At 42.8% G+C, this 57,671-nt stretch carries 50 protein-coding genes and 2 pseudogenes (1 of these 52 running past the window's edge); 39 read left to right on the forward strand and 13 right to left on the reverse strand.

Annotated features, from left to right (window positions below):
• From ACP7AE_RS00005 to ACP7AE_RS00025, 5 genes and pseudogenes are all read left to right on the forward strand, one after another.
• A pseudogene (locus ACP7AE_RS00005) lies at positions 1 to 136 on the forward strand (zinc ribbon domain-containing protein); the annotation flags it as partial.
• Positions 137 to 206: 70 nt separating this feature from the next.
• Entirely contained in the window at positions 207 to 1,337 is a 1,131-nt protein-coding gene (locus tag ACP7AE_RS00010; protein ID WP_426240925.1) for a deoxyribodipyrimidine photo-lyase, read from the forward strand.
• Entirely contained in the window at positions 1,307 to 1,618 is a 312-nt protein-coding gene (locus tag ACP7AE_RS00015; RefSeq protein ID WP_426240926.1) for an FAD-binding domain-containing protein, read from the forward strand. Before ACP7AE_RS00010 ends, ACP7AE_RS00015 begins: the two co-directional genes overlap by 31 nt.
• A gap of 199 nt (positions 1,619 to 1,817) precedes the next feature.
• On the forward strand, positions 1,818 to 3,059 hold the full coding sequence (locus ACP7AE_RS00020) for an NnrS family protein (RefSeq protein ID WP_198330716.1): 1,242 nt from the start codon (positions 1,818 to 1,820) through the stop codon (positions 3,057 to 3,059).
• Positions 3,060 to 3,343: 284 nt separating this feature from the next.
• Positions 3,344 to 3,853: an Rrf2 family transcriptional regulator gene (locus ACP7AE_RS00025; RefSeq protein ID WP_426240927.1), complete on the forward strand. Its 510-nt coding sequence runs from the start codon at positions 3,344 to 3,346 to the stop codon at positions 3,851 to 3,853.
• Between the two features lie 94 nt (positions 3,854 to 3,947).
• Here ACP7AE_RS00025 and ACP7AE_RS00030 read toward each other — a convergent pair whose 3' ends face one another.
• Positions 3,948 to 4,694 (reverse strand): hypothetical protein, encoded by a 747-nt coding sequence (locus ACP7AE_RS00030; protein WP_426240928.1) that lies wholly within the window; start codon positions 4,692 to 4,694, stop codon positions 3,948 to 3,950.
• Between the two features lie 301 nt (positions 4,695 to 4,995).
• Here ACP7AE_RS00030 and ACP7AE_RS00035 point away from each other — a divergent pair, with 301 nt between their 5' ends.
• Positions 4,996 to 5,787: an ankyrin repeat domain-containing protein gene (locus tag ACP7AE_RS00035; RefSeq protein WP_426240929.1), complete on the forward strand. Its 792-nt coding sequence runs from the start codon at positions 4,996 to 4,998 to the stop codon at positions 5,785 to 5,787.
• A 151-nt stretch (positions 5,788 to 5,938) separates the two neighbouring features.
• Here ACP7AE_RS00035 and ACP7AE_RS00040 read toward each other — a convergent pair whose 3' ends face one another.
• A complete protein-coding gene (locus ACP7AE_RS00040; protein ID WP_426240930.1) occupies positions 5,939 to 6,928 on the reverse strand; it encodes a dienelactone hydrolase family protein in 990 nt (329 codons plus the stop codon).
• 412 nt (positions 6,929 to 7,340) lie between these two features.
• Here ACP7AE_RS00040 and ACP7AE_RS00045 point away from each other — a divergent pair, with 412 nt between their 5' ends.
• The 8 genes from ACP7AE_RS00045 (at position 7,341) to mmsB (ending at position 19,036) form a co-directional block, all read left to right on the forward strand.
• Positions 7,341 to 8,540 carry an MFS transporter gene (locus ACP7AE_RS00045; protein ID WP_426240931.1) on the forward strand — a complete coding sequence of 400 codons (1,200 nt, stop codon included), beginning with the start codon at positions 7,341 to 7,343 and terminating at the stop codon, positions 8,538 to 8,540.
• Positions 8,541 to 8,808: 268 nt separating this feature from the next.
• Positions 8,809 to 10,479 (forward strand): fatty acid--CoA ligase, encoded by a 1,671-nt coding sequence (locus ACP7AE_RS00050; protein ID WP_426240932.1) that lies wholly within the window; start codon positions 8,809 to 8,811, stop codon positions 10,477 to 10,479.
• Positions 10,480 to 10,697: 218 nt separating this feature from the next.
• Positions 10,698 to 12,752, forward strand: coding sequence for a propionate--CoA ligase (locus ACP7AE_RS00055; RefSeq protein WP_426240933.1), 2,055 nt, complete (start codon positions 10,698 to 10,700; stop codon positions 12,750 to 12,752).
• 360 nt (positions 12,753 to 13,112) lie between these two features.
• Positions 13,113 to 14,597, forward strand: a complete 1,485-nt coding sequence (locus tag ACP7AE_RS00060) for a CoA-acylating methylmalonate-semialdehyde dehydrogenase (RefSeq protein ID WP_193008206.1) — start codon at positions 13,113 to 13,115, stop codon at positions 14,595 to 14,597.
• A gap of 63 nt (positions 14,598 to 14,660) precedes the next feature.
• Complete coding sequence (locus ACP7AE_RS00065; protein WP_193008204.1) at positions 14,661 to 15,821, forward strand: acyl-CoA dehydrogenase family protein; 1,161 nt, start codon at positions 14,661 to 14,663, stop codon at positions 15,819 to 15,821.
• Between the two features lie 81 nt (positions 15,822 to 15,902).
• The gene (locus tag ACP7AE_RS00070) at positions 15,903 to 16,685 is read left to right on the forward strand and encodes an enoyl-CoA hydratase (protein WP_426240934.1); all 783 of its coding nucleotides are present in this window, start codon (positions 15,903 to 15,905) and stop codon (positions 16,683 to 16,685) included.
• Positions 16,686 to 16,747: 62 nt separating this feature from the next.
• Positions 16,748 to 17,977 carry an enoyl-CoA hydratase/isomerase family protein gene (locus ACP7AE_RS00075; protein ID WP_426240935.1) on the forward strand — a complete coding sequence of 410 codons (1,230 nt, stop codon included), beginning with the start codon at positions 16,748 to 16,750 and terminating at the stop codon, positions 17,975 to 17,977.
• Positions 17,978 to 18,100: 123 nt separating this feature from the next.
• The gene (mmsB, locus tag ACP7AE_RS00080) at positions 18,101 to 19,036 is read left to right on the forward strand and encodes a 3-hydroxyisobutyrate dehydrogenase (protein WP_426240936.1); all 936 of its coding nucleotides are present in this window, start codon (positions 18,101 to 18,103) and stop codon (positions 19,034 to 19,036) included.
• Between the two features lie 80 nt (positions 19,037 to 19,116).
• Here mmsB and ACP7AE_RS00085 read toward each other — a convergent pair whose 3' ends face one another.
• Positions 19,117 to 19,875 carry an IclR family transcriptional regulator gene (locus ACP7AE_RS00085; RefSeq protein WP_045446365.1) on the reverse strand — a complete coding sequence of 253 codons (759 nt, stop codon included), beginning with the start codon at positions 19,873 to 19,875 and terminating at the stop codon, positions 19,117 to 19,119.
• Between the two features lie 627 nt (positions 19,876 to 20,502).
• On the opposite strand from ACP7AE_RS00085, the gene ACP7AE_RS00090 reads away from it, so the two are divergent.
• Entirely contained in the window at positions 20,503 to 21,393 is an 891-nt protein-coding gene (locus ACP7AE_RS00090; protein WP_426240937.1) for a hypothetical protein, read from the forward strand.
• Positions 21,394 to 21,512: 119 nt separating this feature from the next.
• Here ACP7AE_RS00090 and ACP7AE_RS00095 read toward each other — a convergent pair whose 3' ends face one another.
• From ACP7AE_RS00095 to ACP7AE_RS00105, 3 genes are all read right to left on the reverse strand, one after another.
• Positions 21,513 to 22,316, reverse strand: a complete 804-nt coding sequence (locus ACP7AE_RS00095) for a 4'-phosphopantetheinyl transferase family protein (protein WP_426240938.1) — start codon at positions 22,314 to 22,316, stop codon at positions 21,513 to 21,515.
• A 121-nt stretch (positions 22,317 to 22,437) separates the two neighbouring features.
• Positions 22,438 to 22,956, reverse strand: coding sequence for a peptidoglycan-associated lipoprotein Pal (gene pal / locus ACP7AE_RS00100; protein WP_055124946.1), 519 nt, complete (start codon positions 22,954 to 22,956; stop codon positions 22,438 to 22,440).
• A gap of 157 nt (positions 22,957 to 23,113) precedes the next feature.
• Positions 23,114 to 23,710, reverse strand: coding sequence for a DUF6231 family protein (locus ACP7AE_RS00105; RefSeq protein ID WP_426240939.1), 597 nt, complete (start codon positions 23,708 to 23,710; stop codon positions 23,114 to 23,116).
• Between the two features lie 395 nt (positions 23,711 to 24,105).
• On the opposite strand from ACP7AE_RS00105, the gene pepN reads away from it, so the two are divergent.
• Positions 24,106 to 26,706, forward strand: a complete 2,601-nt coding sequence (gene pepN / locus ACP7AE_RS00110) for an aminopeptidase N (protein WP_426241156.1) — start codon at positions 24,106 to 24,108, stop codon at positions 26,704 to 26,706.
• Between the two features lie 157 nt (positions 26,707 to 26,863).
• Here pepN and ACP7AE_RS00115 read toward each other — a convergent pair whose 3' ends face one another.
• Positions 26,864 to 27,946 (reverse strand): 3-deoxy-7-phosphoheptulonate synthase, encoded by a 1,083-nt coding sequence (locus ACP7AE_RS00115; RefSeq protein ID WP_055124944.1) that lies wholly within the window; start codon positions 27,944 to 27,946, stop codon positions 26,864 to 26,866.
• Between the two features lie 427 nt (positions 27,947 to 28,373).
• Here ACP7AE_RS00115 and lpxB point away from each other — a divergent pair, with 427 nt between their 5' ends.
• The 4 genes from lpxB (at position 28,374) to ACP7AE_RS00135 (ending at position 32,390) form a co-directional block, all read left to right on the forward strand.
• Positions 28,374 to 29,681 (forward strand): lipid-A-disaccharide synthase, encoded by a 1,308-nt coding sequence (gene lpxB, locus ACP7AE_RS00120; protein WP_426240940.1) that lies wholly within the window; start codon positions 28,374 to 28,376, stop codon positions 29,679 to 29,681.
• 73 nt (positions 29,682 to 29,754) lie between these two features.
• Positions 29,755 to 30,609, forward strand: a complete 855-nt coding sequence (locus tag ACP7AE_RS00125) for a ribonuclease HII (protein ID WP_426240941.1) — start codon at positions 29,755 to 29,757, stop codon at positions 30,607 to 30,609.
• Between the two features lie 94 nt (positions 30,610 to 30,703).
• Positions 30,704 to 30,856, forward strand: coding sequence for a hypothetical protein (locus ACP7AE_RS00130; protein WP_193008180.1), 153 nt, complete (start codon positions 30,704 to 30,706; stop codon positions 30,854 to 30,856).
• Between the two features lie 304 nt (positions 30,857 to 31,160).
• The gene (locus tag ACP7AE_RS00135; protein ID WP_426240942.1) at positions 31,161 to 32,390 is read left to right on the forward strand and encodes a CAP domain-containing protein; all 1,230 of its coding nucleotides are present in this window, start codon (positions 31,161 to 31,163) and stop codon (positions 32,388 to 32,390) included.
• A gap of 287 nt (positions 32,391 to 32,677) precedes the next feature.
• On the opposite strand, the gene ACP7AE_RS00140 is transcribed toward ACP7AE_RS00135, so the two are convergent.
• Positions 32,678 to 33,343 (reverse strand): DUF924 family protein, encoded by a 666-nt coding sequence (locus tag ACP7AE_RS00140; protein ID WP_426240943.1) that lies wholly within the window; start codon positions 33,341 to 33,343, stop codon positions 32,678 to 32,680.
• Between the two features lie 90 nt (positions 33,344 to 33,433).
• Between ACP7AE_RS00140 and ACP7AE_RS00145 the strand changes: the two genes are divergently transcribed.
• A complete protein-coding gene (locus ACP7AE_RS00145; RefSeq protein ID WP_426240944.1) occupies positions 33,434 to 34,672 on the forward strand; it encodes a carboxynorspermidine decarboxylase in 1,239 nt (412 codons plus the stop codon).
• A 285-nt stretch (positions 34,673 to 34,957) separates the two neighbouring features.
• Positions 34,958 to 36,232, forward strand: coding sequence for a saccharopine dehydrogenase NADP-binding domain-containing protein (locus ACP7AE_RS00150; protein WP_426240945.1), 1,275 nt, complete (start codon positions 34,958 to 34,960; stop codon positions 36,230 to 36,232).
• 110 nt (positions 36,233 to 36,342) lie between these two features.
• Here the strand turns inward: ACP7AE_RS00150 and htpX are convergent, their stop codons facing one another.
• Complete coding sequence (gene htpX, locus ACP7AE_RS00155) at positions 36,343 to 37,257, reverse strand: protease HtpX (protein WP_404642453.1); 915 nt, start codon at positions 37,255 to 37,257, stop codon at positions 36,343 to 36,345.
• A 325-nt stretch (positions 37,258 to 37,582) separates the two neighbouring features.
• Here htpX and ACP7AE_RS00160 point away from each other — a divergent pair, with 325 nt between their 5' ends.
• From ACP7AE_RS00160 to ACP7AE_RS00175, 4 genes are all read left to right on the forward strand, one after another.
• The gene (locus ACP7AE_RS00160) at positions 37,583 to 38,044 is read left to right on the forward strand and encodes a methyltransferase family protein (protein ID WP_426240946.1); all 462 of its coding nucleotides are present in this window, start codon (positions 37,583 to 37,585) and stop codon (positions 38,042 to 38,044) included.
• A 61-nt stretch (positions 38,045 to 38,105) separates the two neighbouring features.
• A complete protein-coding gene (locus ACP7AE_RS00165) occupies positions 38,106 to 38,435 on the forward strand; it encodes a DHCW motif cupin fold protein (RefSeq protein WP_045446391.1) in 330 nt (109 codons plus the stop codon).
• Between the two features lie 73 nt (positions 38,436 to 38,508).
• A complete protein-coding gene (locus ACP7AE_RS00170) occupies positions 38,509 to 39,324 on the forward strand; it encodes a PhzF family phenazine biosynthesis protein (RefSeq protein ID WP_426240947.1) in 816 nt (271 codons plus the stop codon).
• 2 nt (positions 39,325 to 39,326) lie between these two features.
• Complete coding sequence (locus ACP7AE_RS00175; RefSeq protein ID WP_055125033.1) at positions 39,327 to 39,659, forward strand: YnfA family protein; 333 nt, start codon at positions 39,327 to 39,329, stop codon at positions 39,657 to 39,659.
• Positions 39,660 to 39,747: 88 nt separating this feature from the next.
• Here the strand turns inward: ACP7AE_RS00175 and ACP7AE_RS00180 are convergent, their stop codons facing one another.
• On the reverse strand, positions 39,748 to 39,870 hold the full coding sequence (locus ACP7AE_RS00180; protein WP_264623036.1) for a hypothetical protein: 123 nt from the start codon (positions 39,868 to 39,870) through the stop codon (positions 39,748 to 39,750).
• 396 nt (positions 39,871 to 40,266) lie between these two features.
• On the opposite strand from ACP7AE_RS00180, the gene ACP7AE_RS00185 reads away from it, so the two are divergent.
• The 11 genes from ACP7AE_RS00185 (at position 40,267) to radA (ending at position 51,393) form a co-directional block, all read left to right on the forward strand.
• A complete protein-coding gene (locus ACP7AE_RS00185) occupies positions 40,267 to 40,890 on the forward strand; it encodes a 6-pyruvoyl trahydropterin synthase family protein (RefSeq protein WP_045446397.1) in 624 nt (207 codons plus the stop codon).
• On the forward strand, positions 40,883 to 41,407 hold the full coding sequence (tsaE, locus tag ACP7AE_RS00190) for a tRNA (adenosine(37)-N6)-threonylcarbamoyltransferase complex ATPase subunit type 1 TsaE (RefSeq protein WP_201553888.1): 525 nt from the start codon (positions 40,883 to 40,885) through the stop codon (positions 41,405 to 41,407). Before ACP7AE_RS00185 ends, tsaE begins: the two co-directional genes overlap by 8 nt.
• Positions 41,408 to 41,497: 90 nt before the next feature.
• Complete coding sequence (gene mutL / locus ACP7AE_RS00195; RefSeq protein ID WP_426240948.1) at positions 41,498 to 43,339, forward strand: DNA mismatch repair endonuclease MutL; 1,842 nt, start codon at positions 41,498 to 41,500, stop codon at positions 43,337 to 43,339.
• Between the two features lie 92 nt (positions 43,340 to 43,431).
• Complete coding sequence (miaA, locus tag ACP7AE_RS00200; RefSeq protein WP_426240949.1) at positions 43,432 to 44,580, forward strand: tRNA (adenosine(37)-N6)-dimethylallyltransferase MiaA; 1,149 nt, start codon at positions 43,432 to 43,434, stop codon at positions 44,578 to 44,580.
• A gap of 487 nt (positions 44,581 to 45,067) precedes the next feature.
• A complete protein-coding gene (gene hfq / locus ACP7AE_RS00205) occupies positions 45,068 to 45,598 on the forward strand; it encodes an RNA chaperone Hfq (RefSeq protein WP_201553881.1) in 531 nt (176 codons plus the stop codon).
• A 229-nt stretch (positions 45,599 to 45,827) separates the two neighbouring features.
• Entirely contained in the window at positions 45,828 to 46,820 is a 993-nt protein-coding gene (locus tag ACP7AE_RS00210) for a KpsF/GutQ family sugar-phosphate isomerase (RefSeq protein WP_055124929.1), read from the forward strand.
• Positions 46,821 to 46,919: 99 nt separating this feature from the next.
• Entirely contained in the window at positions 46,920 to 47,486 is a 567-nt protein-coding gene (locus tag ACP7AE_RS00215) for a KdsC family phosphatase (protein ID WP_426241157.1), read from the forward strand.
• Positions 47,483 to 48,067 carry an LPS export ABC transporter periplasmic protein LptC gene (lptC, locus tag ACP7AE_RS00220; RefSeq protein WP_426240950.1) on the forward strand — a complete coding sequence of 195 codons (585 nt, stop codon included), beginning with the start codon at positions 47,483 to 47,485 and terminating at the stop codon, positions 48,065 to 48,067. The genes ACP7AE_RS00215 and lptC overlap by 4 nt, the downstream gene beginning before the upstream one ends.
• A 90-nt stretch (positions 48,068 to 48,157) precedes the next feature.
• Complete coding sequence (gene lptA / locus ACP7AE_RS00225; RefSeq protein WP_045452840.1) at positions 48,158 to 48,736, forward strand: lipopolysaccharide transport periplasmic protein LptA; 579 nt, start codon at positions 48,158 to 48,160, stop codon at positions 48,734 to 48,736.
• A 79-nt stretch (positions 48,737 to 48,815) separates the two neighbouring features.
• Positions 48,816 to 49,595 (forward strand): LPS export ABC transporter ATP-binding protein, encoded by a 780-nt coding sequence (gene lptB / locus ACP7AE_RS00230; protein WP_198330736.1) that lies wholly within the window; start codon positions 48,816 to 48,818, stop codon positions 49,593 to 49,595.
• 358 nt (positions 49,596 to 49,953) lie between these two features.
• A complete protein-coding gene (gene radA / locus ACP7AE_RS00235) occupies positions 49,954 to 51,393 on the forward strand; it encodes a DNA repair protein RadA (protein ID WP_198330737.1) in 1,440 nt (479 codons plus the stop codon).
• Between the two features lie 181 nt (positions 51,394 to 51,574).
• Here radA and ACP7AE_RS00240 read toward each other — a convergent pair.
• Positions 51,575 to 51,916: pseudogene (locus ACP7AE_RS00240) on the reverse strand (septal ring lytic transglycosylase RlpA family protein); the annotation flags it as partial.
• A 1,194-nt stretch (positions 51,917 to 53,110) separates the two neighbouring features.
• Entirely contained in the window at positions 53,111 to 54,253 is a 1,143-nt protein-coding gene (gene rodA / locus ACP7AE_RS00245; RefSeq protein WP_055124925.1) for a rod shape-determining protein RodA, read from the reverse strand.
• A gap of 263 nt (positions 54,254 to 54,516) precedes the next feature.
• Here rodA and ACP7AE_RS00250 point away from each other — a divergent pair, with 263 nt between their 5' ends.
• Both ACP7AE_RS00250 and ACP7AE_RS00255 read left to right on the forward strand, forming a co-directional pair.
• The gene (locus tag ACP7AE_RS00250; RefSeq protein ID WP_198329832.1) at positions 54,517 to 55,461 is read left to right on the forward strand and encodes a D-Ala-D-Ala carboxypeptidase family metallohydrolase; all 945 of its coding nucleotides are present in this window, start codon (positions 54,517 to 54,519) and stop codon (positions 55,459 to 55,461) included.
• Positions 55,462 to 55,644: 183 nt separating this feature from the next.
• A complete protein-coding gene (locus tag ACP7AE_RS00255) occupies positions 55,645 to 56,220 on the forward strand; it encodes a hypothetical protein (RefSeq protein WP_198329833.1) in 576 nt (191 codons plus the stop codon).
• Between the two features lie 155 nt (positions 56,221 to 56,375).
• Here the strand turns inward: ACP7AE_RS00255 and ACP7AE_RS00260 are convergent, their stop codons facing one another.
• Positions 56,376 to 57,671, reverse strand: partial view of a M16 family metallopeptidase gene (locus ACP7AE_RS00260; RefSeq protein WP_426240951.1) — the 3' portion only. It continues 252 nt past the right edge of the window; 1,296 of the gene's 1,548 nt are visible here — the last part of the coding sequence; its start codon lies off the right edge, out of view; it ends in the stop codon at positions 56,376 to 56,378.

Consider the following 57,671-nt stretch of genomic DNA (forward strand, 5'->3'; position numbering starts at 1 on the left):
AAGGTAGATCAGCGCTTGGTATAAGAGTATGGTTTTGTCGTTCTTGTAAAACGACCCATAACAGAGACGTTAATGGAGCAAAAAACATTCTCGCGGTCGGGCTTGGCCGTCTTTAGTAGGAATCCCCCTCCTTTGAGGGCGGGGAGGAAGTCAAAGTTTAGACTCAGCTTCAAGTGAGCGCGTTTAACTACTTGGGAATCGAGAGTATGTCAAATCACCAATCAGACAACGCATCAAATAAGTCAGTCAAAAAAGCGGTATTGGTCTTATTTCATAACGATTTGCGCATAGAGGACAATGAAACGTTAGTCAAAGCGGCGACATTGGCTAAAAGTAATCAAGGCAACCTGATGCTCATCTATGCTGATTTTTTGGCTGATTGCATTCAATCGAGAGAGAGCCGTCAAGCTTACCACTTTAATGAGATGGGCGCTGCTCGTCAGCAGTTCTTGTCTGAGAGTTTGGCAGATTTGGATCGATCGCTTCAGCGCCTTGGTAATCGATTACTGTATCTGTCGCCAAGCTATTTATCAAAGAGTCATTTGTCGCCAGATAAGGTAGAGTCTGCCTTAAACACCTTTACTAAGTTATGCCAGCTCATTGAGCAGCAACAAGTCACCGATATCTGTGTCAGCCACACGGCAGATTATAATCAAAATAAAGGCTATGCTGCCTTGCAGAGCAAATATCCGCAGATAATATGGCACAGGCAATCAACCCATATGCTATTTGCTGATTTACCGACACAAGACCTGCCCAAAAGCTTTACCCAGTTTCGCAAAAAGGTTGAAGCAAGCCATGATTTATTGAATGCTGACGACGAGGTGGCTGTTTTTCCTACGCCAAAGTCGCTACCGCCAATGCCTGATGCGTTGATGGGTCATAGTAAATACCTTTTTAAAACACAAGCATCTAATGAGCAAGCGCTTAGCTTTAAAGGTGGTGAAACAAATGCAATGATTCATTTAACTCACTATTTTGATTCTGCTGCGCCGCGCACTTATAAAACCACACGTAATGCATTGGATGACTGGACGCATTCTACTAAATTCTCGCCTTGGCTGGCAAAAGGTTGCTTGTCTGTGAAAATACTGTTGAATCGCTTACGTCATTATGAGCGTGAGATTATCGCCAATGAGTCAACGTATTGGATTTGGTTTGAGCTGCTGTGGCGCGAGTATTTTTATTGGTATGCGATTGAACATGGTAGCAATCTATTTTTGTTTAAGGGCATTGGTCATCAATTACCAGCTACTCATTTTGACGATCAGCGTTTGCAGCAATGGCAGAATGGCAGAATGGCAGCATGCCATATCCTATCGTCAATGCCTGCATGAATCAGCTAAAGCAAACAGGGTATATGTCCAATCGAGGCAGACAAATCGTTGCTAGCTGCTTTATTCATGAGCTGGGTTTAGACTGGCGTTACGGTGCAACCTATTTTGAGCAGCATCTTATCGATTATGATGTCGCGAGTAATTGGGGGAATTGGCAATATCTAGCGGGCGTAGGCGCTGATCCAAGAGGATGTCGGCAATTTAATCTTAGCAAGCAAACCCAACAATACGACCCCAATGCTGAGTTCATTGATAAATGGCAAGGCCGTCATGTAAGTTAAAGCGGTTTATAGATTTTAGACCATAAATGCTGAATAGCACGTTTTAAACCGCTTAATAGTCTTATCAGCGGTTATTTTTTATGCTAATAGCAAACCGTTATAATGAGTTATAAAATTATCACTATTGTATAACTTATAACATTCATTTAAAATGAATATTTAAGTTAAACTCTATTCACATGCTTCTAAGAAGACTGCCATGCAATCGATCAACTTACCCAGCAAGCCGCCCAGCTCTCCGCATCCTATTCTGAATTTGAGCTTTCGAATATTTTTTAGTGCTGCCGCGCTATTTGCCGTGATAACGATGCTGCTATGGTCTTTTGTATTTACCGGTCATACAGATATTGACGCACAAGCACTGAATCCGTTGTACTGGCACGGTCATGAGATGGTCTATGGTTATGCCTTGGCGGTCATTGCAGGATTTCTCCTCACGGCAGTGAAGACGTGGACAGGGGTAATGATGCCGCATGGTTATAAGCTGCTGGCTATATTTGGCTGTTGGCTGTTGGCACGTTTGAGCTGGGCAGGTTTTGGGCTTGGTATGACGGTTGAGGGTAGCAGTATATCGTTGTTATATGTCGCCGCAGTATTTGACTTATTGTTTATCGCTTCGATGGCATTTGTGATATGTCGAGCGGTATTACAGGTCAAGCAGTATAAGCAAATGGGCATCTTAGCGAAACTGGCATTATTGACCATTGGCAATGGAATCTGCTACTGGGGTATTATCAATGCCGATATGAGTATGACTAAAATAGGTATTTATCTAGGGTTTTATTTGATTATCGGCTTGGTGCTGACCATTGGTCGCCGCGTGGTGCCATTCTTTATTGAACGTGGTCTGAGTGTTGGAACGACGGAAGTCATCAAGTTGCGCAATAGTAAAGTACAGGATATTGCGAGTTTATTGTTTTTCTTAGCGTTTTTTATCAGTGACTTGTTTTATCCTAATAAGTATCTGCTGACTATTACGGCGCTTGGCGTAGCAGTGGTTAATATCGTCCGTCTGGTAGGCTGGTATCATCGCGGTATCTGGCAAAAGCCATTGCTTTGGTCATTATATGTTGCATTTTTGGGCATGTGTTTGAGTTTTCTGCTGTATGCGCTGCAACCATGGTTGGGCTATACTCATAGTATTGCGATGCATGGGCTTGCCATTGCAGGCGTTGGTATGATGACCGTGGCGATGATGACGCGGGTATCGCTTGGTCATACGGGACGTAGCATTCATCAGCCGCCCAAGACGGTGAATATTATGTATGGTCTGATGGTATTAGCATTTGTCAGTCGCGTGCTATTGCCGCTTGCCGATATGAGTCACTATCTGTTATGGATCATGATTGCCCAAGGGGCGTGGATTGCTTGCTTCCTGCTATTTTGCATCAGTTATTTGCCGATGCTGGCACGTCCTAGACCTGATGGTTTGTTTGGTTAGAGCCTGTAGAGCCGTTATAATGCTATCGCCAAAATAATAGGGGATTTATCCAAGTCTATCGACTGATTGTTGATATTTTTAAGTAGATTATTTTGCAAATGTTATAAGGTTTTAAGACCTTTGTTTTCCAGACACTGTTTGTTTGAAATACCGTTTATCCGAAATACCGTTTGTTTGAGACACTGACTTTTCAAGACCCTCATTTTCAAAATTATAGAGTTACATTGCTAAAATTTAGGCTGATACATACTTGAGAGATTTATATAAAATAGGAGCGCAAATAAATGCGATTGACCAATTATAGCGATTATGCACTGCGCTCATTGATTTACTTGGCGGTGAGACCAGAGCCGCCATTACTCGCAAATATCAGTGGTATTGCCGACAGTTATGGCATTTCTAAAAGTCATTTGACCAAGATTATTCATCAGTTGGGTCAGCTTGGTTATATAGAAAGTGTGCGTGGTAAAAATGGCGGTATACGTTTGGCTCGTGCGCCAAAAGACATCAATTTGGGTGTATTAATTAAACAAATAGAGCCAGACTTCGATTTGGTCGAATGCTTTGCGACCCCCGCGAATGGCAAGAGCAGTGATGGTCGACAGACTGGTTTGCCTATTACGCTTATTGATGAAACGACAAATAATGCTAGAGGCTGTGTCATTAGCCCAGCATGCCAACTAAAAAGTGTGTTCTTTGAAGCGCTGACGGCATTTATTAACGTCCTTGAACGCTATACCTTGGCAGATATCATCAATAACGAAGATGAGCTAGCGTCTTTATTGTTTCGTTAATAACTTTTGATGTTGATGGCATCATTGCAAAAAAGGGAGCGACCATCTTGGTCACTCCCTTTGTTATGCTTCTAATATGAGATTATACGGTCAATTAAGCTTTTTCTAATTTTGGACGGGCTTTATCAATGGCTTTTAATAGTGCCACTTCAAACTCACCGTCATTGAATGTCACTAAATAGGAATGTGCAGCGCAGAAATTACGCACATCGCGCCATTCATGTGCCAAATTGCTTGCCCAATCGCAATATTGCTTGCCTGCATTGGGCTCATTTTTTAGCGCTTTTTTGGTCGTTGGGTGTAGTATCAGTTCAGGTAATATCGCCTCTAATAACTTCATCGGTGGACTCATAAAGGTATCATCGACGTGCAAGCTTTGACTGGTAGGATGATAGGCTAATAGTGAGCCTGCATGAATCATCTCATTGGGTGAGATATAGTGGATGCCTTGTGACATTGAGAACTTAAGCTCAGGGTAACGCTTGGCGACCGTATCGCTTTCAACCAAGTCATCTGCCCATTTTACTTCAGGTGCTTTTTTATGGTGGCGGCTACTGCCATAAAAGGTCGCCTGCGGGAAGTCTTTTGCCATTTGTGCACAGTGCACCGTATGGAATGGGTGGACGTTCAGTACTGCTTCGACATCTTGACCATTATTGGTTAATGCCATCACCTCATCGCGTACGTCACCAGTCAATGAATAGCTATCTAAAAATATAAACTTTCCTGAGTTTAACTGTATAAGTGAGCAGTGAGTACCAATGTTTAGAACACCACCAATGCGAAAAGATCCGCGTATATTCCAAAATCCTGCCCCTAAATCATGAATTTTATCGGTCATCGAAATTATTCCTTAGTGTTTTTATTTGAGTTTCTTGATGTCTTAGCAATTTTAATAATGAATATTTCTCATCAATAAATGACAATTTATTATAAACCACCTCTTATTATGGTGAGTCATGTACCTAAAGTCTGTTATAAAAAAGATGTTGATTGTTAGGTTCAGTGTATAGCGTTAAAGTCTGATATAAGCCTATATTAACCAAGGGTCATTGTCATTCATAGCTTATAATTTATAGATTGTTATTTAATGAATCTGTATAATATCTCTCACTATTTAATTTGTATTTGAAGGTTGAGTCATGAGATTTTTTGGACAAATGAGCGCATCAGCGGTTATGGCAACGATGTTATTAGCAGGTTGCTCAAGCCTAAACACTGATAACAGCGTCACTAAAATTGACACTATCCAAGCTGCTCAAACCGCACCAGTCCCACAAGTAGATTTTCGTTTCAGCACTACTGAGAATTTTGATCTTGCCAATCAAAACAAACTTTCTTGGCGTGTGTTTTATGACAAACCCTCTACAGGTGTAGAGGCTACTTGGTTTGACGCCGTAAAACATGGTGATCTAGCCACGGTCAAATATATGGTTAACAATGGTCAAGACTTAGAAGTTAAAGATACAGGTAGCCTTAACCAAACGGCGTTAGGCTGGGCTGCTTTTATCGGCTATGAAGATATGGTCGATTACTTAGTCAGTAAAGGCGCTGATATCTATGCTAAAGATGACGGTGATGTGTATAACGTCATGAAATCTGCTGTACTGGGAAAAAATACCAATATTGTCAAAAAAGTACATACGTTATTGAATGAAAAAGCGCCTGTGGACTTAAATGATCAGACGGTAGAAAGTGATGGTGAAACCTTGATTATGGTTGCAGCTAGTAATAATCGCCTTGAAACTGTCAAATATTTATTGGCGCAAGGTGCTAATCCAAATCTTGTGGCAACGACCAAAGACAAAAAAATGGGCTCGTATAATCAAGGTGCCTATTCATATGCGTGTTCGCGAGATTTGGTTGATATGCAAAAGCTATTAGCCGCCAATGGTGCTGTGAATCATCGCACTGGCAAAGCGAGCTGTGAATAATTGCGTTAATGACTTTATAAAAAAGGCTGCCATTTCGGTAGCCTTTTTCTATGCTAAGCGCTCCCAAGTCAGACGTTGACCAGCGGATTGTTTATAAGTGTCTAGTTTATCAGTACCTAGTTTATAAGTGCTTTTCTCATGAGTGCCTTGTTTATGAGCAGTTTTTATAGTCGTAAGCGGATATACGAGGATTGTTACCATAATTGTCGTTACGACATAAAAACTGATCGAAGCGGGTATCGCCATTAATATAGCGATGCATCCAAGCAATACCGGGCTTGCTCAGTAATATCTCATTAAAACGATAACTTGGACAAAAATGGCTACCATTCTTTATCTCAATCTTCATTTTTGCGCCTGTAGCCTTATCATAAAAACGACTGCTGTATTTTTTATTTGAGGCGATACGGTCATTTTGGCAAGTAATGAATAAAGCGGGCGTGTTCATTTCGCCATAGTCTTTATCATGATAGGGCGTTTGCGGAATAATCGCTCGAACCGTCTGACGTTTTGTCGCTAGCTGGAGAGCGCCGCCGCCGCCCATTGACCAGCCAATAGCGCCCAAGCGCGTACTATCTATCTGAGCGCCTACCGTATTGTCACGAAGCATATGATAAAGCGCGGCACTTAACTGTGCCGCACGGCTCTCTGGGTCATCATAAATGGAGTTGGTATCGATGGTAATAACCACAAATCCCCAAGATGCCAAACGCGGCCCCCACCATTTAATAGAAGATTCGTAGGACACATAACCGGGTATCACTGCGATTCCGCCTAACAGACCACAGCCGCCTGCATTGGTTGGATAATAAATAGTTCCGCCACCAAAGCCGTTAGCTAACTGACGAGGAACAGCTTTCTTAGCCACCGAAAAAGACCCCTTATCACGCGTATCTGACAGATTAGCCGCTGTAATAATACTGTCGGCGATACAGTTTGACGGCACGGCTGGTGTTGATACAGGCGATGTTATTGCAATCGCTGACGCTATCGGGGTTGATACTATTTTGGTCGATTGCTCTTTAATTGTGAGCTTGTTCGTTGCGGCTACTTCGTCTAACGTAACTGCCGACGCATTTATAGAAAAAACTAGGATACCTATAGCGACAATCCATTGCGAATAATAAGGGTATTTGGGCATGATAGAGAGTCTGCTATAGGTGAGTTGGATTTCGCTGCAGGTTATATTTTGTGGATATAAGTTTTTGTGAATTGCATTTATATATAATAGATCAAAATAATAGTAGACAGTAATCTGCTTGCTGTCAAAAATATACGTCACCTACGCAGTATATAAATCAGCAGTTTTTAGTGTTCAACAGACCCTAAGCATAAATAAAGCAATACCGATAACACACCGAAACCAGAGTCTGGTATTTGGTGTGCTAAAATCATACATGACGGCTATCCCTAGCATCAGCCATTATTGTCATCATTGTTTTTGTCATTATTTCAGCTATTATCGTCCTATTTCTATTACTCACGCCAGATCATCCGCGTCCAACATAGCCTGTATCCCTGTGAAAAATACCATCAGTAAACCCCAAAATAATATGCCAGAACCTCTATCTACACCAATCAATAATGCAACATCGTGGGTCTTAAAACTCACCATTGGTTTGATTGGGATGTTTGCTTTTTTGCAAGTGTATTCTATTCAGGCCATTTTGCCCGTATTGATGGTGGACCTTTCAGCAACTGAGGTACAAGCTGGCATGATCGTCGGTGCAACGGTGATGGCGATTGCTATTATGTCGCCATTCTTGGGCATGCTGTCTGACGCTGTGGGGCGTAAATCCTTTATCGTTGGCGCGTTATTATTTTTAGCGATACCAACTGCTTTAATTGCCCAAAGTCCGAGTATTGGTTGGATGGGCATGTGGCGGTTTATGCAAGGGTTGTCTGTACCGGGCATTACCGTGGTGACGATTGCTTATATCGGTGAAGAGTTTGAGGGACGCGCTGTCACAGAACTGATGTCGTTCTATGTCTCAGGCTCGGTACTTGGCGGCTTCATGGGGCGATTTTTACTTGGGCATTTGCACGAGCTTATCGGCTGGCGTGAAGGCTATTATGTGATGGCAGCGATGACCCTTATCGGTGCGCTGTGGGTCGGCAAGATGCTACCATCGTCACAGCAGTTTGTGGCCAATCCGAATTTTCGTTCCGCGATGCAGACGCTCGGTGAGCATTTAACCAATCGTTATGTGGTAACGGCGTGTCTGCTAGGAGCGTGTGTTTTATTCTCACTCGTGGGTTGTTTTACCTTTATCAATCTACATCTTGCTAAGACGCCATATGAGTTGAGTACGGGTGCGCTTGCCAATATTTTTGCCGTTTATTTGATAGGTGTTGTCATCACGCCATTGTCGACGACTTTGCTACGTCGCTTTGGTTCAGCGCGCACAGTACGCGTGGCTGTTTTCGTTTCTATGATTGGGGTGCTGTTAACGCTAGTGACGCCGTTATGGGGCATTATTATTGGTCTTGCTATTATGTCCTCAGGTGTCTTTATCACCCAAGCTGCCACCATCAGTTATATCGCCGTCAATGTTAAAAAAGGGCGCTCATTGGCGTCTGGTTTATATTACATGGGGTATTATGCTGGCGGTACGATGGGTGCGTGGTTATGCGGCATGGCTTATGCGCGCGGGCAGTGGTCGCTCACAGTATGGCTGCTCTTATTTGTACAGATTTTGGCATTACTGGTTGCCAGTTTTGGTATGATTAAAACAAAATCACGCGCGGCTTGATGGCTGTTTTTGAGAAATTTTCATCAAGCTATTGCAGCTTAGGATGTTTATGTAAGGTTGCTTTACATAGCACCTATTTTTTCTTACTATCGATATAGCCTGTTCAATACACCTTAATAATTCTATTAATAATGTTAGCCGCTATCAATTTTTAAACAGCCAATTTTTTATAAGTAAAAGCTAAAATAACTAGAACTGCGTGCCATCAATTATCCATGATTCACCCGCATAATAACTTATCCGCATGACCAACAAGGACGTCATATCTATGTCAAATATTTACCACAGCGCCCCTTCTGCTTACGATTATCCCTTATTAGTTAAGCAACTATTGAACCGTGCCAAAACGGTGTCGCTTGAGCAAGAAATCATTTATGCTGATAAAAAACGCCTTACGTATAAAGATTTATTCAACCGTATCAATCGCTTGGCTAATGTTTTAGCAGGTTTGAATCTGGATGCAGGTGATATAGTGGCGGTGATGGATTGGGACAGCCATCGTTATCTTGAGTCGTATTTCGCGGTACCGATGTCAGAGTATATTTTGCAAACCGTTAATATCCGCCTATCACCAGAAAAAATTCTTTATACCATCAATCATGCTAAGCCAAAAGTGCTGCTGCTCAACTCTGAGTTTGCGCCATTGGTCAAAAGCTATCAGTTTGAAAACTCTAGTATTGAGCACATTATTTGGCTAGATGATGATGGCGTGACATCTGAAGGAGTCTTCGGTGGTAATCAAAACCGCGTAGTAGGTGAGTATGAAGCGTTATTACAAGCTGCCGATAGTGAGTTTGACTTCCCAGATTTTGATGAAAATACCATTGCCACAACGTTTTATACCTCAGGCACGACGGGCGATCCAAAAGGCGTATTCTTTAGCCACCGCCAGTTAGTATTGCATACCCTCACCGAAGCGGCGACACTAGGTATGCTGCCCGACAAGCAAGGCGTCAGTTACGGTGATGTCTATATGCCGATGACGCCGATGTTCCACGTTCATGCGTGGGGCTTTCCATTTACCGCGACCATGGCTGGTCTGAAGCAAGTGTATCCGGGACGCTATGCACCAGATGTGTTAATGGAGTTGATTATTAATGAAAAAGTTAGTATTACCCATTGTGTCCCAACGATTTTGCAAATGGTGCTCAAAGAAGCGCAAGATCGCGGTGCTAGCTTTAATGGTTTAAAAATGATCATCGGTGGCTCACGATTGACAGAAGGTCTGGCAAAAACCGCCATGGCACAAGGTATCGAAGTATATACTGGTTATGGTATGTCAGAGACAGCGCCCCTTATTAGCTTGACAGAATTTAGTCTCGACGAGCCTAAAATGAGTGAAGATGAAGATATCGCTCGCCGTTGTATGACTGGTAAGCCCGTACTGATGGTGGATGCTCAAATATGGAGTACCAATAATGAGTCGGTTGGTACCGGTCAAGACAATACGGGTGAGCTGGTATTGCGCGCACCTTGGCTAACGCAAAGCTATCTAAAAAATGACGATGCGGGCAAAGAGCTGTGGGAAAACGGCTATATGCACACCCAAGACATTGCTTATATACGTCCTGATGGTTATATTAGAATTACTGATCGCTTAAAAGACGTCATTAAGTCAGGCGGCGAGTGGATATCGTCATTAGAGATTGAGACGATTTTGTCGTTACATCCAGCGGTCGCTGACGTATCTGTGATTGGGATACGTGATAAGCAATGGGGCGAGCGTCCATTGGCCTTGATTGTGTTAAAACCTAATGCTCAAGACACGAGCGTTGATAATATCAAAGCCATTGCTGAGAAAGCCGTAGAGCGGGGTATTATTCCGAAATATGGTGTGCCAAGTCAGTTTAAGTTCGTCAATGAGTTGCCAAAGACTTCTGTTGGTAAACATGACAAAAAAGTGATGCGTGAGATGTATGCTGATCAAACTGAGGTGTAGGTTTAAAGTGTCTTAACTATTGAGCAGATAACTGGCTTAATAGTTGACCTTTATGGTTAGCTCTGCTACATTTTAAACCGATACCTACTAAATCGATACGTAGTGTATCGGTTTTTTGTTCTATTAGAGATAGCTGGCAGGGATAGCCAATCTTTACTATGACATTATTAGACAATATTACATCGTATTACCCATCATTTATGCTAAGGACAGCTATTATGAGCGAGCAAACCGCCACTTCAGTGACCAACCAATCGTCAGACCAAGCTCAGACTTCTCAAGCGTCATCTAATACCACTCAAACTTTTGCTGAAATTTATCACTCTTCTATTGAAAATAAAGAGCAGTTTTGGGCAGAGCAAGCAAAGCGTATCTATTGGCATAAAGAGCCTGAACAAATCCTTGATGACAGCAATCTGCCATTTGCGCAGTGGTATGTCGGTGGCGAGACCAATCTTTGCTATAACTGTGTGGATCGCCATCTTGCAGAGCGCGCAGAACAGGATGCTTTTATCTGGTTATCCTCTGAGATTAACCAAGAGTTAATAGAAACCTTTCCTGCAGTCGTCGATGCGTTTAAAGACTTGGGTAACAACGTCGAGCTTTACACGGACTATACCAAACGTCGTCTGACCTATAATGACCTATATAAAGAAGTCAATTATTTTGCTGATGTGCTACAGCGTCATGGTATTGGCAAGGGCGATCGCGTTGTCATTTACATGCCGATGATTCTAGAAGCCGCTTATGCCATGTTGGCTTGCGCTCGTATCGGTGCTGTACATTCTGTGGTATTTGGTGGATTTGCGGCGCATAACTTAGCCATTCGTATGGATGATGCTGAAGCAAAAATGGTCATCACGGTGGATGCAGGTTTGCGCGGTGGTAAAGTTATTAATTATAAAAATCTTGTCAATCAAGGGGTCGAGCAAGCAACGGTTAAGCCCGAACATGTATTGGTCATCAATCGTGGCATTTTACCATTTGAGCCAAAAAATATTGATGTTGATTATGCAACTCAGCGCCGTATCAGCTGTGAAGCCAATGCGATTGTCGAGCCAGTTTGGCTTGAGTCAAATACGCCGTCGTATCTTCTGTATACTTCAGGCACTACGGGTACGCCAAAAGGCGTGCAACGTGATACCGGTGGTCACGCGGTTGCGCTAACGACGTCGATGGACTATATCTACGATGGCAAGGCGGGCGAGACATTTTGGGCGATATCAGATATCGGCTGGGCGGTCGGGCATTCTTACACCATTTATGCACCATTGCTGGCTGGCATGACGAGTGTGATGTATGAAGGTCTGCCGCATCGCCCAAACCCCGGTATTTGGTGGCGAATTGTCGAAGCAAACAAGGTCAATATTTTATTCACGGCACCGACGGGTGTCCGTATGCTGAAAAAACAAGATGAGACATGGATGACACGCTATGATGTCTCCAGCGTAAAATCCTTCTTTTTGGCAGGTGAACCACTGGATGAATCGACAGCCAATTGGCTGACTAAGCATTTAGGTGTGCCAATTTTAGACCATTATTGGCAAACAGAGTCTGGCTGGCCCATTCTAAGTAACACGCCTAAATTTAATCATAAGCCACACAAGCAAGGCTCACCCGGTTATCCCATGTATGGTTATGATGCGCATGTCATTAATGAAGAAACTGGCGAACCTTGTAAAGCTGGCGAAAAAGGACTGCTCGCGATTCGTGCACCATTGCCGCCCGGTTGTCTGACCACGGTATGGCGAAATGACGAACGCTTTATTAGCAGTTATTTTGGTCTGTTTGATGGCAAGCAATACTCAACCTCGGATTATGCCGTGACTGATGAGGAGGGTTATTTTTATATCTTAGGGCGCACTGACGATGTGATTAACGTCGCCGGTCATCGTATTGGCACGCAAGAAATTGAAGAAGCGATTAGCACGCATCCAGAAATGGCAGAATGTGCGGTTGTGGGTATTCATGATGAATTGAAAGGAGAGTTGCCGATAGCCTTTTGTGTGCTGAGAGATCATGAACAAGTCACAACTATCGAAAATCGTTTCCGTATTGAGCAGCAGGTCATCGGTGCTGTGGTCAAATCCCTTGGCGGTATCGCAAGGCCAGCGGCAATTTATTTCCCGCAAGCACTACCAAAAACGCGCTCTGGCAAAATCTTACGTCGAGCCATTCGTGCTTTAGCAGAAGGCAACGAAACAGGAGATATGTCAACGCTTGATAATCCAACAGCGATTGAGGCGATTAAGCAGTCCATGAAAGACTACTAATACGATGGCGTATTAATTGAAAAAAGCCATCTGACGTTAATATTGAAAAAAAGCTCATGCACAATCATGGGCTTTTTTGTTTTTAATTTAAGGCGCCTCCTCATTTTTATCATCACTTAGTCACTTTCGCTCAAACTGAAAATATACCTTACATAAAGTTTTTCTCGTTAACATAAACTCAGATAAAATTTTGACAAAGCGCTTGACCCTAAAAATGGTTTATTGGTATAGTCAATAACGATACGAAATAAATCATTTTATAAATTACGTTTGATCAATAAAAGCTCATCATTTTTTCTCTCTTTTTGAATATTAAGACACCGCTAAAGGGTAGTCTCGCAAACAAGATAAGGATATCTTATGCACCACGTCAAGCAGCTCATCAATGGTCAATTTGTTGATTCTAATACCAGTGAATGGATTGATATCACTGATCCTGCCACGCAAGAAGTTATTGCCAAAGTTCCGCAAACTACTGACGATGAAATAAATCAAGCCGTTGCAGCAGCAAAAGCAGCGTTTCAAACGTGGCGCAAAACACCAATCACCACACGTGCGCGTATATTTTTAAGGTATCAAGCACTGATACGCGATCATATGGATGAGTTAGCAGAAATCCTGACCGCAGAGCAGGGCAAAACCATTGCTGATGCGCGTGGCGATGTATTCCGTGGTTTAGAAGTGGTTGAGCATGCTGCTGGTATTGCCAATTTGCAAATAGGTGACTTCGTTGAAAACGTTGCATCAGGCGTTGATACTTACAGTATTTGGCAGCCACTTGGTGTTTGTGCTGGTATCACGCCATTTAACTTTCCAGCGATGATTCCACTGTGGATGTTCCCAATGGCGATTGCTACGGGCAACACTTTTATCCTAAAGCCTTCTGAACAAGATCCGATGGTCACCATGCGTCTGGTTGAGCTTGCGGTTGAAGCAGGTGTACCTGAAGGTGTGCTAAACGTCGTACATGGCGGCAAAGCTACTGTCGATGCTATTTGTGATCATCCTGATATCAAAGCAGTTTCTTTTGTGGGTTCGACCAACGTCGGCAAACACGTTTACGAGCGTGCCAGTCAATCAGGTAAACGCGCACAGTGTATGATGGGCGCAAAAAACCATGGCGTTATCTTGCCGGATGCTAATAAAGAGCAAACGCTGAATCAACTAGCAGGCGCGGCATTTGGTGCTGCTGGTCAGCGCTGCATGGCGTTATCTGTGGTTGTCCTTGTCGGTGCTGCCGGTGAGTGGATTGATGATATCAAAGCCAAAGCTGAGGGTTTAATCGTCTCAGCTGGTAAGCATGATAAAGATTTGGGTCCCCTGATTTCTCCTGCGGCAAAAGCGCGTGTTGAGCATTTGATTGGTACTGGAGTAGAAGAAGGGGCGAGTTTGATACTCGATGGTCGTGGCATTACGGTTGAAGGTTATGAACAGGGCAACTTCGTTGGTCCAACTATCTTTGATAACGTCACTGCAGATATGCAAATTTACAAAGAAGAAATTTTTGGACCTGTACTGTGTATCATGCGTGCCAACAGCTTAGATGAAGCAATTGAGATGCTCAATGCCAATCCGCATGGTAACGGCACGGCTATCTTTACTCAGTCAGGAGCTGCCGCGCATAAATTCCAGCAAGATATCCAAGTCGGTCAAATCGGGATTAACTTGCCGATTCCTGTGCCACTACCGATGTTCTCATTCTCAGGCTCACGTGCTAGTAAACTTGGTGATTTGGGTCCTTATGGTAAGCAAGCGGTGCAATTTTATACCCAAACCAAGACCGTTACGGCGCGTTGGTTTGATGATGAAGCAAGTCGCGGCGTCAATACGACTATTTCAATTTAACGCTGAATCACCTATATTTGCATTGACGCTTTAATACACCCTATTCAGCACAAGGATGACCCCATGGATTTTTCATTGACCGATGACCAAATTGCCTTTCGCCAAACTGCCAGACAGTTTGCCCAAAAAGAGCTAAAGCCTAATGCCGCTGAATGGGATCGCACCTCGCATTTCCCAGTCGATGTGATTAAAAAATCAGGCGAGCTCGGCTTTTTAGGGTTATATACCAATCCTGACTATGATGGTTTGGGTCTGCCGCGTCTAGATTCTGCCATGGTATTTGAGGAGCTGGCATGGGGCGATACGTCTGTGGCGGCTTATATGAGTATTCATAATATGGCAGGCTGGATGATTGGCGAATTTGGTAGCGATGCGCTGTGCAAAAAATATTTGCCAAATATGGTCAGCGGCGAATGGCTGGGCAGTTATTGTTTGACCGAGCCTAATGCCGGTTCTGATGCCGCATCACTGCGTACCAAAGCCGATAAGCAAGGCGAGTATTATGTGCTGAACGGTGAAAAAACCTTTATTTCAGGTGCAGGCTCAACCGATGTGTTGGTCGTTATGGCACGTACGGGCGCTGCAGGTCCAAAGGGGATTTCAGCATTCGTCGTTGATGCAGACAGTGCTGGTATTGAATACGGCAAAAACGAGCATAAAATGGGCTGGAAAGCACAGCCGACACGGACGATTAGCTTTAAAGATGTCAAAGTGCCAGTAGAAAACCTCATCGGCGAGGAAGGTCAAGGTTTTCGTATTGCTATGAAAGGCTTAGATGGCGGCCGGATTAATATCGGCATCTGTGCAGTAGGGACAGCGCAAGCGGCGCTTGAGACAGCGACCAATTACGTGCAAGAGCGTAGCCAGTTTGGTAGCCCGATCGCCAGCTTACAATCGGTACAATTTAAGCTTGCCGATATGCTGACCCAAACCATTACCGCAAGGCAAATGCTCTATTTAGCGGCGAGCAAAGTCGATAATAACGATGTTCAAGCCTCTACTTATTGTGCGATGGCAAAGCGTTTATCGACGGATCTTTGTTTTGATGTCGCCAACGAAGCCTTACAGCTGCATGGTGGTTACGGTTATCTCAATGAGTATCCGCTTGAGCGCCATGTGCGAGATTTGCGTGTCCATCAAATCTTAGAAGGTACCAATGAGATTATGCGCGTGATTGTCTCGCGTCAGCTCTTACAAGATGATGCGTTGAGCCAGTTACGCTAATCAGTTTATATAAATGGATAATTTGCTTATTCGAATTTATAAATAAAGCGGTTTTATAAAAAATTATAACAAGGATATTTCATGACGGATTATACCAACTTAAAACTATCAATTAATGGTCATATTGCGACGCTAACCCTAAATAACCCACCTGCTCATACGTGGACGATGGACAGTCTACAGGCGCTTAAGCAACTGGTCACGGACCTCAATGCCAACGACGAGGTATATGCACTAATTGTTCATGGCGATGGCGAAAAGTTCTTTTCAGCAGGTGCCGATTTAAATAATTTTGCAGATGGTGATAAAGGTCGTGCGATCAGTATGGCGATAGCCTTTGGTGAAGCGTTCGAGGCACTGTCAGCCTATCGCGGCGTAAGCATCGCTGTCATCAATGGTTATGCGATGGGTGGTGGTCTTGAGTGCGCACTCGCTTGTGATATCCGTATCGCAGAAGCACATGCGCAGATGGCACTACCCGAGACGGGTGTGGGATTGTTGCCGTGTGCCGGTGGTACGCAAAATCTAACGGCTTTGGTAGGCGAGGGTTGGGCAAAGCGTATGATATTGTGCGGCGAGCGCGTCGATGCCCAGACTGCACTACGCATTGGCTTAGTCGAAGAAGTCACTGCAAAAGGTGACGGTTTATTAGCAGCACAAGCCTTGGCACAAAAAGTCGCTAAACAATCACCAGTTGCGGTCAGTTATTCCAAAACACTTATTCAAGCGGCAAGAGACACACCACCTGCGCAAAACCTTATCCATGAGCGTGAAGCCTTTGTTAAATTATTTGATACCAAAGATCAGCGTGAAGGCGTGCAAGCATTTTTAGAGAAGCGTAAGCCCGTTTGGCAAAATAAATAAACGCTATATAACCAAACTTAATGATACTATTTTTTTTCTTTTGATATTTGTAGGTCACCTTTATGACAGTAGCTATAGAAGGCACATCAGACGCGCCGGTACTATTCAGCACCGAGCCGACAGATTGTGGTCACCTGATTGGAATAATGACGTTAAACACGCCCAAATCTCTTAATGCCCTTAGCGTTGAGATGTGTCAATTGTTATCGCAACAGCTAGAGCAGTGGGAAGGTGATGAGCAAGTGGTAGCATTACTATTAAAAGGCGCAGGCGATAAGGCATTTTGTGCTGGCGGTGATATTCGCAAGCTTTATGACAGTATGTCTAGTGATGCACCGCTACCGAATCCTTATGCGACAGAATTTTTTGGTCATGAATATTGTCTTTATCGGCAGATGCACTTTTATTCCAAACCACTAATACTCTGGGGTGACGGCATTATTATGGGTGGCGGCATGGGCTTGATGGCAGGTTGTAGTCACCGCTTGGTCACAGAGCGCACGCGCTTTGCCATGCCAGAAGTGACTATTGGGCTGTTCCCTGATGCTTCTGGCAGTTGGTTTTTGCAGCGTATGCCAGCTAAGACGGGCTTGTTCTTAGGGTTGACGGGCGCGATGTGTAATGGCAATGATGCGCTATTAGCCAATCTTGCAGAGTATGCCGTCGCCAGTAGTGACTATGATGCCGTCATACAAAGTTTAAAACAGAGTGATTGGCAGGTTGCCGCTAGTCGTACGGATAAATGCGATAACAATAGTGCTCATAGTATCGTTAGCCGTGTGCTTGCAGCGCAACCAATTGCTGAGTTGCCTGCTAGTAAATTGGCAATCCATTGGCAATCTATTCAGCAGTTGATGAACAGCGGCGGACTGGGTGATATCGATGCTTTATTACAAAGTGATGCGGCACTCGCAAAAATAGATACAGAGTTTGCAAATGATAGCTGGACGCAGCGAGCAGTAGATACTTATCGCCATGGCTGCCCAGTTACCGCTGCTTTAACTTATGCGCTTTATTATAAAGTCACTGACTTATCGATAGAGCAAGTTCTGTATTTAGAAGCCAACGTAGCCGTAAATTGTGCCGCTAATCCTGACTTTAGAGAAGGCGTACGTGCGCTATTAATTGATAAAGACCGTAATCCACAGTGGTCACGCTCACTAGCAGACTGCTTGAGTAGCGAAGGGCAGGCGTACATACAGCAGCACTTTGTGAATCCTTATGCTAAAGGTGAGCATCCGTTAGGCGATTGGTTGGGTGATGAGGCTATAGGCAGTCAGTCTGTGCGTTAAAAGTTAAATTTATCAATTCAATATAGACATCAAATTAAAATTACACTCAATTAAATAGTTTACAGCTATATGTGTAGCAACGCCTGCGCGCATGATTAATACTAACCATCAAGGAATGATGAGATGAATACAAAGGATCTAAATGCTACCGATAACGATACTACTAAGCCAAATATTGCTTTTATTGGGCTTGGTAATATGGGCGCACCAATGGCAGAGAATTTGTTAAAAGCAGGTTACCCGCTCTCGGTTTATGATTTGTCTGAGGATGCGACTCAGCGCTTACAGCAAGCAGGTGCCAGTGTAGCAGACAGTCCTAAAGATGCTGCACGTCATGCCCAAGTAGTTATCAGCATGTTGCCCGCTGGCAAGCACGTCCATTCTGTCTATCTTGGAGATAGTGGTCTGCTGGCGAATTTACCAAAAGACACCTTGGTCATTGATAGTAGTACTATTGCAGCGGCTGATGCAAGGTTGGTGGCAGAGGCGGCAAGTAAGCTTGGCATAGACTTCTTAGATGCTCCAGTCTCTGGTGGTACGGGTGGTGCTATCGCTGGTACGTTAACCTTTATTGTTGGTGGCAGCACTGATGCCTTTGCCAAAGCTGAGCCGATACTGGCTGTGATGGGCAAAAACATCTTCCATGCAGGCGAGCATGGCGCAGGACAGGTCGCAAAAATCTGTAATAATATGCTGCTTGGAATTTTGATGGCAGGAACGGCCGAAGCGATTAATCTGGGCGTCAAAAATGGTCTCGATCCAAAAGTTCTATCTGATATCATGCTACAAAGTTCAGGTCGTAACTGGACGCTAGAAGTCTATAATCCTTATCCGCAAGTGATGGAAAATGTCCCCTCTAGCAATGGCTATCAAGGCGGCTTTATGAGTAAGCTAATGCAAAAAGACCTTAACCTTGCCATGCAGACCGCTGAAGATACTCATGTAGAAACGCCAATGGGCGCTAAAGCGACTGAGCTTTATGCTGCGCATACCGTCGAGAATGGCGACAAAGATTTTTCGAGCATTATGGCGCGACATGACAGCTCAGTATTGACTTAAGATATTAAAAAAAGCATAACTAAAAAAAGGTCTGCATTATTATCTTAATGCAGACCTTTTTTTTACTTATATTGCATCACCTAGCTGGGTAGGTCATAGACGAGAGACTGAATATCTTTCGCTGCTTTTTGCAGTCGTGGGACATGGGTTAAGAGATCATCTAAAGACACTCTTATGGTCGGTGCATGAAGATACAGCGAGGCAAGGTAGCGCGACTTTCTATCCCGTATCGGTACGGCGATTGCCACCATCTCAGAGATAAACTCTTCATTATCGATACCAATACCTGTTTCAGCGATACGATCAAGCTCAGCGTTTAGCGCATCGATATCGGTAATCGTATTTTTGGTAAACTTATCCAACGACAGGTTTTGCAGAATTTTGTCGCGGCTTGTGCGCGGCAACTGGCTCAAATACAGCTTACCAGTCGCTGTACACCACATTGGCGACTTTGCGCCCACTGGCAAATAAATCTGTATCGGCAAGGTCGTATTTGCACGGTTGGTATAGATCATGTTCATCTGATAAGGCACACCGATCCCGCAAGTCTCTTTTAGCTCATCAACCAGCTTTTGCAAAATCATTTGTCGCTCATTAAAGAACAATCGCTGCTGCCAAAGCTCAACACCCAAGTTTCGTACTCGCTTGCCCGGTATAATGCCGCCGCCAATATCCACAGTCACAAACCCTTCATCGAGCAGATTTTGAATCAATCGATGAATGGTCGGCTTTGGAATATCAAGCTCTTGCGATAGCTCAAGTGGCGAGAGCGGTTTTGAGGCATAGGACACCGCCTCGATAATCTCTAACACACGGGTAATCGACGATACTTTAGGCATATGAGTGGCTCAATAAGAATAAAAAGAATACAGTAGGAAATACAACAAGGCATTAACAGATAAAAGTAAATACGCAGCCTTGTGACACATTTTCCCTAACCTCTAATTTAGCATAATATCAAGCCTAGACAAGATCTAGTTACTTTATATGCCAATACTAAATGTATCAATACTAACGTCACACAGTCATACAATATTGAAAACTGATACCAATACTTTTTTCTGAAAAGTTTTCTAAAAGCAATAATTACTACACCATCTCACAAAATACAACAAACTGTAGTAATAAGCTATATAACTGTCATTGAGTTAAATAAAGAGGTGGGTCATTATAATGACATATTTTGTAATATCCTTACATGAAGATTAAGCTAACCAATATTCATGTTTGCGCTGCTGAGTTACTTTAAGAGCATTGTGTAACAGAAAGTCGAAGTTTTGCGGATTGGTGTAGTAATTATTACAATATCTATGCAATCTTTACATAACGGCAAATAAAAAGCGCTCCTAGAGGGGTGACTTTTCCGGCCAAAATTGTTTTAATCTGCTCAACAAAATGATCGATTTAAAAAAAGCTAAATTGTCATTTTTTATGGGCGACTTATTCCACACTTTAGGAGAGTATTTATGAGACTTATTAAATTAACAGCAATTTCTGCTGCCGTTTTAGCGTCAACTGCTGCACTAGCTGCTGAACCTGTTATCGTTGTTGATGGTAACGATGCAGTTGTGTATGAAGCTGAGCCTGTTGCTGTTGCATATGAAGCTGAGCCTGTTGCTTATGCATACAATGCTGACGCTGGTATCGTTAGCAACACTACTGGCGCTCTTGTTGGTGGTACGAAAGGTTTCTTCCAAACGGCTATCAACCCAGCTTCTGTTAGCGCTGAAGTTGGTACTTTAGGTTATGGTGCTAACATCGGTTGGTCACTAAATGAGAAAACTGAACTACAAGCTGGTTGGGCTGGTGGCGATGTTTCTGATTTATTCGGCGATATTGATGTAAATGATATTGAATATGATATTAAAGATGCAGACTTTAGCAACCCGTACCTAGGTGTGCAATTACGCCCTACTGGTAACTGGTTCACCATGGGTGCTGGTATCATCGTACCTGACAACGATATCGACGTAACTGCTGAAGGTAAAAGCGATATCTTCAAGATTGATGATGTTAGCTATAATGCTACAGATACTGGTACTTTATCAGGTACTATAGAGCATCGTAACAAGATAGCCCCTTATGGTACTATTGGTTTCCGTCCTAACATCACTAACAACTTCGGTTTGTTTGGCGAAATTGGTGCGGCATACATGGGTAAAACTAACGCGACAGTTCGTGCAACTGGCGATGCTACTGAGACTGTTGGATATGTAAGTGGTGCAGAGACTGTTTCTAAAAAGGACAGTACTATTACGCGTGGTGACGTTGCCGCTGCAGCACAAAAAGAATTAGAACGTAAAGATTATCTTGAGTGGATGCCAATTGTTAAGCTTGGCGCAACTTACCGCTTCTAATCTAATCACAGTTTAAGTACTGTTATTAGAAGAAGAGTAAGAAAAAACGATCCTTTTTAGGGTCGTTTTTTTTGTTTGTGAAAGGGTAGTTGTTATAATAAACAATATGTATAAATGGTCTAGAAAATAACAATGGTTTGTTGCGCTGACAATACCGCGATACGGTAATCGGACTTAATGTCTGCTATGACCATTAAATATGACGGTTCTCTAATAGCATAAACTAAATCAGCAATCAGGTAGGAGTAATCTATTCCTAACCCTTGTGCCAGTTTGTATTGATGAATTTTGATAAAACTTTCTTTTATTTGCCATAGTAATTTAGCGATAATCTTACGCTGAAGTGGGGATAATGCTTGTAAAGCAGCCATTTCATGCTCAGAATAAAACCGCTGTGCCACGCGCCATGCTACATGATTGGTTTCAATATCAATACCAATGGGACGGTGACGACTAATAACCACTGTTACTTTACTGTTCAATGATGTATCGATTGTCTGAACAGTATTTTGGCTAATATCATGGTGATTCTTGCTGCCTGTATGACTAAAGCATACGTAATATTCACTGCTGCTAAGCCGATACGGGAAGTTTGACTCATCCAGAGTATCGCGCAACTTTAGCTGATCTAGTAATTGTTGTAGCAATAATCGAACGCCTTTACGTTGTAGTTGACGTTGATGCTGCGCCATTTCACGTGTTGATAAACTTACTGGTGACAGGCAGTAATGCCAATTAAGCTCGTAAAGTTTCTGAAAATCTACCTTCGATATATTGTTCGCGGATGACCACAGTAATTCATCCCATAGTCTTTTAAGGTTGAGGGATGAACATTCGCTCACTTGTGCAGTGGCGCACCACGTTGTAGGATCGAGCTGGGTATATTGGACATGAGTTAGGTTTAAGATAGAGCTTGGCATCATTGATTGCATCTATTGGATTGGTTCGCTTAGTAACATGCAAAAAGCCCAGCGATATATTATTGCTGGGCTTTCAATTATAAAATATGTTGAGCTTTATCGACTGTGATTAGTTTTACTGGTGTTAGTAAGACAGTTCAGCACGGCGATTTAGTGCGTAAGCTTCTTCAGTATTACCAGCGGCAGCAGGGCGCTCTTCACCATAGCTGATGATGCGGATATTGTTTACTGCGACGCCTTGAGTAGCAAGGTAATCACGTGCTGCAGCAGCACGGCGCTCACCTAGTGCCATGTTGTATTCACGGCTACCGCGATCATCAGTATTACCTGCGATAACAACGCTGGCTGCTGGATTTGAGTTTAGCAGGCTGGCATGTTGATTAAGAATGCTCGCTGCTTGTGAAGTGATTTCACTGCTATCAAAAGCAAAGTAAACAACTGCCTGTAGGTTTTCTGCGCCCATAATAACCGCGCTTGAGTTATCTACGATGACTGCGCCAGTGTATCCAACTTGACCACCTGGAATACCTAGCGGGGCAACCACGACTTCAGAAGTAGCACGTTTGGTCGCACAACCTGTGGTTAGTGCCACAGCGCTTGATAATACAGCGAGGGCTGCGATCTTAGAAAAACTGGTTGACATAATGAGCTCCTAAAATTTTAATTAATTAAAATTGTTTTTTTTTGAACTGCTTACGATAAAACTTAGGCAATTGCTATCTATCATATACTAAATGTTACTTTATGTAAGTAGTATTACTGTAAATAATGCTAGAATTTACAGATAGATATGAGATCCACTACCAGCGGTGCTTGCCCCAATTTTCAGGGTTGGCCCAATAATCCGCATTTAACCAATTTGGCAGCTGTTTATAATCATATAAATTGAACTGCCAAAGTCTAGCGGACGCTGATGATTTTACAGATAAAGGCTGCTTTGTTTGGTAAGTAGTATTCATCTCTAAAGATGGCTCATGCAAGATATCAAATGGGGTAAAGCCATAAGCTTTGAGATCTAGGGTGTCATCAAGGGCGATGAGCAGGTGTGCCGCATAAAGATCTCGATAGCGCATGAGCAGCGGAATATACTGCTGCAGCAACTCTGGTGAGAGTGTGGGCAACCAAAAACAGGCGAGCTCATAACGTTCAGGTAATGGTCGCTGATTGAGCTCTAATAATGTCGATATTTGTGGTGAGCGGGTATTTTTTAGCAGTGTCTTTAATGCTAACCGCGCATTTTGGCCTGGGACGACCCACAGCAACTCAGTGTTATTATCAGTAGATTCAGTCGTTGTGGATGCGTTCGCTTGTATGGTTAGTGAGGGCAAAAGAGCCTCAATGTAATCTATCAGTAATGGTAACGTAATGTCTGAGCGACTGGCAGTTTGCTTTATCATATAATAGGCCGTTTATCGAGTGTTGGTCATCAGTGACCCTATTAAATCATTTTAATCGTGATTATCCAATGGGTGATTGATGCTGATTATGCTGCTCTTTTAATATGTCGACTCTCTCATTCTTTTGATATATGGACTCTCTCATTGCCATCGCATTTTGATAAGTGTCATGGACGATGAACATAATAAAATTGGGACCTGCTCTTGAAATTTGGCAGTTTAGGTCAATGTAGCAAGATACCATTATCATGTTGATGGTCATAAGATTATGCTAATTGATGACCTGCCTTAGCCTAAATTATCCCGCTTTTTACCGTATATATTTTTTGCCATAAATAATAATAGGAATACCCATGTCTATTGCTGAAACTGATGCTCAAATTATTAATCCTGATATGCCAGATGTGCCACCGCATGCACCAAGTAAAATTAATTTAAAAGATTACCAGAAACCTAGCTTTGATGTGGAAACGGTTGATTTAGATATTAAACTGTTCGAAAATCATGCACAGGTAGACAGCACTCTGAAGATGGTACGTCAAACAGCAGGAGATCTCGTATTGTTCGGTGAGGAGTTGGAGCTGATCTCCATTACGATGAATGGTAAGCCATTGACGGCTGAGGATTATCAACAACAAGCAGGCACGTTGACGATTGCTAATGCATCTGATGAGGTTGTTTTAGAGATTCAAGTACGTATCTGTCCGCAGACCAATACCGCACTTGAAGGGTTCTATATGGCGGGCAGTGGTGATGAGACGATGTTTGTCACTCAATGTGAGCCAGAAGGCTTTCGTAAAATCACCTTTTACCCAGACCGCCCCGATGTATTGGCGATATTTACCACGCGTCTTGAGGCGGATAAGCGTTATGCAACACTATTAGCCAATGGTAACTTGGTCGAAGCGGGTGAGGTGGCAGATGCCCCAGACCGTCATTATGCGATATGGCATGATCCAACCAATAAGCCAAGCTATCTATTTGCCTGTGTTGTCGCTGATTTAGACGTATTAACGGATTCTTATACCACCAGCGAAGGTCGTGAGGTGTTGCTGGAAATATACGCAAAGTCCGCTGACATCGATAAATGTGATGTCGGTATGCAAGCGTTGAAAGATTCGATGAAATGGGATGAGGTTAATTATGGTCGCGCTTACGATTTAGATCGCTATATGATTGTTGCCGTGAGTCAATTTAATATGGGCGCAATGGAAAACAAAGGTCTGAATATTTTTAATACCGCTTGTGTGTTATCCAGTCCTGAGACGACAACGGATGCGCGTAGCTTTAGTGTGAAAGCCATCATTGCCCATGAGTATTTTCATAACTGGACAGGCAATCGCATCACTTGTCGTGATTGGTTCCAGCTGTGCTTAAAAGAAGGCTTTACTGTTTACCGCGATCAATCCTTCTCAGCGGATCAGCAGTCGAGTGCCGTACAGCGTATCGACGATGTGGCGACCTTGCGTGCTCATCAGTTTGCGGAGGATGCAGGACCACTGGCGCACCCGGTACGCCCTGAAAGTTTCGTTGAGATTAATAATTTTTATACGACGACTGTTTATGAGAAAGGCGCTGAAATCGTGCGCATGATTGCCAATACGTTAGGAGCCGAGAATTTTCGTAAAGGCACGGATGAGTATTTCCGTCGTTATGATGGGCAAGCAGTCACGGTTGAGGACTTTTTATCTGCGCTTAGCATCACTGATAGCAAGATTGAAAGCTTCATCGACTGGTATCGTCAGCCAGGCACACCAATGGTGTCTGGTCATCAACATTATGACCATGCAGCGCAGACACTGACGATTACGTTAAATCAGCAAACCCGTCATGTCAGTGGCTTTGCTGCGCCAAAACCCTTGCCTATTCCGGTAGCGACTGCGCTATTTGATAAAGACAGTGGTGACATTGTGGCTGAGCGTATGCTGCTACTCGATCAAGCCACGCAAACCTTTACCTTCAAAAATATAGCGCGTGAGCCTGTCGTATCCTTGCTACGTGATTTTAGTGCGCCAGTACAGCTCAATTATGATTATCAAGATGCAGATTTGGCATTTTTGCTCAAACATGAAACCAATGGTTTTAACCGCTGGCAAGTGACGCAGATGCTGGTCAATCGTATCTTGCTGCAAGGTCAAGGCGAGAAGAGCAGTCCTGACATCTATCTGCAAGCACTAGCGCAGACATTGCCTGTGCTCGCGGCTAAGGATGCGATGTTGGCTGCCCGCTTGCTTGATATTCCATCAGCGCAAGAGCTGGCGTCTGCTATTCATAAGGATTACGATCCAGCATTGGTGAAAGCGCAGCGCGACGACTTGTATCAGCAGCTTGCAGAGGCGCTAAAAGATCAATGGGCTGAGCTTTATGAGCAGCTACCAATGCAGTCTTATGAAGATAGTGCCGAGGCTCGTGGCACCCGTGCCTTGCGTAATGTGGTGCTCGATATGGCGCTGACCGCGAATGTCGATGGCGCAGGTGAATGGGCGCAGCAGCAGTATGATGATGCAAGCTGTATGACGGAGCGTTTCGGCGCGTTGAAAGCGATGGTCAATCATCAACTGCTAAATGCTGATGAGTATTTGGCGGACTTTTATAATCGCTTCCAAAATAATGATTTGGTCATCGATTTATGGTTTAGTGTGCAGGCGTCTGCTGATATTGTGACCGCTGATACTATCCAATCCTTGATCGCTCACGCAGATTTTGATTGGAATACGCCCAATCGTGTACGCTCAGTGGTCAGTGCCTTTACCTCGCAGCCAACGGCTTTATGGACGGCAGAAGGGTTAGAGCTTTATATTGGTGTGATTAAAAAGTTGGATGATGCCAATCCTGTTTTGGCGTCGCGCTTATTGCAAGTGCTAGCGCGTTGGAATACCTTGGCTGAGCCACGTCGTCAAATGGCGCATGAGCGGTTGATTGAGTTGCAAAAGCAGGCTTCTTCTAAGCACGTACTTGAAAGTCTAAACAGTGTTTTAGGATCAGCGAGCGAGTAGGGTAAATTAAATGACTCTATAACAATAAACTAAATTATTTTATAAGAAAAAGCCCGTCCGATAATAATATCGGACGGGCTTTTTTATTAAACGCTTAATAATGCTTAAAAAACTTAATATTCTGTGTTTATGGGCAATCGTTATTAAAGATTAAAAATTAACGGTTAGGCAAAACGTCTTTGACCATATCACGTAGGTTATGTAAGGCAGTGACCGTACTATCCCAATCTAAGCAACCGTCAGTGATAGACTTGCCATATTCGAGCTGACTTAAGTCAGCGGTCAGTTTCTGATTGCCGCCCTTTAGATGACTCTCAATCATCATACCGATGATAGATTTATTGCCGTTTTGAATTTGTTCCGCAACGTTTTGGATAACCATCGGTTGTAGATATGGGTCTTTACCTGAGTTGGCATGGCTTGAGTCAATCATAATCTTGCTATTGGTTTTGCCTTTTGCCAGCTCATTTTCCACTTGTGCAACCGCAGTTTCGTCATAGTTGGGCTTGCCGTTACCACCGCGAAGTACCACGTGCGCGTAAGGGTTGCCTTTAGACTTGATGATTGAGACTTTGCCATCTGCTGACAGACCTAAGAAGCTATGACCTTCTTTTACGGCTTGCATTGCGTTAACAGCGACCGTCATGCCGCCATCTGTTCCATTTTTAAAGCCTACTGGGCACGATAAGCCTGAACTCATTTCACGATGCGTTTGGCTCTCAGTGGTACGTGCGCCAATCGCTGACCAGCTGATCAAATCCTGCATGTACTGCGGGGTATTCGGGTCTAATGCTTCGGTGGCGCAAGGAAGACCTTTTTCATTCAAATCGAGCAGTAGCTTACGGGCAGTACGCAGACCTTTTTCAATGTCGAAGCTGTCATTCATATCAGGGTCATTAATCATGCCTTTCCAGCCAACGGTTGTGCGCGGCTTTTCAAAATATACGCGCATCACCACAAACACGCTATCTTCGATTTCTTTTGCTAATATGGCCAAACGATCGGCATATTCGTGAGCGGCTTTGATATCATGAATAGAGCAGGGGCCGATGACCACAAAGAGGCGCTTGTCTTTACCGTCCAAGATGTTTTGGATGGTATTACGACCGTTTAATACGGTTTTATAGGCTGCATCTGATAAAGGTAGCTCAGTTTTTAGCTCAGCGGGAGTGATCAAAGGAATGAACTTTTCAATATTCACGTCGTCAATATCTGCATTATGGGTAACTGATGTTGTCATGGTTATATATCGTCTAGCTGATTTATAGGGAGTTTCATTATGCGGACAAAAGTGTTGGTTGACAAGGGCAGTCGCGCAGTTAATTGACTGATAACTGGAATGAGGAAACCAAAACTTAGTTATACTTGTTCAGCGCCAATCGTATATGAGCGCTTCAACAAGCAAGATTGTTACTCAATTTATCTGTCCGTATAGAAAAACGAATTAACCCGTTAAGTAGTCATTTCCAGCTTTTATCAGCTAATTTAGCTATTTGTATCATCGTCACGTATGATGACAATATAAAAGGTATGACGATAAAATAGTGAGTATGGCGAATGCTTAGGTATCACAGAGCTTTCGCGCAGATTTTATGCGTCGTATTTTATAACAATCATTCATTTATTTTATATGCATTTATTGTATTTTTTAATATCGAGAGCTTGTCATGACAGATTCTGCTACGACTGATCAATATCATAACCTTATAGACCAAACAGAGACTGAAATTCAACGTGCTGAATTACAGACTGTGCCATTGGTCATCGGTATCGTCGCAGGTGAGGTGTCAGGGGATAGCTTGGGCGCAGACTTCATGCAGCAGATGAATAATCTACGCGATGATATTGTGTGGGTCGGCGTCGGTGGTACAAAGATGCAAGCGCAAGGGCTGCAAAGTATTTTTCCGTTAGAGCGTTTGGCGGTGATGGGTTTGGTAGAAGTCATGGCGCAATTGCCTGACTTACTTAAAGCTCGCCGTGAATTACTGAGCGCATTTAAAGCCGCTGATATTGATTGGTTTATTGGCATTGATGCGCCTGATTTTAATCTTAGAGTGGCTAAAAAATTAAAACCGCAAGGCGTATTCTGCGTGCAGTATGTCAGCCCTTCTATTTGGGCATGGCGTGAGTCACGTATTCATAATATCAAAGCGGCGACCGACCTTGTGTTGTGTTTGTTCCCCTTTGAGCTGTCCGTTTATGAGCGTCATAATCATCCAGCAATATGTGTTGGTCATCCGCTGTTGCGTACGATCGATCAAACATTGTTAGAAACACCGATAAATCAGCGCCGTAGTGAGCTGGTTTGGCACAACGATGGCTTGCAGCAGTTTTTTATTGAACGATTTGACGATGTCAGCCAGCTTATTTGTGTGATGCCAGGCTCTCGTCGCGGTGAAATCACGGCTATTTTGCCATTGATGTTAGATGGTATTCAAAAGTTAATATTGCTTGACCCCAAGCTGTGCTTTATCATTCCGACCGTCGACCAGAATCACCAATATATCGTCCAAGATGTTATTGACCAGCGCTCAGAGCAACTACGTGCTGCCATCGTGGTGGTCTATGATGATAGCCAGCCAGCCTTTAGTCAACAAGCGATGGCAGCCTCAGATATTGTAATGCTAGCATCTGGCACTGCAACGCTAGAGGCGATGCTGTTAGAGCGACCGATGGTGGTGGTTTATCAATTAAATAAGCTCACTTATCAGATTGCCAAACGCTTAGTCAAAGTGCCTTATGTGGCGCTGCCCAATATTTTGGCTGATACTGCAATCGTTCCTGAGTTGATCCAAGAGCAGGCGAGTGGCGACAATATCTGTCGTACGGTCATGCGGCTACTACAACCGCGTGCCTATGCTGAGCAATTAAAAGATATCGTCGCCACCAAGCACTTATTACAACAGCAGAGTAATCATGATCCTGCTAATAGTGTGATTGAGCAATGGTTTATCCAAGCGAAACATCGGATTTAAGCCATTATTGATTGCGATCATTTCTTCTTCTATTAATTACAATGATACCTAATAACAAAGATACCGCGCCCCTATGAGTAACCAGTACCAAACCCACAACTCTGTCACCCCGATCGAAGTAAGTATTGAGCAAATTGATATCAAAGGTCAATATCTACAGCTGGTTGAGCCTATTCGTTTATCGGGTCAGGTAGATATTGGTGAGCTACTTGTTCAGTATCCGATCAAGGTGGAGCAAGGCTTACAGCAGTCAACGCTACAAATGGGCGTTGATGAGGCAGGACGTGGGCCGTTACTCGGTAGCGTCAATGTGGCTGCTGCGATATTGCCTAAAACCTGGTCAGGATTGATTGAGATGCAGCCATTAAAGGACACGCCATTATCTATCTTGACCGACTCCAAGCAGCTGAGTGAAAAGAAGCGTGACCGACTTTATCCATTGGTTCAACAGCATGCTATTGGTTATGTTGTCGCCGAGATCCCAGCAGCGGTCATCGATCAAGTCAATATCTTGCAAGCGACGATGCTCGGTATGCGCTTATGTACCGAAGTATTGTTAAAAGCCATTGCTCATCATCTTGTCAACTCTATGAGGCAGGTCGAAGTTTTGTTCGATGGTAATCGCTGCCCTGAATTAAATGAGGCAATGCTCGCTGAACTGGGTATAGAAAAATCGACTATCGATTGCCAAGCGTGGGTAAAGGGCGATGCGCGTCATACCAGCATTGCTGCCGCCAGTATATTGGCTAAAGTCAGTCGTGACAAAGCCATGTATGCGCTTGATGCCAAGCATCCAGAATACGGTATCGCCAAACATAAAGGCTATCCAACACGTGCACACATGGAGGCGATCGAAAAATACGGCGTATTATCTGCGCATAGACGTAGTTTTGTACCAGTCAGAAAGTCATTAGAGAAAGCCACTTAAGAAGAAAGCACTTAAAAATAAACGTTAAACTGAGCGTGCTTCTTTAAAATAGCCTAAGCAAAAATAGTCATGGCTAAAAATAAGACAGTCCGTAATGAACGTATCAGTCTTCAACAAACACCAAGTAAAAATTTTTGGACTGTATTACAATGCCATTACAAATAAATTCAATACTGTGATGTTAGGGCGTGTCGAACATTCGACCATGGCACTGACAGAGGCTATTTTGCAGGCGATTCGACGTTAAAAATAGTAAGTTTAGTCATTCTAAGCGTCTCTTTTTAACAATGAAGCGGCAAAAAAGAGTCCTGTCCCCTTCTGTTAATATCGGGGCTGATACTAAAACTGCCCCATACTGCGTTGCAATTCTAGCTAAGGTATTAACATTATCGTCGACTTGCGCCTTGTCTGGAACAATTTTAGCTATCAGCAGTGCCCATTTGTGAATGTTCAACACGCCCTAGCAGCTTAAGTCTACTTAGCTTATGTCCGCATACTTAACGCTAGCTTTTATTGACTTATATACGTGCTACTATTCTATAGGATAAAAAATGACGCTCAGTACGCTATTAATCAGTACGCCACAAAAAAATCTTGCTGCAGTGCTTTTTTTGACAGTATTTATAACGGCTTGTGGTGGGGGCGGTGGTGGCTCTGATAGCAGCTCTAATACCAATGCGCCAAGCCCGAACCCACCTGCTATCGAGCCAAACGATCAGCCCAATGGTAATACAAGTGACAATTCAAGCGATAATGTTGGCGACCAACCTGATAGCACTACTGCTACTAATGAGGTAAAGGCTGCATTAATTGCCAACAATAAGTTCAGTTTGGCACGTACCAGCTGTGGTCTGAGCGGCTTATCTGTTGATACCGCGCTTGATGATGTTGCCATTAAACATGCAAATTATATTAAATACGTCTTTGCCAATAGCTCACCGACCGCATTCAGCGCGCATTACGAAAATAAGATTGCAGATATTTCGGGCGTTACCAGTAGCAATAATCCATTTTTTGGTGGGCTCAGTTTTACCGATCGCTTATCAAACGCAAATTACCCAAATGTACGATATGGTGTGACTGAAAATATCGCCCAATCTATCCACTATAGTTCAGCAGGCAATCTTATTCGCTCGGATGTTGTGGCAGGCTCGATGGCAAAGTCCTTGCTGGCAGCGCCTTACCATTTGCGTTCATTAATGATGCCTAGTGCAAGCGTGACGGGTACTGGAGTGGTTATCTATGAGCCGTACAATAAAGAGGCGGCGAATAACCAAGGTTATGTATTGGTCAACCATGCAGCAGCGACCCAAGCGACTAAAGATAATACGATTAAAGGCGTATTCACTTATCCATGTGAAGGCGTGACGGATACAGTAACCGCGCTATATAATGAGACGCCAGATCCTGTCAAGCATACAGGGCGTGACTTGCGAGTGGATCCTATCGGACAACCTATTTATATCAATATGCCATCTGCTCAAACGATTGATATCAGCAATGTGACATTCCATGATATCCAGCGAAATATCGATGTACCGATTGAGCTGCTAGACTATCGCCAAGATCCCTATAAAAATACGGCAAATGCACTACCAGAAAACGAAGCTTTTATATTACCAATCACTGATAATTTAAAAAGCTGCCAGATTGCCAGTAAAAAAGGCAAAAACTGTGGTTTACATGGCAACAGTGACTACCGTGTCAGCTTTGATATTTTAGTGGATAATAAAACTATCGAGCGTGAGAGCTTTACCTTTACGACAGGGATAGTGAACTAATAATTAAGTGAACTAAGACGTGTTCTTAATCTGAATAAAAGCACCAATCTGAACGAAAGGATCTAAAGAATAAGTAGAATAAAGCAAGGGCTGAACCAGTTATCTGATTTAGCCCTTGCTTTATTATTATAGTCAATCCATTGCACTATAAAGAAGTTCGGCGTTCATCTCGCTTGAAATACTATATATGCCTATACTTGGTTGCCTTGCAATTCACACTTCTTTTGAGTCGAAGTAACTATATTAGAATAAATCATATTGCAATCAATCATATAGATATATAAGCGCTAAAACGACGAGTTCGGTTGTTGCAAGAAGGCTTCTTCTTCATCCGTTGACTCGCGATCTAAAATGTCATTGCGATGCGGATAGCGACCGAATTGCTCAATGATATCTTTATGACGATTTTCGAAATCCAGCGTATTGTCATCATGTAATTTCTCAAACAATGGTAAGTAGCGCTTATGGATCATCAATGATTCAGAATGCATAAATGGCATGATGATAAACTTGCGCCATTCAGTCGGTAATGTATCAAAGTGTGGTTGTCCAATAGCCTCTTGTGCCAATGCGATAGCCATACTATCTTGTGCAAAAGCGCCTGCTTGCCCGCGACATAAATTACGCGAAAACTGATCTAAGACAATAATTTCTGCTAGTCTGCCTGCCAACGCCGTGATGGAGCTATTGCTATCAGTTGGCGCGTTTGCGCTACGCCATGTCACGCATTCACCTTGCTTGGCAGCGTGCCAGATGTCACCGAATTTATCTTTTATCTGCGTATCAAAAGCATCATTTTGCGCAAACCAATATTGCTCATTGTCTTTGTTGAACCAAAACTCCAGTACTGTACGCGCATTAGCATCAAGATGTTCTAAATGAATATTTTTTGGGTCGAGCTGCGATGAATAAGCTTGGCTAGTAGCAGTGGAATAATCGGTTGATAGTGACATAAGATATTCTAATTATGATGAATTTAGTCTACTATAGCGCAAATATTTATGTCTGTCATGATGCCAACAGCAGCTATTAGGTAACCTCTTATGAATGCAAAAACTTCGCTAAACATTACCCAATCATCTCTACCGCCCACGCCTTATTATTTGCTCGATGAAGCGGCAATCGTTGCCAATATGCAGATTATCTCGCGGCTGTGTGAGCTATCAGGTGCTAAAGCATTATTGGCGCTCAAATGCTTTGCCACTTGGGGCGTGTTTGATGTGATGCAGCCTTATTTGCACGGCACAACGTCATCGTCACTCAATGAAGTTAGACTTGGCTACGAGACTTTTGGTAAGGGTAAAGACAGTAATAATAAAAAAGAAACTCATGCTTACAGCGTCGCCTATAGCGCCGATGAGATCGATGAAGTATTGAGCTATGCTGATAAAATTATCTTTAACTCTATCTCGCAACTCAATGCATTTAAAGACCAAGCTGCGGCAAAAAATATACCAGTTGGGCTGCGCTTAAACCCAAAAACCAGTAATTCATCGTTTATCATCGCTGATCCTGCGCGTCCTTTTAGCCGTTTGGGCGAACATGATAAAAACAAGATTGCAGCGGTACTTGATGACATTAGTGGGGTAATGATTCATAACAACTGCGAAAATGACAGCTTTGAAGCCTTTAGTGCCAGCTTGGCAGATATCGAAGACAGATTTGGCGATGTTTTAGCGCAGCTTGAGTGGGTGAGTTTGGGCGGCGGTATTCATTTTATCGCGCCTGATTATCCACTAGAAAAACTGGCTGACAGGTTAAAAATCTTTAGTGAAAAATATGGGGTGCAAGTTTATCTTGAACCGGGTGAGGCAAGTATCCATGGTGCTGGGTCATTGGTCACGACCGTCTTAGATACTATGCACAATGAAAAAAATCTCGCTGTAGTAGATTCATCCATTGAAGCGCACATGCTTGATTTGTTAATTTACCGTGAGTCAGCGCCGATAGCGGCTGTTAATAGTGATTTAATGAATATTGCCTCTCTTGATATCGACCCTACCAATATCGCACCCATCAGCCAGAGCGCTAAGTCAGCTGATAATACGATCGTTTATGGTCGTTCTTGTTTGGCGGGTGATATCTTTGGTGAGTATGCCTTGCCAAATAACCTAAAAATAGGTGATACCGTAACCTTTGGTAATGCCGCAGGTTATACCATGGTGAAAAAGAACTGGTTCAATGGTGTTAATATGCCCGCGATTGTGATTCGTCGTCTAGATGGCAGTATAGATGTGCAGCGCGAATTTGATTATCAAGATTACAAAGCCAGCTTGTCTTAATTTAGTTGTATCGGTAAATTGATTTAAATTTTAGAAAACAAAGACTTAAGTGTGTTTTTGAATGACTTTAACTCGTCTGTTTTTTATACATTATTTTTACCGATGTCTTCATAAAAATTGTTATAATCGCCACGGGCAAAAGCCAACAATCAAATGGTGCTTTGCCCGACGGGTGCGTGGGTTTTCCTCGGTCTTCCTTTTTAATTCACGCATATCATTCACTCGTTTCTGTTTTGACTCGCCACTATCGATGGTATCGACAGAGACACAAAGGAGGATTGTTCATTGAACACAAACCAACAAGCCAAATCTAGCAAAAAAGACGTACTCATCATCGGAGCCGGCGGTGTCGCTCAAGTGGTCGCGCATAAATGTGCGATGCATAACGATATCCTTGGCGAGATTCATATTGCCTCGCGCACGCAAGATAAATGTGATGCCATCGCCCAAAGCGTGAAAGATAAGAATAGCTTCAAGCAGCCTGCAGTATTGCATACGCATCAAGTGGATGCTATGGATACTCAAGCGCTGATACAGCTGATTCAAGAGTCGGGTATCCAAATCGTCATCAATGTCGGTTCGGCATTTATCAATATGACGGTATTGGAAGCTTGTATCGAGACAGGTGTTGCTTATATCGATACCGCCATTCACGAAGATCCACGCAAGATTTGTGAGACGCCGCCATGGTATGACAATTACGAATGGCAGCGCAAACAGCGCTGTGCGGACAATAATGTCACGGCGATTTTAGGGGCAGGATTTGACCCCGGTATGGTCAACGCCTATGCGCGTCTTGGCTATGACATGATGGATGCAGGTTCAGTGACGGATATCGATATCATTGATATCAATGCTGGCAGCCATGGTAAATACTTCGCTACTAACTTCGATCCTGAGATTAACTTCCGTGAATTTACCGGTACGGTCTACTCTTGGCAAGACAGCAAGTGGCAGTCTAATAAAATGTTCGAAGTGAAGCGTACTGACGACTTACCAGTGGTTGGCGTGCAAAACAGCTACTTAAGTGGTCATGATGAAGTGCATTCGTTATCCGCCAATTTAGACGTACCAAATATCCGTTTTTGGATGGGCTTTGGTGAGCATTACATTAATGTATTCACTGTGCTACAAAGTTTGGGTCTACTCTCTGAGCAGCCGGTGATGACTGCTGAAGGGCAAGAAGTTATCCCATTAAAAGTAGTGAAAGCGGTTCTACCAGACCCAAGCTCTCTTGCGCCGAATTATACAGGCAAGACCTGCATCGGTGACAAGGTCAAAGGCAAAATCAACGGCGTTGATAGCGAGGTATTTATTTATAATATCTCAGATCATAAAGATGCTTATAATGAGGTTGGTAGCCAAGGTATTTCTTATACCGCAGGTGTGCCACCCGTCGCTGCGGCGATTCTGGTCGCAACTGGTGAGTGGGATGCTGGCAAGATGGTCAACGTCGAAGAGTTGGATGCCAAGCCGTTTATCAATCTGCTGAATAAGATTGGTTTGCCAACGCGTATCAAAGATAGCGAAAGCGACAGAGCGTTAGCGTTTGATATTTAATCAGTAAGTTTATCCAGACATAAAAAAGCCTATCTTTTATAGATAGGCTTTTTTTTATGTCTGGTTTTTTACGTTAATTTTACGAGGAGGTAGGGGAGCTAATCATGTCATCACCCCTCACTAGGATTATAATTTCTCAACGCCGCAATACGGTCATCAAGCGTTGGGTGTGAGCGGAAAAGGTTTGCGATACTAAAGCCCGTAGACTGTCCTGATGAAATAGCAAATGCTTTCATGCTCTCAGGCATTTGATCTGGACGCTGCTCAGAAGGACGTAAAGCATCAAGCGCACTAATCATTTTTTCGCGGCTGGCAAGCTTTGCACCCATCTGGTCCGCACGGAATTCGCGTAGACGCGAGAACCACATTACGATGGCAGACGCCAAAAATCCAAGCAAAATATCCATCACAATACTCGTGATAAAGTAACCAATACCGGGGCTATCACTGGTGTTTTTAAACACCGTCCGATCGACGAAGCTACCAATGATACGCGCAAAGAACATCACAAAGGCATTCACTACGCCTTGAATGAGCGCAAGGGTGACCATATCACCGTTTGCCACGTGACCAATTTCATGCGCCAATACCGCTTCTACTTCATCGGGTGTCATGCTTTGCAGTAAGCCAGATGAAACAGCGACCAACGCTTTGTTCTTATTCCAGCCTGTGGCAAACGCGTTTGGCTGAGAATTATTAAAAATCCCCACTTCTGGCATGCCAATATTTACCGCTCGCGCTTGTCTAGCGACCGTATCTACCAGCCATTTTTCAGTGGCATTGCTTGGCGTTTCAATAACCACCGTTCCCGTTGATCTTTTGGCCATCCATTTCGAGATAAATAATGATACCATCGAACCAACCATACCGTATACGCCGCACATAATGGCAAGGCTGGTGTAATTTAGCCCGCCCGCACCATGTACGCCACCAATTCCAAAAAATCTGGATAAAATACCAAACACGATGCTAAATACCACGATCACCGCTAAGTTGGTTAATAAGAACAATCCGATACGCATCATGATGCCAGTTTCCTCATTTAAATTTAAATACAACTTTAAGACATAATACTCTATGAGGTATTATATTTTTATATATGTTTTTACTTTACATAAATGGCATTATTTTGATAAATAACAATCCCAGTTAACCGTATAAATACAGTGATATGGTTAGAGAGCAAAGAATAAAAATAAAGGATGGCGACATCTAAAAGGTAAAAATAATTATTTTTTGATGGTTTAAATAGTCAAGGGCTAAAAGTAAAAATTAAAACGAAAATAGTGAGCAGGTATCATGAGCACTCACTGTTAAGGTTTTTTATTTAACGCTCTATGAGGTCTAATCATGAACGCTCTAGCACTTAAAGTCCCTCCAGTCGCCCAAGTGATTATTACCGCTGCTGCTATGTATGTCGTCTCTAAAATGGTTCCTGCTTTGACGTTCTCACTCAACGGCTCAACTGCACTGGCAGTGGCTTTGGGTCTGATGGGTCTGAGCTTAGGTATCATGGGTGTAACTCAATTTAGAATCGCTCAGACCACGCCCAATCCGCAAGCGTTAGAGAAGGTCTCTAGTTTAGTGACCAGCGGCGTATATCAGTATAGCCGCAATCCGATGTATGTGGGTTTGGTGCTTATATTATTAGGCTGGGCGTTCTATTTGTTTCATTTTCTGGCATTTGTATTATTGCCTATTTTTATACTTTATATGACGCGCTTTCAAATCCAGCCAGAAGAGCGGATGATGGCACAGAAATTTGGCAAAACTTATCAGGATTATCTAAATAAAGTGCGGCGCTGGATTTGAGGTATAGTAAGTAAAGATTTTATGATAACTGAATGAACAATAAAATCAGGGAGATGACGTTATGGAAATGAAAAATATACCTTTTGCTATTACCGATTGGACGACAGTAGAAGCGGTAGAAAACAGAGGTGAAACGGGCACGGGGTATTGGAAGACTTGCGAATTTAACAATATCAATGTGCATATGGTTGAGTACTCCGCAGGCTACCTTGCTGATCACTGGTGCGATAAAGGACATATTTTATTCTGTGTTGAGGGCGAGTTGAACACTGAGTTAAAAGATGGTCGCACTTTCACCTTAACAGCGGGTATGACTTATCAAGTGGCGGACAATACGATTGCCCATCGTTCGTCAACGAAGATAGGCGCTAAGCTATTTATTGTTGATTGATATTGCCAGTAACACCATAAAATTCATAAAGCTATAAAACCATAGATCTATAAAAATAAAGCGAGAACATAAAATGCAGCTAGAAATCAATGTCATTGATGCTTTCACGGATACGGTTTTTAAGGGGAATTCAGCGGCAGTTGTTATCACTGATAACTGGCTCGCTGATGATTTGATGCAATCGATTGCCTTTGAGAATAATTTATCTGAGACAGCTTTTATGGTTCTTGATGATAAAGGCATTTATCATATCCGCTGGTTTTCTCCCTTTACTGAGATTGCATTTTGCGGACATGCAACGCTAGCGTCAGCCTTTGTGTTATTTAACAAAAACCCTCATTTAAACTGTATTAAATTTTCAGCCAAAGCGGTTGGTATATTGACCATTGTGCAAACAGACGATGGCAAGATACAAATGGATTTTCCTAATACTCAGCCTGAGAAAGTTGACAATATCCCTGATAGCTTGCTTGCAGGACTATCTATTGCACCCGTTGCAGTCTATAAAAATACTCAAGCCTATTTTGTGATTTGTAATGCTGAGTCTGACGTATTAACAGTAGCGCGTGATAACGAGCAGCTAAAACAGCTTGCGCCTTTAGATGTGGTGGTGACTTGTCAGGCTATGTCTGCTGACTACAAAAACTATGATTTTATTTCACGTTATTTTTGGCCAGCCAATGGTGGCGATGAAGACCCAGTGACGGGTTCAGCTCATACAGGGCTTGCACCATTATGGGCTGAGCGTTTGGGTAAAAATCACTTGGTTGCTTATCAAGCATCACGTCGCGGCGGGGTTCTAGACTGTGTCGTCGCAGGTGACAGAGTAATGATTTCTGGCAATGCCGTTCAGTATATGACAGGTTTTATCACGATCGAGGAGTCATAGGGTTGACTGAATTAAAAACCGTTGGACTGTTTGCGCTGACCGCATTGGCAGAGATTGCGGGCTGCTATTTGCCTTATCTATGGCTGCGAGAAGGTAAGTCTATTTGGCTGCTTGTCCCTGGCGTACTAAGTTTGGTCGCTTTCGTTTGGCTGTTGTCTTTACATCCTGCCGCAGCTGGTAGAGTCTACGCGGCTTATGGCGGCGTGTATATTTCGATGGCTATTTTATGGTTGTGGACGGTGAATGGTATCAGGCCGACCACGTGGGATATAGTAGGTTCTGCGGTTGCGTTATTAGGCATGGCAATTATTATGTTTGCGCCGCGCGGTGCTTAGCATAAAGACCGCACCTAGCATAAAAAATGCCAATCAAACCGTGAGGTTCGATTGGCATTTTTTAAATGGCACAATGATGCACTAACTATTAATGTTTACCTAAGATACTGCCGCTGTCGTCTTTCTTAGATTGTTTGGCGGCTTTTTTCTCTTTTGCCGTTAATAGCGGTTTCTTTTTTACGTTCTTTTTACTGTCTTGACCTTTACTCATGGTTTTTTCCTCTTGAGATAAGCCGTAATACCTGTTAAGCCAGTGTAAATAGCTTAAAGGTTAGATTAACGCTGATGACGCAAATAGTGCGTACTGCAATGAGTATATGCTTAAGGGGTCGCAATAGATAGCGCTAGCACAATTCACCTACGATTTGAGTCAATCCTGTATCCATCCCTTGTATGATGCTCCTTCTAAAAATTTGTTTGATAAATGAATTTTATAAGTAGATTTTCGATGCCATGGATTTATTTAGTCAATACTGCTATTAATAAGTGCTTACTTACGGAGTCATCACGATTTGCTATAATAAGCCGCAAGCCGATAAGTCGTCGCGGCAAACTTTTATAATATTCATATTTAGCATAAAAATGCTTACTGTTTTGGTTGATTGTTATGCGTATCCGTAAACTTTTTAAATTTGAAAATGCACATATTGTGCGTAATTGTAGCTCTGAGCGCTGCAAACACTCTATCCATGGTCATAGTTATCAGATTGAACTGATTCTTGAGGCTAAGCGCTTAGATCATGGGCAAATGGTCTATGATTTTGGCTTATTAAAATCGTCTATCAAGGACATTATCGATAGCTTTGATCATGCGATTTGTTTTTGGAATAAAGACGACCCTGAGTATGTCGCTGCCTGTAAAAAATTCAGTGCGCGCTGGATAAGCTTGCCAGTATCGCCATCGGCAGAGCAGTTTTCACGCGTGATATTCTTTTGGGCGCAAGAAATTTTAAAACAAACCCAAATGCAAAACGGTGAATCTGATGTTAGCGTTTACTCGGTGATTGCACACGAAACTGCTACCGGTTACGCACAGTGCTTTGCTGATGATGTGGCGAATGAGCAAATGGGTAAGCTTCATCTAGAAGCGTTTGAGTTTAGCGATCAAGTCAGTGCCGAGTGGCACGATCCTGAGCTATATGCCAAATTGATCCGCGGTGAAAGCTTTATTAACCCAACGGTGACTATGCAGGTACAGACGCAAGTGCAGGTAGGTAAGCCCGATGCCTAATAGTACAACAGAGGAAAAAAACGCTAAGACGCTGACACTGTATACAGAAGCCGATACTCAGCGTTTGGCTGAGCAATTGGCAGCGTTGCCATTGACAGGTAGTGTCTGGTTAGCAGGTGATTTAGGGGCAGGTAAAACGACTCTGACTCGCTATTGGTTGCAGGCGCTCGGGCATGCAGGTGCCGTCAAAAGCCCGACTTATACTTTGGTTGAGCCTTATAGCATCGAGCAAAAAGATGGCTTAATCAAGCCAGTTTACCACGCGGATTTGTATCGTCTGCAAGACCCAGAAGAGCTGTCTTTTATCGGTTTTGATGAATATCTGGATGAGCCAAACGCGTTGGTTATCATCGAATGGGCCAGCCGCGCAGACAGCTATTTACCGCCGCCGACCTTGTTTATCGATATGACGCAAGCTACTAGCACTGATAAGGATAATGAGTCTCGTCAAGTTGAGCTGCGGCTATCGAAGGCTGGACAAGCGCAAGGCTTGGATTTATCCTCTGTTAAGATTTAATTATACATTTGAATATTTAACAGACCCTAATATAAGTCATCAATATCTGCCAGTACGACTTATCATCACGTAAAACAACGATACCTCTTAATGCCGCAAATGCCAGACAATCATTCTTATACTCGCATCAAAAAACTATCGCCGCTGCTTATTAATCAATTGGCAGCGGGTGAGGTAGTGACACGCCCAGCAGCCGTAGTCAAAGAGCTGCTAGAAAATGCCATTGACGCTGGTGCGACCAATATTGAGATACATATTACCCAAGGCGGCATGGGTATGATTGAAGTGATCGACAATGGCGTGGGTATTCATCCTGATGATATGGTCATGGCAATTACCCGTCATGCAACCAGTAAAGTCGCGGATGTCGCTAACTTACACGGTATTACGACGTTGGGTTTTCGCGGGGAGGCATTGGCAGCGACGGCGGCAGTATCTCGGCTGACTTTAACCAGTAGCCATGATGACAGTGGCATCGGTCGCCAGTTGCAAGTCGCGGGTGTGTTAGATGATGCGCCAAAGCTCATGCCAGTTGTGCATCATCGTGGTACGACCATTACGATTAAAGATTTATATTTTAACGTACCAGCACGCCGTGGCAATTTGAAATCTATTGCGACGGAGTTCGGTCATACCGAAACGATTGTGCGCGAAGTGGCTTTGGCGCGAGCAGATGTGGCACTGACGCTCTTTCATGACCATAAAAAACGGTTGTCACTTTCTTCAAGTGTGATGTCTTTAAGTACCATGTCTTCAACTGCAAGGCTTTCAAATTCAAAGTCTTTAAGTGCTGTTTCTACAAATGCTAATGGCAATAATAATGTCAATCCTTTGCCATTGGCACGTCTTGAGCAAGCGACTGGGTTGTCGTTAACCAAAACGGCGTTAGAGATAGCGATAGACCTCACCAGTTTAATGCAACCATCTAGAGAATATGTTAATAATAGCTTTGGTGATCAAGCAAGCGTTAATGGTTGGTTATGGCCTATCACTGATTCGCAGGATACCTTACCAAAGTTAATCTATGTGAATGGCAGACTGGTCAAAGAAGCATTGATAAGCAATCAGCTACGCCAACTTGCCCAAACTGCTCAGTTGGTGGGTATTGGCTATGCGCTTTATTTTGATTTGCCCACTCAGTGGCTCAATATCAATGTGCATCCATCTAAACAGCGTATTAAAATAAGTCCGCTCAATAATATTATGGCGCATGTAAGCCATGCGATTCGGGCAAAACTTAAGACAGTAGTGACTACAGAGATGATCAGTTCTGCTAATACTAATGCTATTCAAATACTAGGTAATAGTCAGATAGTAGATAGTAATTTGTCTATCGATAATGCATTCGCTACTGTAATGCCAAATACATCAACGACCATTCATTCAAGCAAAAGCCATCAGGTAAAAGCGCCCAAACAACCCTATCAGTTGTCAGAAAATAGGTATTCGCCTCAAACCTTAAACGTATCAAGTGTTTCTGAGAAAATAAGTCAAAACACCACAGATATCGCTAACGATGTCGCAATACATTCGACATCTTTGCCTTATTGCCTAGATGTTGTTACTCATTTAAATGAGGCATTAACCGAATCTGTTGGCACAACATATAGTGAGGACAAAGCGCTGCCTTGGTTATTGTTTTATCATCAAAGCCAATGTTTATTGATCGGTGCAGAGAATTGGCAATCAAAGATGCGTTCATTATTTGAGTCAAGTTTACTTAGTAATAGGGCAGGTAAAAAAGATCAATGGTTGCACAATGCAAATGACATTAATCAGCAACTTGCCGCCGTGAGCATGCAGATGTCAAAGCAAGATTTGATGGTGTTCTTGGCGGATATCGACGCGTTACTGACTCAGCATGCGATTAAAGCGATAGATGGTAATCAATTAGCAACATTGATGCTATTATCTGCGTCTGAGTCAAGATAGCTATAACGACAAAAAATATAATAAGCAAATTTTAGCAATGACACCGCTCAAAGTTATTTATTGCTACTAATATCATTAATAAAGGCAAGCCTATGCAACTTTCATCCGACAGCTCATCTTATCGCCTAAACGCCAATTTAGCGGATAATAGCGTGGTGTGTTTTATGGCGCCGACAGCAAGTGGCAAGACTGCACTGGCTTATGAGTTATATGATACAGGGCGTTATGAGCTAATTTCAGTAGATTCAGCGCTGATTTATCGTGATATGAATATCGGTACGGCAAAACCAACCGCTATTGAGTTGGCGCGTTATCCACATCATTTGGTTGATATTATCGATCCTATGCAGAGCTATAGCGTCGCCGAATTTGTGCATGACGTTGCCCGTTTGATTGATAGCTGTCACGAGAATGGCAAAATACCGTTGCTGGTTGGCGGTACTATGATGTATTACATGGCGCTGCTAGACGGGCTATCTCCAGTACCTGATAGTGATGATAGTGTTCGCGCACGTGTGGAGCAGTGGAGGCAAGATAAAGGCATTAGTGCGCTTTACGACTATTTGGGTGAGATAGATCCGATCAGCCATGAGCGCCTTAATGCGACTGATACTCAGCGCATCACCCGAGCAGTTGAAGTTTATCTGCAAACTGATATTCCTATAAGTGACTGGCAGCGAAAGCCCAAGCAGGCATTGGCAAATAATCCCAATCAGCAATGGCATGCATTGATAGTCATGCCTGATCGTCCATGGTTGCATACACGTATCGAGCAGCGTTTAGATATCATGTGGAATGACGGGTTGGTGCCTGAGGTCATTGGTCTGCTGGAGCGCTATCCTTTAACACCAAATCTACCATCCATGCGCTGCGTTGGTTATCGCCAAGTACTAGAATACCTAGTACATATCGATCACCCAGTATTTGAACAGCCTCATCTAGACAAAGCGCAATTTTACAGTGCTTTTGAAGTGTTCCAGTCTTCAGCTCAATCAAGCTTATCTGATGGTGCGACCGAGGCACTTGCTTGTCAGAAAATGCAAAATAAGGCATTATATGCGACAAGACAATTGGCAAAACGTCAGTACACATGGTTACGCAAAGTCATGCAATTGCCTAGTAATTCCATGGATGGGGCGATAGCAGCCGATACCTCTAGCGAGGAAGGCTATTCTATAGACCGCAATATGGTGGTAAAAGCATTCACTACCATGGCGCAGGCAAGAGACTATTTATATTAAATCTCTCAATGATAGTAGGGCGTGTCCTCATTTTAAAAATGGTGATAAAACTGAGATAAATCGTCTCAAAATATGGTATGAGTTAATACCTTATAAATACAATATGGTGTACTAAAAATATAGTATTGCAAAAAGCTCTATGCAACTATTCGAAAGTAATGACAATTAGTATCAAAATAAATCGTAGATAGCTGTTATAATTTAAATTCATCAAAATAGTAGGTGTAATACTAGCCTAACTGTGTATTTAATCAATATTAATTGACGTTTGTTGATAAAAATAACTAATGAAACAACTAGTTACTTAATTATTTACAATAATAATGTATTCGCGATAAAGTGGAATCACTTAAGAACAAGTAGCGTTTATTTAGATACGTTTTATAAAGAAAATTTATTATTGTATCTGCCGTTAGCCATTATAATTAAATTAACACTTAAAATAATTGGCATTAAAACATAATTAATAATATTTAGGAGAGCTCTCATGTCAAAAGGACAAACTTTACAAGATCCGTTTTTGAACTCGCTGCGCAAAGATCGCATTCCTGTCTCTATTTTTTTGGTCAATGGTATCAAGCTGCAAGGTCAGATTGAATCATTTGATCAGTACGTGGTATTGCTCAAAAACACTGTCAGTCAAATGGTATACAAACACGCTATCTCAACCGTCGTGCCGGCACGTAATCCACGTAGCAGTACGACGACAGGTACGAGCACCCAACCGCAAAGCGCTGCTCCAGCAGGTTATCAAGGCGGCGGATTTGAACGCGGTAGTAATCCTGCTAGCACAGGTGGCTTTGAAGAACGCGGTTTTGCGTCTAATCGCAGTGGTTTTAATCGTGGCGGCTTTAGCCAAGGTCAAGATCGTGGTTTTGAGCGTGGTAGCTTTGGTCAGAGTCAGGAGCGTGGCTTTGAGCGTGGCGGTTTTGGTCAAGACCGTGGTTTCGAAAACCCAGCAGAAAATACGGGTTTTGAGGAAAAACCAAATGATGGATCTAATGATAACAATGGTTAGAGACTAAGGGTTAGAGAGCAAGATTCATTATCGAAGGTGCATTACTAATACGTGATTTATCCGATCAAAACCTGCTTTTTATAGTGGGTTTTTTTTGTATAAACAAACGTATAATAATGGTCTGAAATGACGTGCCGAGTTGTTAGTGATTGGTTTCTTAGATTATTATTAATATTGGGCATAGTATAGTAAAATACAGTATTGATTCATTATAAAATAGAGCGAATCCATGAGTAATACCCAAATCAATCTAACCCATGAGCAGTTTATTAGTAAGGCCATCGAAGCGATTAACACTGAGATATCGGCATTGGCTTTGCTAACAGAGCAGATAGACGATAGGTTTGCACAAGCATGCGATATTATTTTGGCTTGTAAGGGTCGAGTCGTGGTCACTGGTATGGGTAAGTCAGGATTGATTGGGCGTAAAATAGCGGCGACGTTTGCCTCTACTGGCACGCCAGCCTTTTTTATGCATCCTGGTGAAGCTGGGCATGGAGATTTAGGCATGTTGGTAAAAGGTGATGTACTGCTTGCTATCTCTAACTCTGGTGAGTCTGATGAGATTAAGATGCTGCTGCCAGTGGTCAAACACCTAAATATTCCACTGATTAGTATTAGCCGTGATAAGCGCGGTATGTTGCCTCGTGCCGCGAACATTGTATTGACGCTCGGTAAATCGCAAGAGGCTTGTCCACTTAATCTTGCTCCTACTTCCAGTACCACGGCGACCTTAGCGCTTGGCGATGCATTGGCCGTTGCCTTAGTCCATGCGCGCAACTTTACCTCAGAGGATTTCGCATTATCGCATCCAGCAGGCGCATTGGGTCGTCAGCTGCTAACGCGAGTTGAAGATTTAATGCATACTAAGTCAGAAGATTTGCCGCTTATTCATCAGCAAGCGCCACTGCAAGAAGCGCTTTTTACTATGTCTGCTGGGCGCTTAGGAATGACGGTGGTGACCGATGATAATGATAAGGTGGTTGGGGTATTTACAGATGGTGACCTACGCCGTGGTCTAGAAAAGGGCATCGATTTGCAAACGCCGATGGGTGAAGTAATGGTTAGTAATCCACGGCGCATTAGCAAGACCATGCGCGCATCAGACGCGCTCAGTGTGATGAATGAAAATGGTATTAGCCAGTTGCTAATTATTGACGACCAAGATCGTTTAGAAGCAATTATTACGGTACATGATTTGCTACAAGCCGGTGTAAAATAAATAGAATTAATAAAGATATCGGTTTGTACAGTATAGATTCACACAGTATCTATTTATAACAATAAAATGTAAAAAATAGCCTTAAGAAAGAGGGACATGATGCAAGACTTAATCAAAAAAGCCGGACAAGTAAAGCTGTTGATAATGGATGTCGATGGTATTTTATCAAACGGTCAAATTATCTATGATGCCAATGGTATCGAGACCAAGGCCTTTTCTGTCCATGATGGCGTAGGCGTTAAGTCGTTAGCACGTTATGGCATTTTGACGGCTATTATTACAGGTCGTAGCAGTGCCATGGTAGATAAGCGCGCCACGGAAATGGGCGTTAATTATGTGGTGCAAGGTCGTGATGATAAGCTGGTTGCTTTAAATGAGCTACTAACCATACTTGATCCAGCGCTCAATATCACGGCTGCTGATTGCGCTTATATGGGCGATGATTTACCAGACATTAAAGCAATGCAGACCGTTGGATTTGCTGCAACAGTACCCAATGCGCATGCTGAAGTCATCAATCGCAGTGACATGGTCACCACCCGAGCAGGTGGCACTGGCGCTGTACGTGAAGTATGTGACCTCATTTTGAAAGGTCATGGACACTATCAAGACTTCATCGCGCACTATACGCTTGATGCAGAAAAAACTCAGGATGATTTGTCGTGAATACTCGTGTTTTAATAGTTCTTGCCTTGATTATTGCTGGTATTGCAGGTTGGTTTTTTCAACAGCAAGGAGAGATAGCGCCGCCAGTTAGTATGGAAGCGACCGATGTTGATTATGAAGCAACAGATATCAAAGCGGTACAGACTAATGAGAAAGGCGAAACTGAGTATGAGCTGACTGCCAAAACATTGACGCACAATCCAGAGACCAATTTAGACGAGATGTCAGGCATCACTATGAATTGGGAGCCATCGGCAGAGCAGCGTTATCGTATTGAAGCGGGTAGTGCTGCTATCAGTCAGCAGACGGGTGAACTCAGCTTGTCAGGGGGCTTTTCACTGGTCAGTGAAGGCAATAAAGACGCGCCAGATATTGAACCGATAAAGGTGACAGGTAGTATCCTTAAAGGCAATACCAAATCAGGGCAAGTATATAGTGACGCGCCTGTTAAGATTGAACAAGGCATGAATCGGTTTGAAGCTTCTAGCATGACAGCCAACCTTGAGACCGGTGAATATGAGTTTGGTCAAGTGGCTGTCACTTTTACTCCAGCTGAACGCCAAGATAAAGCATTGTTTTGATCGCAGTAACTCTTATTGATTATGTAATAAAAATAGCAGCTAGCATAAAGTTTGCAAATCCTACTACCCATTATAAAACGAGTGATTTTTATGACATCTAAATTTTTGCCTACTTTGCGCTCATCATTAGCACGCTTCAATCTAACATCGTGCCGCTTGCGTCAATTACATGTGCTGCCAACGGTTATGCTGCTGGCACTACCACTTTACAGTCATGCGCTGCCATCAGATGCCAATCAAGAAATAAAACTATTGGCTGATAAAGCGACCTATAGTGAGCGTACAGGCGTTACCAGCTACTCGGGTAGTGTTATTATCACTCAAGGTACGTTTAAAATGACCGCTGATAACATTACGGTTAACCTATCACAGGGTCGTAGTATCAATTCAGCAGTAGCGACCGGACGCCCTGCAACCATGCAACAGGTAGTCACACAAGAAAAAGGGCTGGCGAAAGGTCAAGCCAATAAGATTGATTATAATGCGGTCACTGGTATTGTTACTTTGACGGGTAATGCTAAGTTGGTTCAAAATGGCGCAAGTTTTGCGGGTAATGTCATTCGTTATAGCCTAAAAGCTGGTGATGTTGAAGCAACTGCTGGCGGTAATCAGCGCGTAGAGTTAGTCTTTCCGCCCAGTAGTAATGGTAGCCAAAGTAGCATCCGCTAAAAAGCTGAATGGTGAATGTAACTGTATCAACACCCTTTAGTGTATCAGTGCTTGAATTCTGCAACCGTATGAGTAAGTTATGAGTGATAATAAAAATACAAACCCTTTAGCAACCAACAACAACGCAGCACCTGCGACGCGACTATCAATGCAAAATCTAGGCAAACGCTATGGTAAGCGCTGGGTTGTGAAAGATGTCTCTTTCTCCGTAGAACAAGGGCAAGTCGTTGGTTTATTAGGTCCAAATGGTGCAGGGAAGACAACCAGCTTTTATATGGTGGTAGGGTTGGTCAATATGGATAAAGGCCGTGTCACTTTAGGAAAAATGGATCTGTCTAAATATGCCATGCATGAGCGTGCGCGTGCAGGAATTGGTTACTTACCACAAGAGGCGTCTATTTTTCGCAAATTGTCTATCGAAGACAACATCTTGGCTATTTTAGAAACTCGCAAAGAATTAAATAAAAGCGAGCAAAAGCAAGAGCTGGAAAAACTAATCGGTGAATTCCATCTAGAGCATGTACGAAAATCATTAGGCATGAGCGTATCAGGTGGTGAGCGTCGTCGCTGTGAAATTGCCCGTGCATTGGCGGCTGACCCAAAATTCATTTTATTAGATGAGCCATTTGCAGGCGTGGATCCTATCTCTGTTGGTGATATCAAAGACGTTATTTTGACCCTCAAAAATCGTGGTATTGGTGTTTTGATTACCGATCATAACGTTCGCGATACCTTGGCTATTTGTGAGAAAGCTTATATCGTCTCAGAAGGTTCTATTATCGCTGAGGGTACTTCTAGTGAAGTGTTAGAAAATGAATTGGTAAAAGCCGTTTATCTGGGTAAAGACTTTCACGTATAAATGAGGATGTGTTGAATATTGTACTTGTCTCGAATACATTTTTTTGCTAAATGCGCATCGATTAGCTCTGCGTATTTTTAAATGTTTAATACACCCTTAATATCTTAACGTGTTTTTCGTGCTACTATTTACGCTGTCTGTTAAACTTATAATTTCCATTAAGTTCTCAAGACAGCGCTTGCTACTTTTCCTATATCTAGCTATTCATCATATTTAGCATCACCTCTTCTATAAGATCTAGTCCATCATACTGATGGCTAATTTATCTCAAAGATCATTCTCAAATTAACGCTTATCAGAGCGTCACGATATTTTATCAATTAATCTTGATTGGACACTTGAATAAGGTTCATACGTTATGGCAAAAAATAAAAGTAGTTATGTCTGTCAGCATTGCGGCGCGCATTTTGGCAAGTGGGCAGGGCAATGTACCGATTGCGGTGAATGGAATAGCTTGGTTGAAGCACCAAATGTCAGCATGCCGCATCACAATAAAAACGTTTCTAAACCAGCAGCAAATCGATCAGCATCTCGTGAATCAGGTGGTGCACCATCAGGAAATTATTCGGGTACGCATAGTGCGGTCATGCCGCTCAATGCCGTGAGCGTAACGCTAGACACACGCTTACCAACTGGTATTAGTGAGTTTGATCGTGTACTTGGTGGTGGATTGGTTGCTGGTTCAGTCGTTTTAATCGGCGGTGATCCTGGTATCGGTAAATCGACGATTTTGCTGCAAACTGCGACTAATATGGCACGTGCCGACTCGTTGGCAGGTAGCGCCTTGTATGTGACTGGTGAAGAATCATTGGCACAGGTTGCTATGCGCGCTAGGCGCTTAGATTTACCGGCCGATAGATTACGCGTACTGGCCGAAACCAATGTAGAGACTATTTGTGCCGCCTTGACTCAAGAGCAGCCCGCCATCGCTATTATTGACTCTATTCAAACCATTTATACGGATGCAATCAATTCTGCACCTGGCGGCGTCAGTCAAATTCGAGAGTCTGCGGCTATCTTGACTCGCTACGCCAAACAGACTGGCACCGCGCTATTTTTAGTGGGTCACGTGACCAAGGAAGGCACGCTCGCAGGGCCGCGCGTTCTTGAACACATGGTTGATACGGTCTTATATTTTGAAGGTCAATCAGACTCACGCTTTCGGATGATTCGTGCCGTCAAAAACCGCTTCGGTGCCGTCAACGAATTAGGTATTTTCGGTATGACAGATATGGGACTGAAAGAGGTCGCCAATCCATCAGCGATATTTTTGAGTCGCTATGACAAACCCGTTGCTGGATCTGTCGTCATGGTCAGCCGCGAAGGCACACGACCCTTGTTGGTGGAGGTACAAGCGTTAGTGGATGATTCGCAAGGCTCACCTAGACGAATGGCATTAGGATTGGATTTTCAGCGCCTGTCCATGCTGCTGGCCGTCATGCATCGTCATGGCGGCATTCATACCAGCGGACAAGATGTGTATGTCAACGTCGTCGGTGGTGTCAAGGTCATAGAGACGGGATCTGACTTAGCAGTATTGTTGGCTTGTGCCTCAAGTATTAAAGAAAAAGCGTTGCCATCGTCATTGGCTGTATTTGGTGAAGTGGGATTGTCGGGTGAAATCCGTCCTGTACCGAACGGTCAAGAACGTTTGAAGGAAGCGATGAAACATGGATTTAAGCACGCCATTATTCCAAAAGCCAATGCGCCTGCTAAGGATGCTCCTCAATTTAAAGGCATCAATGTGATTGCCGTTGAACGTCTTGATGATGCCATTGAAAGTGCATTTGAACTGTAAAGTGTAAGGGTTAATCATTTTGATTATGGTTGTTTTATAAATTATTGCTAAGCGCTACAGCTTTATCTGTAGCCTAATGGATACAATAAACTGAAACTACAAAAAAGCGCCTAACACTGATGTGTTAGGCGCTTTTTATGGTTTTTTTTATGGTTTAATGCAAATAGACTGTTTTTTAGAATTATGGTCCTGAAACGCGCTCAATAGCAACATTACCCACACCTTTACCTGTAATACCGAGTTTTTTGGCAGCACCATAAGACAAATCTAGCACACGGTTACCATGGAATGGACCACGATCATTCACTTTTACCACGACGCTTTTACCATTAGTCTTATTCGTGACTTTAACATAGCAATTCAATGGCAGTGAACGATGCGCCGCTGTCAAACCATTCATATCGAATGTTTCGCCACTGGCTGTTTTACGACCATGGAATTTACGACCATACCAAGAGGCTAGGCCTGTTTGCTTAAATTTACTGACCGAGTTAGAGGCTACGGCTGTCAGACGCTCTAATACATCTTCATCATTAGTCAGTTGAGAGGTGTCACTGGCTAACAGCGAGCTGCTAAGTGCCAATGAAGTTGGTTGGCGTGCTGACTTCACCAAACTTGATGCGCCATCATGCTGACGGCTAAGCTCACCAAGTATACGATCGATATGGGAGGCGTTATCTTGTGAAATCATCGCAAGAGAGGTTTTTGCTTCTACAGCATTTGCATTAGTAGCAACTGCGGAGCCAGCAAACAATACTGCTGACATGGTAAGTAAACCAGATAAACGCTTATTCATAGATACCTCTATAACTTATACTTTAAAATCTAACTCTAATAGTTCTAGACTGAGCGTGGCAATGTTAGACCAATCTAACAGCGTCACAAACTCTAAAGCCGCATCATCAATATTTTTTTCATATAATTATTGATACTAAACGTGGCTTTTATAGATTTTAAGGCATGGTAATTTTTCATTTTATTATCATAAGCGGGTCAGGATAATACGACCAAAGATACTTATGAAACGCTCAAATGACAGCTAACGATATTAGTAGAATACCCAATCTAAATACAAAGGTTGAGTATAGAGTCCGCTATATTTGCTATTTACAAATTTTCTAACATTGCTAAATTAATAAAGGTTTTAGAAGGCCTTACGTGTGTCTTTGTTATTAAACCGTTAATTAAGTAGTGTATTTGAAAGCTTGCAATCTACAATTCGCTAACTATACGTACGAGCTACAACCAAAATATAATTAAATGCAAAGTTTATTAGTAGCTATGTACGGGTTATGTATCAAAGTACAGTTAAACGAGGTTAACGCAATTATTTGTAAAAAACAAGGATTAAAATCTATCAGTACCAATTGGCAACGAAGTGTTTTAATGAGAGGAAATATGAGGGTTTTTTTTAATTATTTCAATTAAATCAATGGCTTGTATTTATTATTAAAAGTAGATAGAAGGATTTTTATGGCAAGTTATAGGACTTTCCATAAAATGATGAAACAATAAAATTTGTTAGAAACTCTTAATTTGTTGTTGATTTATATTTATTTTCGACCATTTTGCATGTGACAACACTCTAAATGAAGACTTTAATTGGCTGGTTCATCCGCCTTACGACTTTTATATAGCCTGTATTTTTTGATTTTTAACATGAATAACATTAAGGTGAAGTTTGAATGTTCATTAGAGAATCACTAGTAACTGTGCATCAACTGGGCTTGTGAGTGTGAATGGACATAAGTAGTCCAAATCCTGCCATCAAAGTGACGATCGCAGTACCGCCATAGCTAATGAAGGGCAGAGGAACGCCAACGACGGGTAAAATACCACCAACCATACCCACATTAACGAACACATAAACAAAGAAAGACATGGCAATTGCACCCGCTAGTAATCTACTATATACATCAGGATGGGTGAAAGCGATGTATAAGGCGCGCAGGAGCAAACAGGAATAAATGAACATTAATAAAATCACGCCCAACAAACCAAACTCTTCTGAAAAAGCCGCGATAATAAAATCAGTATGACCTTCTGGTAAAAAATGTAAATGCGACTGCGTGCCCTCTAAATAGCCCTTACCAGTGAGCCCACCCGCACCGATAGCGGTTTTTGACTGAATGATATTCCATCCAGCCCCTTGTACATCGGCTTCTGGATTGAGCAGTGTTAAGACACGGGTACGCTGATAATCATGTAATAGAAAATTCCAAGCAATCGCAATAAGCGGTATCGCTAATATGGCAGCAGCTGAAATCAATCGCCAAGACAACCCTGCTAAAAAAAGCACAAAAATACCACTGGCTGCCACCAATAGCGACGTCCCAAGATCAGGCTCTTTTGCAATTAATAATACAGGGACGATGATTAAGGCTAAGGTAATGACGATGCTAGATAGAGAGGGCGGTAGATCACGCTTGGATAAAAACCAAGCACACATCATTGGCATCCCAAGTTTCATAAATTCTGAGGGTTGCACACTGCCAAACCCTGGTAAATTAATCCAGCGCTGAGCACCCATACGTACTTCACCGATAATATCTACCAATACCAATAAAATTAATCCCATTACATAAAAGATGGGTGTAAAAGTGCGATAAAGGCTAGGCGGTATCTGTGCCATGATAAACATAACCGTAAAGGCCACACCATAGCTGACCATTTGACGTAATACCATACCGACATCTTGACCGGCCGCACTATATAAAATTGTCAAACCAATGCAGCAAACCGTCAATAAGAGAAGGGTCAACCATGGATCGATATGTATACGCTGCCATAACGATGGTGCATGGCCTTGGCCTAAATGATGGCTCTGACGTGAAAAACGGTATTGTGGATTAGAAGACATAGGCAAAGTGTGTCTGGCAATTGAGGTAAGAGGGAAGTTTCAAATCAAATCAACATTTAAAGGTAATCGCACCATATCTATATCTATGCAAGTAAAATATCGTAGATAAAGTAACACATAAGAAATAAAGTCACATAATTATAAAAATTATAAGGATAAGTGTTAATTACCAATAACACGCCTCTGATTAGAGGCGATAGTTTAGCTTGCTTGCTGAAAATTTGATAGTATCGATAAAACGTTTTTAGCGGTAGCTTGTTGCAATGACCAATACAAAAAAATATCCTTATAGGCAGATTCATAAGCCTATGCTTGCACTACTCATGTGTGCCAGTAGCATCTCTGTTCATGCCGCTATTATCAGCGATAATAGTGAGCGCCGTATCCAAGTACGTCAGGGTAGTAGCAGTAACGCTCACATCAGACCTTCGACGAATACTACAAGCTATAATTCTGGCGTTACCATGCTGAGTGGCGATAGCATGCAAGGATTGATTGCTCAAAAGCAGCGTGATTTTGAGTTCGATGACAGTCTGTCTATTGAAGAAAATAAGCGCATGAATGTCAATCGGCGCGCGCCTGCTTATAATACAACTTACAGTAATAACAGCTACAGCACTGCGAATAATACTTACAATAGTACTTATACTGATTCTATTAGTATGGATTTTAACGCGTGGTTGAATAGCAATAGCTACCGTGCTAGGCAAGTAGCAGATTTTCAACGCTACCTAAATTCGCGGGTAGGGGTACACAATGTACCGCCTATGTCGCAGTTGCTCACAACAGCGCGAAGCTGGAGCAAATGTGGTTATGAGCCTTATCAGTTGCCACCGCAAGAGTTATGGGCAAATATCGTCCCAACATTACGTTTGTACGGCGAATTGAAGCATCAAGGAATTCTACCTATCAGTAGTGAAATACGCTCGGTATATCGCAGTCCTGGTCTTAATGACTGTGCAGGCGGCGCCGATAGTAGCAAGCATATGAATGCCAGTGCTATCGACATCTGGGTGCCAGAATATGAAGATAACTTATGGCGGCTCAGTACGATGCAAGATGGCTTATGCCAGTTTTGGCAATATCAAGGACAATCTCATAATTTCGGTTTAGGACTATATGCTACAGGTGCGATACATCTAGACACGGATGGTTATCGTAAATGGGGCTTTAATCATGCCAGTAGCTCATCTTCGTGCCGTTATTAAGTCATTTATGATCTATCAAAAAATCAAATAAATATGAGCCAGAGGTAATTAAAGTAGAGTAAAAGCGCTATAATAATACTGATGAAAGGCAGCGCTAAATGATAAATAGTTTAGCATTAAAAAACTATGGTTAATGATCATTTAGTTTATGAAATCACATAGCGTCTATTGTAAGTAGGATTTATGAAGAAGCGGTATTCAACGATGGTGAAAACACATAAGTCTGATAAGCCAAAAAAAGCGTTTTTGCAATCAAATAACACATATATGGCTTTGTTTGGTTCAATCTTGCTATCTCTTTTATTGATCAGTGCTTGTAGCCCAGAAACGTTTTCTGAACAAGGCTCTCTAACGGCAGAAGATTCCGCTACTGATCCTGACAGAAACTTACAGGACGTTGAAGATATTGAAGATAATATTAAGAACTCTTATGCTCGGCTGGCTTCAAAGCGCTCAGATATCTGTCCAAAACTTATACAAGAAGAGATAGGTAGTCAGGTCGTTGAGCGTACTGCAGAAGTGATGGTGAATAATCATTGTGATTATTTCTTATACCCACGCAGTGGTCAGCAGATCTCGGTTAGCATTAACGACAGTCAAATTGAAGCGCTACTGATAGTGCCAGCCCTGCATGACTTCGCCAATGGTGATTATAAAGTAGACTCTTATGACAAGCACGTGATTCGATTGACCTATAATGGTGCAACTTATAAGCCTGAAAATTTCATGTATGACGTGGCAGTGACTATTTCTGGTTAAGAGCATTATTTTTTTGTATGGACAACTCACTATCGACTTTTATTACCACTCATAAACAGTGTTATTCATAATTTATTACTACTCATAAAGAGTGCCAATCTATAAAGAAATGCTGGGCAATACTAAGTAGTGTTGCCCAGCATTTCTTTGTGCGGCTATTTATTAGTCTTTTTCTCTTTCCAAGGATCCTCTTGTCCAACGGTGACAATTAAGAAATCATCAGGCTTAAGGGTATCTTGCATGGTTTGATTGACTTCTGATAGCTTTACTTGATCCACACGTTTGACATAATCAGTTAGATAGCTGTTTGGTAATTGATAAAAATTCATCATCCCAAGTAAGCCATTAATTCCTGCATTGCTCGCAAAACCCATCGGAAAGCTATTCTTAAGATTGTCCGTCGTTAAGCGCATCTCAGTGCTGGTAATTCCTTTTTCTAAAGTGTCATTGATAACGGCTAAGCTGGCATCAATGGCCGCGCGCGCCTTGTCATTACGCGTTGAAAAACCGATTTGGTACGGTCCTCGTGCCAGCATGGGATTCATATAGCCTGATATGCCATAAGTGTAGCCCAAGTTTTGTCTAATCTCAGTCATGAGTCGCGCATTAAAATCACCGCCCGCAAGTACCTCATTACCAACCGCAAAGTTGGTTTGCTTCTGCTGAGACTGGGGATCGGTGGCGCGCTTATCTCCCAATTGTCCCATAAGTACGGTGGTTTGAGTACTTGGAAAGGGGATATGAATGTGCTTGGCTTGGCTCAGTGGTTTTGGTTCAGGCAGCTCAGTTGCAGGCTGACCTTTCGGTAATTTGCTAGTGATATCTTCCGCAAGTTTTTTTGCCTGTTCTAGGGTTAGATTACCAGTGATGGCAACAGAGGCATTCGCTGCGACTAAGTAGCGGTTTTTGAAATCTATCAGTTGTTGCTTTTCGATAGTAGGAACGCTTTCAAGCGTACCCGCTGATGGATGGGCGTAAGGATGCTCGCCATACAATGCTTCGCTAAATGCGATGCTAGCAAGGCTGTTGGGATCTTGTTTTTGCTGCTGCAAACCAACCAATAATCGTGCTTTATTACGTGCTAGGATGCTGTCGTCAAAAGCGGGTTCGCTGAGCATCTGAGTCATTAAATCAACGGCTGGAAGTAGATGCTTATCATCAGATAAGCTACGTAGCGAGACAATAAACATGTCTTTATAAGCACTACTATTTAGATTGATGCCCAAGGTTTCGACAGCGCGAGTAAATTCATTTTCGTCTAAGCGTTTAGAGCCTTGCGTCAACATAGTGGCAGTCATATTAGCAATACCAAAGCCTGTGTTACTAATACTGCCATCACGGGCGCTACCAGCGTTAAAACGCAAGTCGATATCGACAATCGGTAAGGCTGTTGTCTGTACAAAACGTACGGGAACGCCTGCCTTGGTTTTGAACTGCTGAATTGTTGGGAT

It is taken from the genome of Psychrobacter sp. TWP2-1-2 (genome assembly GCF_049896785.1).
Classification (GTDB): Bacteria; Pseudomonadota; Gammaproteobacteria; order Pseudomonadales; family Moraxellaceae; genus Psychrobacter.

Bases quoted from the DNA above. Each gene is read 5' to 3' on its own strand.
- tsaE (WP_201553888.1), top strand. From the start codon at position 40,883: ATGCCTAATAGTACAACAGAGGAAAAAAACGCTAAGACGCTGACACTG.
- ACP7AE_RS00165 (WP_045446391.1), top strand. From the start codon at position 38,106: ATGGAAATGAAAAATATACCTTTTGCTATTACCGATTGGACGACAGTA.
- pepN (WP_426241156.1), top strand. From the start codon at position 24,106: ATGCCAGATGTGCCACCGCATGCACCAAGTAAAATTAATTTAAAAGAT.
- ACP7AE_RS00065 (WP_193008204.1), top strand. From the start codon at position 14,661: ATGGATTTTTCATTGACCGATGACCAAATTGCCTTTCGCCAAACTGCC.
- ACP7AE_RS00030 (WP_426240928.1), bottom strand. From the start codon at position 4,694: ATGACCGATAAAATTCATGATTTAGGGGCAGGATTTTGGAATATACGC.
- hfq (WP_201553881.1), top strand. From the start codon at position 45,068: ATGTCAAAAGGACAAACTTTACAAGATCCGTTTTTGAACTCGCTGCGC.
- ACP7AE_RS00125 (WP_426240941.1), top strand. From the start codon at position 29,755: ATGAGTAACCAGTACCAAACCCACAACTCTGTCACCCCGATCGAAGTA.
- lptB (WP_198330736.1), top strand. From the start codon at position 48,816: ATGAGTGATAATAAAAATACAAACCCTTTAGCAACCAACAACAACGCA.
- ACP7AE_RS00075 (WP_426240935.1), top strand. From the start codon at position 16,748: ATGACAGTAGCTATAGAAGGCACATCAGACGCGCCGGTACTATTCAGC.
- ACP7AE_RS00255 (WP_198329833.1), top strand. From the start codon at position 55,645: ATGAAGAAGCGGTATTCAACGATGGTGAAAACACATAAGTCTGATAAG.
- radA (WP_198330737.1), top strand. From the start codon at position 49,954: ATGGCAAAAAATAAAAGTAGTTATGTCTGTCAGCATTGCGGCGCGCAT.
- pal (WP_055124946.1), bottom strand. From the start codon at position 22,956: ATGTCAACCAGTTTTTCTAAGATCGCAGCCCTCGCTGTATTATCAAGC.
- ACP7AE_RS00130 (WP_193008180.1), top strand. From the start codon at position 30,704: ATGAACGTATCAGTCTTCAACAAACACCAAGTAAAAATTTTTGGACTG.
- ACP7AE_RS00010 (WP_426240925.1), top strand. From the start codon at position 207: ATGTCAAATCACCAATCAGACAACGCATCAAATAAGTCAGTCAAAAAA.
- ACP7AE_RS00135 (WP_426240942.1), top strand. From the start codon at position 31,161: ATGACGCTCAGTACGCTATTAATCAGTACGCCACAAAAAAATCTTGCT.
- ACP7AE_RS00140 (WP_426240943.1), bottom strand. From the start codon at position 33,343: ATGTCACTATCAACCGATTATTCCACTGCTACTAGCCAAGCTTATTCA.
- ACP7AE_RS00170 (WP_426240947.1), top strand. From the start codon at position 38,509: ATGCAGCTAGAAATCAATGTCATTGATGCTTTCACGGATACGGTTTTT.
- ACP7AE_RS00145 (WP_426240944.1), top strand. From the start codon at position 33,434: ATGAATGCAAAAACTTCGCTAAACATTACCCAATCATCTCTACCGCCC.
- ACP7AE_RS00095 (WP_426240938.1), bottom strand. From the start codon at position 22,316: ATGATGCCAAGCTCTATCTTAAACCTAACTCATGTCCAATATACCCAG.
- ACP7AE_RS00115 (WP_055124944.1), bottom strand. From the start codon at position 27,946: ATGACAACATCAGTTACCCATAATGCAGATATTGACGACGTGAATATT.
- ACP7AE_RS00060 (WP_193008206.1), top strand. From the start codon at position 13,113: ATGCACCACGTCAAGCAGCTCATCAATGGTCAATTTGTTGATTCTAAT.
- ACP7AE_RS00040 (WP_426240930.1), bottom strand. From the start codon at position 6,928: ATGCCCAAATACCCTTATTATTCGCAATGGATTGTCGCTATAGGTATC.
- ACP7AE_RS00020 (WP_198330716.1), top strand. From the start codon at position 1,818: ATGCAATCGATCAACTTACCCAGCAAGCCGCCCAGCTCTCCGCATCCT.
- mutL (WP_426240948.1), top strand. From the start codon at position 41,498: ATGCCGCAAATGCCAGACAATCATTCTTATACTCGCATCAAAAAACTA.
- ACP7AE_RS00210 (WP_055124929.1), top strand. From the start codon at position 45,828: ATGAGTAATACCCAAATCAATCTAACCCATGAGCAGTTTATTAGTAAG.
- miaA (WP_426240949.1), top strand. From the start codon at position 43,432: ATGCAACTTTCATCCGACAGCTCATCTTATCGCCTAAACGCCAATTTA.
- mmsB (WP_426240936.1), top strand. From the start codon at position 18,101: ATGAATACAAAGGATCTAAATGCTACCGATAACGATACTACTAAGCCA.
- lpxB (WP_426240940.1), top strand. From the start codon at position 28,374: ATGACAGATTCTGCTACGACTGATCAATATCATAACCTTATAGACCAA.
- ACP7AE_RS00035 (WP_426240929.1), top strand. From the start codon at position 4,996: ATGAGATTTTTTGGACAAATGAGCGCATCAGCGGTTATGGCAACGATG.
- ACP7AE_RS00105 (WP_426240939.1), bottom strand. From the start codon at position 23,710: ATGATAAAGCAAACTGCCAGTCGCTCAGACATTACGTTACCATTACTG.
- ACP7AE_RS00185 (WP_045446397.1), top strand. From the start codon at position 40,267: ATGCGTATCCGTAAACTTTTTAAATTTGAAAATGCACATATTGTGCGT.
- lptA (WP_045452840.1), top strand. From the start codon at position 48,158: ATGACATCTAAATTTTTGCCTACTTTGCGCTCATCATTAGCACGCTTC.
- ACP7AE_RS00050 (WP_426240932.1), top strand. From the start codon at position 8,809: ATGTCAAATATTTACCACAGCGCCCCTTCTGCTTACGATTATCCCTTA.
- ACP7AE_RS00045 (WP_426240931.1), top strand. From the start codon at position 7,341: ATGCCAGAACCTCTATCTACACCAATCAATAATGCAACATCGTGGGTC.
- ACP7AE_RS00085 (WP_045446365.1), bottom strand. From the start codon at position 19,875: ATGCCTAAAGTATCGTCGATTACCCGTGTGTTAGAGATTATCGAGGCG.
- ACP7AE_RS00055 (WP_426240933.1), top strand. From the start codon at position 10,698: ATGAGCGAGCAAACCGCCACTTCAGTGACCAACCAATCGTCAGACCAA.
- ACP7AE_RS00160 (WP_426240946.1), top strand. From the start codon at position 37,583: ATGAACGCTCTAGCACTTAAAGTCCCTCCAGTCGCCCAAGTGATTATT.
- htpX (WP_404642453.1), bottom strand. From the start codon at position 37,257: ATGATGCGTATCGGATTGTTCTTATTAACCAACTTAGCGGTGATCGTG.
- rodA (WP_055124925.1), bottom strand. From the start codon at position 54,253: ATGTCTTCTAATCCACAATACCGTTTTTCACGTCAGAGCCATCATTTA.
- ACP7AE_RS00250 (WP_198329832.1), top strand. From the start codon at position 54,517: ATGACCAATACAAAAAAATATCCTTATAGGCAGATTCATAAGCCTATG.
- ACP7AE_RS00215 (WP_426241157.1), top strand. From the start codon at position 46,920: ATGCAAGACTTAATCAAAAAAGCCGGACAAGTAAAGCTGTTGATAATG.
- ACP7AE_RS00070 (WP_426240934.1), top strand. From the start codon at position 15,903: ATGACGGATTATACCAACTTAAAACTATCAATTAATGGTCATATTGCG.
- ACP7AE_RS00090 (WP_426240937.1), top strand. From the start codon at position 20,503: ATGAGACTTATTAAATTAACAGCAATTTCTGCTGCCGTTTTAGCGTCA.
- ACP7AE_RS00180 (WP_264623036.1), bottom strand. From the start codon at position 39,870: ATGAGTAAAGGTCAAGACAGTAAAAAGAACGTAAAAAAGAAACCGCTA.
- ACP7AE_RS00025 (WP_426240927.1), top strand. From the start codon at position 3,344: ATGCGATTGACCAATTATAGCGATTATGCACTGCGCTCATTGATTTAC.
- ACP7AE_RS00015 (WP_426240926.1), top strand. From the start codon at position 1,307: ATGCCATATCCTATCGTCAATGCCTGCATGAATCAGCTAAAGCAAACA.